At 53.0% G+C, this 56,385-nt stretch carries 57 protein-coding genes and 4 pseudogenes (2 of these 61 running past the window's edge); 29 read left to right on the top strand and 32 right to left on the bottom strand.

Translation table 11 applies throughout. The features are described 5' to 3' along the window. The 3 genes from SCU88_RS15825 to brnQ form a co-directional block, all read left to right on the top strand. Window positions 1-1,796 carry the 3' portion of a fimbria/pilus outer membrane usher protein gene (locus tag SCU88_RS15825; RefSeq protein ID WP_431810021.1) on the top strand. It extends 730 nt beyond the left edge of the window, so the window shows 1,796 of its 2,526 coding nt (coding positions 731-2,526); the start codon falls outside the window, past its left edge; the stop codon is at window positions 1,794-1,796. Between the two features lie 21 nt (window positions 1,797-1,817). Further along, window positions 1,818-2,930: a fimbrial protein gene (locus SCU88_RS15820; RefSeq protein WP_138098082.1), complete on the top strand. Its 1,113-nt coding sequence runs from the start codon at window positions 1,818-1,820 to the stop codon at window positions 2,928-2,930. Between the two features lie 515 nt (window positions 2,931-3,445). Next, a complete protein-coding gene (gene brnQ / locus SCU88_RS15815; protein ID WP_168198838.1) occupies window positions 3,446-4,744 on the top strand; it encodes a branched-chain amino acid transport system II carrier protein in 1,299 nt (432 codons plus the stop codon). Window positions 4,745-4,896: 152 nt separating this feature from the next. Here brnQ and SCU88_RS15810 read toward each other — a convergent pair. Continuing rightward, window positions 4,897-5,154, bottom strand: a pseudogene (locus SCU88_RS15810) (NUDIX hydrolase); the annotation flags it as partial. Between the two features lie 35 nt (window positions 5,155-5,189). Between SCU88_RS15810 and SCU88_RS15805 the strand changes: the two are divergent. After that, window positions 5,190-5,639, top strand: coding sequence for a hypothetical protein (locus SCU88_RS15805; protein ID WP_175341689.1), 450 nt, complete (start codon window positions 5,190-5,192; stop codon window positions 5,637-5,639). A gap of 167 nt (window positions 5,640-5,806) precedes the next feature. Here the strand turns inward: SCU88_RS15805 and SCU88_RS15800 are convergent, their stop codons facing one another. The 3 genes from SCU88_RS15800 to SCU88_RS15790 are packed head-to-tail and all read right to left on the bottom strand — an operon-like array spanning window position 5,807 to window position 7,523. Further along, entirely contained in the window at window positions 5,807-6,076 is a 270-nt protein-coding gene (locus tag SCU88_RS15800) for a hypothetical protein (protein WP_175341688.1), read from the bottom strand. Between the two features lie 41 nt (window positions 6,077-6,117). Continuing rightward, window positions 6,118-7,107: a hypothetical protein gene (locus tag SCU88_RS15795; protein ID WP_175341687.1), complete on the bottom strand. Its 990-nt coding sequence runs from the start codon at window positions 7,105-7,107 to the stop codon at window positions 6,118-6,120. Continuing rightward, complete coding sequence (locus SCU88_RS15790) at window positions 7,104-7,523, bottom strand: helix-turn-helix transcriptional regulator (RefSeq protein WP_175341686.1); 420 nt, start codon at window positions 7,521-7,523, stop codon at window positions 7,104-7,106. The genes SCU88_RS15795 and SCU88_RS15790 overlap by 4 nt, the downstream gene beginning before the upstream one ends. A gap of 86 nt (window positions 7,524-7,609) precedes the next feature. On the opposite strand from SCU88_RS15790, the gene SCU88_RS15785 reads away from it, so the two are divergent. The 8 genes and pseudogenes from SCU88_RS15785 to SCU88_RS15750 all read left to right on the top strand — a co-directional run bounded on the left by SCU88_RS15785 (window position 7,610) and on the right by SCU88_RS15750 (window position 11,620). After that, window positions 7,610-7,798 carry a DNA-binding protein gene (locus tag SCU88_RS15785; RefSeq protein WP_175341685.1) on the top strand — a complete coding sequence of 63 codons (189 nt, stop codon included), beginning with the start codon at window positions 7,610-7,612 and terminating at the stop codon, window positions 7,796-7,798. A gap of 52 nt (window positions 7,799-7,850) precedes the next feature. Beyond that, the gene (locus SCU88_RS15780) at window positions 7,851-8,156 is read left to right on the top strand and encodes a helix-turn-helix domain-containing protein (protein WP_175341684.1); all 306 of its coding nucleotides are present in this window, start codon (window positions 7,851-7,853) and stop codon (window positions 8,154-8,156) included. 10 nt (window positions 8,157-8,166) lie between these two features. Further along, window positions 8,167-9,102 carry a hypothetical protein gene (locus SCU88_RS15775; RefSeq protein ID WP_175341683.1) on the top strand — a complete coding sequence of 312 codons (936 nt, stop codon included), beginning with the start codon at window positions 8,167-8,169 and terminating at the stop codon, window positions 9,100-9,102. Continuing rightward, window positions 9,095-9,358, top strand: coding sequence for a hypothetical protein (locus SCU88_RS15770; protein ID WP_175341682.1), 264 nt, complete (start codon window positions 9,095-9,097; stop codon window positions 9,356-9,358). Before SCU88_RS15775 ends, SCU88_RS15770 begins: the two co-directional genes overlap by 8 nt. Next, window positions 9,355-10,434: pseudogene (locus SCU88_RS15765) on the top strand (integrase); the annotation flags it as partial. The gene SCU88_RS15770 and the pseudogene SCU88_RS15765, both read left to right, overlap by 4 nt. A gap of 166 nt (window positions 10,435-10,600) precedes the next feature. After that, a complete protein-coding gene (locus SCU88_RS15760; protein WP_431810020.1) occupies window positions 10,601-10,816 on the top strand; it encodes a hypothetical protein in 216 nt (71 codons plus the stop codon). After that, a complete protein-coding gene (locus SCU88_RS15755; RefSeq protein ID WP_175341680.1) occupies window positions 10,809-11,234 on the top strand; it encodes a phage protein GemA/Gp16 family protein in 426 nt (141 codons plus the stop codon). Before SCU88_RS15760 ends, SCU88_RS15755 begins: the two co-directional genes overlap by 8 nt. Then, a complete protein-coding gene (locus tag SCU88_RS15750) occupies window positions 11,231-11,620 on the top strand; it encodes a Mor transcription activator family protein (RefSeq protein WP_175341679.1) in 390 nt (129 codons plus the stop codon). Before SCU88_RS15755 ends, SCU88_RS15750 begins: the two co-directional genes overlap by 4 nt. Window positions 11,621-11,780: 160 nt before the next feature. Here the strand turns inward: SCU88_RS15750 and SCU88_RS15745 are convergent. Then, window positions 11,781-12,257 (bottom strand): annotated as a pseudogene (locus SCU88_RS15745) (NUDIX domain-containing protein); the annotation flags it as partial. 80 nt (window positions 12,258-12,337) lie between these two features. Between SCU88_RS15745 and SCU88_RS15740 the strand changes: the two are divergent. Next, entirely contained in the window at window positions 12,338-13,090 is a 753-nt protein-coding gene (locus SCU88_RS15740; protein ID WP_175341677.1) for a DeoR family transcriptional regulator, read from the top strand. A 64-nt stretch (window positions 13,091-13,154) separates the two neighbouring features. On the opposite strand, the pseudogene SCU88_RS15735 reads toward SCU88_RS15740, so the two are convergent. Next, window positions 13,155-13,366: pseudogene (locus SCU88_RS15735) on the bottom strand (IS3 family transposase); the annotation flags it as partial. Window positions 13,367-13,506: 140 nt separating this feature from the next. Between SCU88_RS15735 and SCU88_RS15730 the strand changes: the two are divergent. The 6 genes from SCU88_RS15730 to SCU88_RS15705 are packed head-to-tail and all read left to right on the top strand — an operon-like array spanning window position 13,507 to window position 19,456. Continuing rightward, window positions 13,507-14,925 (top strand): PTS transporter subunit EIIC, encoded by a 1,419-nt coding sequence (locus tag SCU88_RS15730; protein ID WP_175341676.1) that lies wholly within the window; start codon window positions 13,507-13,509, stop codon window positions 14,923-14,925. A gap of 32 nt (window positions 14,926-14,957) precedes the next feature. After that, window positions 14,958-16,703: a sulfatase gene (locus SCU88_RS15725; protein ID WP_138098076.1), complete on the top strand. Its 1,746-nt coding sequence runs from the start codon at window positions 14,958-14,960 to the stop codon at window positions 16,701-16,703. Between the two features lie 53 nt (window positions 16,704-16,756). After that, a complete protein-coding gene (locus tag SCU88_RS15720) occupies window positions 16,757-17,482 on the top strand; it encodes a UTRA domain-containing protein (RefSeq protein ID WP_175341675.1) in 726 nt (241 codons plus the stop codon). Next, window positions 17,479-17,823 carry a DUF202 domain-containing protein gene (locus SCU88_RS15715; RefSeq protein ID WP_175341674.1) on the top strand — a complete coding sequence of 115 codons (345 nt, stop codon included), beginning with the start codon at window positions 17,479-17,481 and terminating at the stop codon, window positions 17,821-17,823. Before SCU88_RS15720 ends, SCU88_RS15715 begins: the two co-directional genes overlap by 4 nt. 2 nt (window positions 17,824-17,825) lie before the next feature. Then, window positions 17,826-18,152: a DUF202 domain-containing protein gene (locus SCU88_RS15710; protein WP_175341673.1), complete on the top strand. Its 327-nt coding sequence runs from the start codon at window positions 17,826-17,828 to the stop codon at window positions 18,150-18,152. Between the two features lie 14 nt (window positions 18,153-18,166). Beyond that, the gene (locus tag SCU88_RS15705; RefSeq protein WP_175341672.1) at window positions 18,167-19,456 is read left to right on the top strand and encodes an anaerobic sulfatase maturase; all 1,290 of its coding nucleotides are present in this window, start codon (window positions 18,167-18,169) and stop codon (window positions 19,454-19,456) included. 395 nt (window positions 19,457-19,851) lie between these two features. On the opposite strand, the gene SCU88_RS15700 is transcribed toward SCU88_RS15705, so the two are convergent. From SCU88_RS15700 to tyrP, 5 genes are all read right to left on the bottom strand, one after another. Beyond that, window positions 19,852-23,151: an autotransporter outer membrane beta-barrel domain-containing protein gene (locus tag SCU88_RS15700; RefSeq protein ID WP_175341671.1), complete on the bottom strand. Its 3,300-nt coding sequence runs from the start codon at window positions 23,149-23,151 to the stop codon at window positions 19,852-19,854. A gap of 900 nt (window positions 23,152-24,051) precedes the next feature. Next, window positions 24,052-24,417, bottom strand: coding sequence for an autotransporter outer membrane beta-barrel domain-containing protein (locus tag SCU88_RS15695; RefSeq protein WP_175341670.1), 366 nt, complete (start codon window positions 24,415-24,417; stop codon window positions 24,052-24,054). 93 nt (window positions 24,418-24,510) lie between these two features. Further along, the gene (locus SCU88_RS15690; RefSeq protein WP_175341669.1) at window positions 24,511-24,750 is read right to left on the bottom strand and encodes a hypothetical protein; all 240 of its coding nucleotides are present in this window, start codon (window positions 24,748-24,750) and stop codon (window positions 24,511-24,513) included. Window positions 24,751-25,140: 390 nt separating this feature from the next. Next, window positions 25,141-26,286 carry a porin gene (locus tag SCU88_RS15685; protein ID WP_175341668.1) on the bottom strand — a complete coding sequence of 382 codons (1,146 nt, stop codon included), beginning with the start codon at window positions 26,284-26,286 and terminating at the stop codon, window positions 25,141-25,143. Window positions 26,287-26,791: 505 nt separating this feature from the next. Further along, window positions 26,792-28,003 (bottom strand): tyrosine transporter TyrP, encoded by a 1,212-nt coding sequence (tyrP, locus tag SCU88_RS15680; protein WP_138098065.1) that lies wholly within the window; start codon window positions 28,001-28,003, stop codon window positions 26,792-26,794. A 207-nt stretch (window positions 28,004-28,210) separates the two neighbouring features. Between tyrP and SCU88_RS15675 the strand changes: the two genes are divergently transcribed. Continuing rightward, complete coding sequence (locus SCU88_RS15675) at window positions 28,211-28,450, top strand: YecH family metal-binding protein (RefSeq protein WP_175341667.1); 240 nt, start codon at window positions 28,211-28,213, stop codon at window positions 28,448-28,450. Between the two features lie 241 nt (window positions 28,451-28,691). Then, a complete protein-coding gene (locus SCU88_RS15670) occupies window positions 28,692-29,330 on the top strand; it encodes an RpiB/LacA/LacB family sugar-phosphate isomerase (RefSeq protein ID WP_138098063.1) in 639 nt (212 codons plus the stop codon). Window positions 29,331-29,372: 42 nt separating this feature from the next. On the opposite strand, the gene SCU88_RS15665 is transcribed toward SCU88_RS15670, so the two are convergent. Next, window positions 29,373-30,797, bottom strand: a complete 1,425-nt coding sequence (locus tag SCU88_RS15665) for an MFS transporter (RefSeq protein ID WP_175341666.1) — start codon at window positions 30,795-30,797, stop codon at window positions 29,373-29,375. Between the two features lie 206 nt (window positions 30,798-31,003). On the opposite strand from SCU88_RS15665, the gene azuC reads away from it, so the two are divergent. The 3 genes from azuC (at window position 31,004) to SCU88_RS15650 (ending at window position 32,415) form a co-directional block, all read left to right on the top strand. Continuing rightward, complete coding sequence (gene azuC, locus SCU88_RS15660) at window positions 31,004-31,087, top strand: stress response protein AzuC (RefSeq protein ID WP_014229869.1); 84 nt, start codon at window positions 31,004-31,006, stop codon at window positions 31,085-31,087. Between the two features lie 154 nt (window positions 31,088-31,241). After that, a complete protein-coding gene (locus SCU88_RS15655; protein WP_175341665.1) occupies window positions 31,242-32,099 on the top strand; it encodes a D-amino-acid transaminase in 858 nt (285 codons plus the stop codon). A gap of 61 nt (window positions 32,100-32,160) precedes the next feature. Then, complete coding sequence (locus SCU88_RS15650; RefSeq protein WP_138098061.1) at window positions 32,161-32,415, top strand: DUF2766 family protein; 255 nt, start codon at window positions 32,161-32,163, stop codon at window positions 32,413-32,415. 4 nt (window positions 32,416-32,419) lie between these two features. On the opposite strand, the gene SCU88_RS15645 is transcribed toward SCU88_RS15650, so the two are convergent. From SCU88_RS15645 to SCU88_RS15555, 19 genes are all read right to left on the bottom strand, one after another. Continuing rightward, complete coding sequence (locus SCU88_RS15645) at window positions 32,420-33,763, bottom strand: anaerobic C4-dicarboxylate transporter (protein WP_175341664.1); 1,344 nt, start codon at window positions 33,761-33,763, stop codon at window positions 32,420-32,422. A 147-nt stretch (window positions 33,764-33,910) separates the two neighbouring features. After that, a complete protein-coding gene (locus tag SCU88_RS15640) occupies window positions 33,911-34,240 on the bottom strand; it encodes a DMT family transporter (RefSeq protein WP_138098059.1) in 330 nt (109 codons plus the stop codon). A gap of 17 nt (window positions 34,241-34,257) precedes the next feature. Next, window positions 34,258-34,668, bottom strand: a complete 411-nt coding sequence (locus tag SCU88_RS15635; protein WP_138098058.1) for a DMT family transporter — start codon at window positions 34,666-34,668, stop codon at window positions 34,258-34,260. Between the two features lie 30 nt (window positions 34,669-34,698). Next, window positions 34,699-35,367: a hypothetical protein gene (locus tag SCU88_RS15630; RefSeq protein WP_175341663.1), complete on the bottom strand. Its 669-nt coding sequence runs from the start codon at window positions 35,365-35,367 to the stop codon at window positions 34,699-34,701. A 12-nt stretch (window positions 35,368-35,379) separates the two neighbouring features. Further along, window positions 35,380-36,000 carry a phosphate propanoyltransferase gene (locus tag SCU88_RS15625; RefSeq protein WP_138098056.1) on the bottom strand — a complete coding sequence of 207 codons (621 nt, stop codon included), beginning with the start codon at window positions 35,998-36,000 and terminating at the stop codon, window positions 35,380-35,382. Further along, on the bottom strand, window positions 35,997-36,398 hold the full coding sequence (locus SCU88_RS15620) for a BMC domain-containing protein (RefSeq protein WP_175341662.1): 402 nt from the start codon (window positions 36,396-36,398) through the stop codon (window positions 35,997-35,999). Before SCU88_RS15620 ends, SCU88_RS15625 begins: the two co-directional genes overlap by 4 nt. A 12-nt stretch (window positions 36,399-36,410) precedes the next feature. After that, window positions 36,411-37,358 (bottom strand): choline TMA-lyase-activating enzyme, encoded by a 948-nt coding sequence (gene cutD, locus SCU88_RS15615; RefSeq protein WP_175341661.1) that lies wholly within the window; start codon window positions 37,356-37,358, stop codon window positions 36,411-36,413. 56 nt (window positions 37,359-37,414) lie between these two features. After that, window positions 37,415-40,801, bottom strand: coding sequence for a choline trimethylamine-lyase (gene cutC, locus SCU88_RS15610; RefSeq protein ID WP_175341660.1), 3,387 nt, complete (start codon window positions 40,799-40,801; stop codon window positions 37,415-37,417). Window positions 40,802-40,826: 25 nt separating this feature from the next. Continuing rightward, a complete protein-coding gene (locus SCU88_RS15605; RefSeq protein ID WP_175341659.1) occupies window positions 40,827-41,981 on the bottom strand; it encodes an iron-containing alcohol dehydrogenase in 1,155 nt (384 codons plus the stop codon). Between the two features lie 15 nt (window positions 41,982-41,996). Beyond that, on the bottom strand, window positions 41,997-42,254 hold the full coding sequence (locus SCU88_RS15600) for a EutN/CcmL family microcompartment protein (RefSeq protein ID WP_138098051.1): 258 nt from the start codon (window positions 42,252-42,254) through the stop codon (window positions 41,997-41,999). 25 nt (window positions 42,255-42,279) lie between these two features. Further along, window positions 42,280-43,878, bottom strand: a complete 1,599-nt coding sequence (locus SCU88_RS15595; RefSeq protein ID WP_175341658.1) for an acetaldehyde dehydrogenase (acetylating) — start codon at window positions 43,876-43,878, stop codon at window positions 42,280-42,282. A gap of 53 nt (window positions 43,879-43,931) precedes the next feature. Next, window positions 43,932-44,210: a BMC domain-containing protein gene (locus tag SCU88_RS15590; protein WP_138098049.1), complete on the bottom strand. Its 279-nt coding sequence runs from the start codon at window positions 44,208-44,210 to the stop codon at window positions 43,932-43,934. 14 nt (window positions 44,211-44,224) lie between these two features. Then, the gene (locus SCU88_RS15585) at window positions 44,225-44,509 is read right to left on the bottom strand and encodes a BMC domain-containing protein (protein WP_138098048.1); all 285 of its coding nucleotides are present in this window, start codon (window positions 44,507-44,509) and stop codon (window positions 44,225-44,227) included. A gap of 17 nt (window positions 44,510-44,526) precedes the next feature. Next, window positions 44,527-44,805 (bottom strand): BMC domain-containing protein, encoded by a 279-nt coding sequence (locus SCU88_RS15580; RefSeq protein WP_001540796.1) that lies wholly within the window; start codon window positions 44,803-44,805, stop codon window positions 44,527-44,529. 388 nt (window positions 44,806-45,193) lie between these two features. After that, complete coding sequence (locus tag SCU88_RS15575) at window positions 45,194-45,712, bottom strand: FidL-like protein (protein WP_138098047.1); 519 nt, start codon at window positions 45,710-45,712, stop codon at window positions 45,194-45,196. Then, window positions 45,712-46,503, bottom strand: a complete 792-nt coding sequence (locus tag SCU88_RS15570) for a winged helix-turn-helix domain-containing protein (protein WP_175341657.1) — start codon at window positions 46,501-46,503, stop codon at window positions 45,712-45,714. Before SCU88_RS15570 ends, SCU88_RS15575 begins: the two co-directional genes overlap by 1 nt. A 12-nt stretch (window positions 46,504-46,515) precedes the next feature. After that, window positions 46,516-47,109 (bottom strand): TetR family transcriptional regulator, encoded by a 594-nt coding sequence (locus tag SCU88_RS15565; RefSeq protein WP_175341656.1) that lies wholly within the window; start codon window positions 47,107-47,109, stop codon window positions 46,516-46,518. Window positions 47,110-47,315: 206 nt separating this feature from the next. Beyond that, window positions 47,316-47,789: a ferritin-like domain-containing protein gene (locus SCU88_RS15560; protein WP_168198837.1), complete on the bottom strand. Its 474-nt coding sequence runs from the start codon at window positions 47,787-47,789 to the stop codon at window positions 47,316-47,318. A 415-nt stretch (window positions 47,790-48,204) separates the two neighbouring features. Further along, a complete protein-coding gene (locus SCU88_RS15555; protein WP_138098044.1) occupies window positions 48,205-49,047 on the bottom strand; it encodes a helix-turn-helix domain-containing protein in 843 nt (280 codons plus the stop codon). 228 nt (window positions 49,048-49,275) lie between these two features. On the opposite strand from SCU88_RS15555, the gene SCU88_RS15550 reads away from it, so the two are divergent. Genes SCU88_RS15550 through SCU88_RS15540 form a run of 3 tightly spaced genes read left to right on the top strand, consistent with a single transcriptional unit; the run spans window position 49,276 to window position 53,585 of the window. Continuing rightward, the gene (locus SCU88_RS15550; RefSeq protein WP_175341655.1) at window positions 49,276-51,114 is read left to right on the top strand and encodes a DUF2264 domain-containing protein; all 1,839 of its coding nucleotides are present in this window, start codon (window positions 49,276-49,278) and stop codon (window positions 51,112-51,114) included. Continuing rightward, on the top strand, window positions 51,111-52,385 hold the full coding sequence (locus SCU88_RS15545; RefSeq protein ID WP_175341654.1) for an oligosaccharide MFS transporter: 1,275 nt from the start codon (window positions 51,111-51,113) through the stop codon (window positions 52,383-52,385). Before SCU88_RS15550 ends, SCU88_RS15545 begins: the two co-directional genes overlap by 4 nt. Before the next feature lie 9 nt (window positions 52,386-52,394). Further along, window positions 52,395-53,585 carry a glycoside hydrolase family 88 protein gene (locus SCU88_RS15540; RefSeq protein WP_175341653.1) on the top strand — a complete coding sequence of 397 codons (1,191 nt, stop codon included), beginning with the start codon at window positions 52,395-52,397 and terminating at the stop codon, window positions 53,583-53,585. 81 nt (window positions 53,586-53,666) lie between these two features. Here SCU88_RS15540 and SCU88_RS15535 read toward each other — a convergent pair whose 3' ends face one another. Continuing rightward, complete coding sequence (locus SCU88_RS15535) at window positions 53,667-53,900, bottom strand: SymE family type I addiction module toxin (RefSeq protein ID WP_175341652.1); 234 nt, start codon at window positions 53,898-53,900, stop codon at window positions 53,667-53,669. Window positions 53,901-55,090: 1,190 nt separating this feature from the next. On the opposite strand from SCU88_RS15535, the gene SCU88_RS15530 reads away from it, so the two are divergent. Further along, window positions 55,091-56,083: a substrate-binding domain-containing protein gene (locus tag SCU88_RS15530; protein ID WP_175341651.1), complete on the top strand. Its 993-nt coding sequence runs from the start codon at window positions 55,091-55,093 to the stop codon at window positions 56,081-56,083. 16 nt (window positions 56,084-56,099) lie between these two features. Beyond that, window positions 56,100-56,385, top strand: the 5' end (the start) of a protein-coding gene (gene araG, locus SCU88_RS15525) for an L-arabinose ABC transporter ATP-binding protein AraG (protein ID WP_138099279.1). The gene runs 1,226 nt beyond the window's last position; the window shows 286 of its 1,512 coding nt (coding positions 1-286); the start codon lies at window positions 56,100-56,102; the stop codon falls past the right edge of the window.

Here is a 56,385-nt window from a genome sequence, read left to right as displayed (position 1 = left end):
GACAGCTGAACAGTAAACTCAGGATGGGCGATTCCTATACTGACGGTGATATCTTCGACAGCATTCATTATCGGGGGATTCAGCTGTCGTCTGACGATAATATGTTACCGGAAAGTCAACGTGGATTTGCTCCTGTCATTCGGGGTGTTGCACACACTAACGCCCGTGTGACGATATTCCAACATGGTTATGTGATCTATGAAACGTATGTTGCGCCCGGAGCTTTTGAAATAAAGGATCTTTTTCCCACGGCACAAAGCGGCGATCTGGAAGTGTCCATCCAGGAAAGCAATGGTACCGTACGTAAATTTACCCAGCCTTATTCCGCTGTTCCCTTTATGCTGCGCAGGGGGGGAGTAAGATACAGCATTAATGTCGGGCGCTATCACTATGCCGGTAACGATGATGTGCGTACACCATTATTTGTCCAGTCGACACTATCTTATGGCATGCCTCTGGATTTAACATTGTACGGTGGAGTACAACTGGCTTCAGATTATCGTGCCGTTGCGCTGGGGCTAGGAAGAGGATTTGGTGAGTTCGGTTCGCTGGGCATAGATGCCACCTGGGCCAGCGCCATTACACCGGGAAACCGTCGTACTCGTGGTTCATCTGTGCGCGTCCAGTATCAGAAAGATTTTGCTGATGCAGGTACTTCTTTCAGCCTCGCCAGCTACCGTTACTCTTCGCAGAGTTTCTACACTTTTGATGAAGCGAATCAGAGAGACAGTCTGCAGGATACCCGGCGCCGTAGCCGTTCAGAGCTGGCCGTTTCTCAGTCAATGGGCTCTTTCGGCAGTTTGAGCGTTTCCGCTTATCTTCAGGATTACTGGCGCGTTCCGGGTCAGGAGCGTACGGTCCACATGGGCTATTATGGAAACTATAAAAGCATCTCATGGGGCGTCGGGTACTATTACATAGATTCATCGCGTTATGGCCGCGCCGATCGCAATGTCACCTTTAATATCAATATTCCCTTCAGCCTTTGGCAACCAGACAGCACGCTTGCCGTTAATTACAGCCTGAATATCGCACCGGGTAAGAAAACGTCGCAGCAGGCGACGTTGTATGGCGCGTTATCTGATGATAACAGTCTGAATTATAACGTACTTATTGGCCATGACAGCGAAGGCAGCAACACTAACTTTGGGATGGGACTGGACTATCACGGCAGTAAGGGCGATGTCAGTGCGGGATACAGTCAGGATAAATACAGCAAACGCCTGACCTATGGGCTTGCAGGGGGAATAGTGGCTCATCCATATGGCATTACGTTAAGTCAGCCGCTGGGGGATGCTTTTGCGCTGGTTCGAGTTCCCGGGGCGGCAAACGTGGAAGTCCGTAATGCCTCACATGTCATTACCGACAGCCGGGGGTATGCGATCGTGCCATCACTGACTGCTTACCGAAAAAATGCCATTGAACTGGATACGGAAACGTTAGGCAGCGATATTGATGTTGAGCTGGGAGAGCAACACGTGGTGCCGGATAGTGGGGCCGTGACACTGGCTGATTTCGCCACTCACCTGGGGCATCGGGTGCTGTTTACTCTGCGCTATCACGGGCAGGATGTCCCTTTCGGTGCTACAGCCTCCCTTACCGGAGCAGGAAATCATACTGATGCCGTCGTGGCAGACAAAGGCCTGCTTTACTTAAGCGGCGTCCCCGAACAGGGCGGCATTCATGTACAGTGGCGTGACAAAAACGGCAGTGTAGCCTGTAAGGCCAACTTCGATATTCGAGCCATTCTGGACCAGAAAGCGGCGGTAAAAACGACAGAGGCAGAGTGTCTGTAATTCTCCCGACAGGTTCATACAATGAATAATGTGATAAAGATTCTTAATCTACTGGCCATGCTGGCAGTATTGTATAGCAGTGCCTCTCAGGCCGCCCAGGAACAGTGCCGCAGTAATAGTCAGCTTGTTGTGCAGGTACATGATGTTAACTTTCTTCCCGGCGCCGGTGATGGAACGCCAGTTTCTGCTCAGATGCCTGTATCAGATAACCAGGTGTTTAGCTGTAGTAAGCAGAATGAGGCTGATACTTCCTGGAACTATAAGGAGATCGGCTTTCAGATTAATGCGAAACCTTCTGGTTTGACGACAACGATTTTTTCCGGTGTCAGCACGCCGATATACCAGATGGAAGGAACCCAGGGACTTGGCTTTGCCCTGGGATTCCGGGAGCCTGAATACTGCAGTGGTGATTACCGCGCCACCGAAGCCAGTAATAAACAACGCAGTCTTTGTTCGACGAACGATAATCCGGACATGAAATCCGCAACAGGATTCAGAATGCAGCCCTACGTGGTGTTTTTCAAGATTCCGTCCAGTGGCTCTCCTTTGCATGATGGCAATCAGCCCTCGACAGTAGGTCAAATGCTGGTCGGTAGCGCTTCAATGCGGGTCGGTGATAATGCCGACAACGCTCGGGAAGTTGAGGGGGCGCCACAGATTTATCTGTCGAGCCTTACGGTTAAATACGGAAGCTGTGCGGTCACTTCCGGTGATTCGTCGATCCAGGTTGATATGGGAAAAGTCAGTCGCAGTGAGTTTAAAGGTGTGGGGAGTTACGCTGGCGAGACGAAAAATTTCAGGATTCATCTTCTCTGTGAGAATAACGCATCCGTCAGAGTAGGATTTTTTGGTAATGCAACGGCGTCGGATCCTGATGCACTGGCACTAATCCGGCAGGAAGGAAGCGCCAGTGGAGTCGGTATCGCCCTTATGTATGGCGGTAACCTTCAGGTTCCGACAGGCCAACGGGTACCCCTGAATGCTCAGCCAGATTCGCTACCGGTCGTTGCGCAGGCTACTTCTACCGGGCAGGCCATGGATATGGAGTTCCAGGCCCGGTATATCCAGACAGATTCAGGTGTGTCAGCCGGGCGGGCGGACAGTATGGCCACGTTCAACATTATCTATAATTAGAGGCAATATCACGCAATTCTCCTGTCGGGTGCCGGGCTCTGCCGATATGGCCCTGATCCGGCACGGCGTAAAAATCTTGTCTACATTTACTTCCCGGGGACCGGTTCATTGGTTTGATGCTCCGGTCTTCATGCCAGGCCTGTATGACATACCGATCAACGGCGTGCTTCAGGCTAATGTGGCCTTCTGACCCTGACTCTTCTCCTGGTCTGTTTATATGGACTTAAAGATGCAAGAGTGTTGCTGGAATGTTTTGGGTCTGGTCTTTAATTTCATGTAAGTATGAATGTTAATGCATATTATGACATTGCCGAACGAATTTTATCTTCAGTATTGTGGTTGTTTGTGGTAATTAATGAGTAAGGCGTTTTTTTAATTAATAGGCGTACAGGCAGGGATAGTCAGGCGTTATTTGTTTATTAATTTAATAAATCCCTCTTTTGGTTAATTGCCTGTTAGAACGTAGTTAATGAATGATGATAACTGCACACAGGCATGCTGATAAGGCTTACAGTATGCGAAAGCAAATTCTTCCTACCAGAGACGTTATTGCTTTGGGTTTTATGACCCTGGCATTGTTTCTCGGTGCTGGTAACATTATCTATCCGCCAATCGTTGGTCGGATGACCAACGAATATTATTTAATTGCTTCGATCGGGTTTAATATTTCTGGTGTGCTTCTTCCAATGCTGGCCGTCATTGTTCTGGCTGAAAAGAATGGCCATCCGCTGGAAGTTTGCGCGCCGATGGGGAAGTTTTGGGGGGCGGTGTTGGCTTCCAGTTTTTATTTATTCCTCGGCGTGTTCTTTGCCAGCCCTCGTACCGCTTCAGTGTCCTATGAAATGGGGGTGGTGAATTTTCTGGACGACACTCCGCTGCATCTGTGCATCTACAGCGGCGTTTTCTTTGCTGTTGTGTGGTTTCTGGGCCTGTATCCGGGTCGCCTGCTGAAAACCATTGGTTATGTACTGGCTCCACTGAAGCTACTGTGTCTGCTGTGTCTGGCCATTTTCGCCACCCGCTCACATGTAGCGCCGTTGTTGACTGCGACTTCTGATGAATCCGTGAAAGCCTTCTCCAATGGTTTCATGAACGGTTATCTGACCATGGATACACTCTCCGCACTGACCTTCGGCATGATTGTCGTCAACAGCATGAAGGTCAAAGGCGTGACTGAACGTGAGGACATCAGGTTCTATACCAGAACCACTGTGCTGTTCGCGGGTATCGGGCTTGTCGCCATCTATCTGTGTCTGATGAAGATTGGTGCTGGCTTCGGCCAGATGGGGAACTTTCAGAATGGAGCGCAGATATTGAGAGCTTTCATCGTGGAGAATATGGGTGTGGGCGGCACCATTTTCATGGCCGTGCTGATTTATCTGGCCTGCACTGTGACGGCGGTCGGCCTGACGTCGGCAACAGCAACATTGTTCAGTGAAATGTCAGGTATCAGTTATAAGATTTTACTGCCTGTAGTGGTTGTCGCGTCGTTCCTGATTGCTAATATCGGCCTGACCCGCCTTATCGGGATTTCCGTTCCTGCTCTGTCAGTAATTTGTCCTGCCTGCACGACACTTATTCTGTTGACCGTCCTGCGCTGGCCGGCTCACTCGATCGCGCTTCCGGTATGGGTAAGCATTGCGTTCAGCGCCTATGCTGCCGTTCTCAAACCTCTGGGTTTTACGGTTAACCTGATTGATAAGCTACCGTTCACCAGCGTATCGCTGGGCTGGGTCCTGCCGACAGCGCTGGTAGCGCTATTGCTACTGCTAAAAGACAAAACCTCAAGAAAAGTTGCTATCACCTCCCGTTAATAAGGTCGCAAGACATTACTTCAAATACAGCCGTTTCCGATGACTTTAGCACCAGATTAATATTCGGATAGCCTGCTTTTTACAGCTTTTCTTCATTTCAGGAGACGGTCTGACAGACTGTCTCCTGATGAAGGCCGGCCACGTTATTCCTGCTACTGTGGTGTTACCCCGTTATCAGGAATCGCCTCCAGACAGTGATAAACCGCCAGCCCTAACTCCGTGGCAATACGCACATCGTTGTCGGCGCCATTAGATTCGCCCTCAATGCGGAATACCGCATCACAGCGGGTAATGAGCCGATGGGCGACGGGGTAAAGGAAAGATTCACTGATTTCATCGCCAATTTTTTTCGAGCCAGCGGCACTGGCAAGCGGGAAGGCCAGCCATTCGCCAATCACCGGTAAGCGGCCAGAATGGTGGCATATACAATAGCCTGGAGGCAAACATGATGACTGAACCAAAACTGACTGGCCGTAAAAGCGGATTTCTCTTTGGGATCAGAACCGGAGAGCAAAATAAAACTTACACACTGAGCGTTGAGGCTGCCAGCACTGCCGATGCGACAGATAAACTAACTCAAGCAATCCATACAATCAAAAACAATGAGCTTGTTATTTACCATGGCTATGGGGCCGCAGATGGCAATTTCAGATTCTACACACAGAATACCAGCCATGAAAATTCATCCTGTAACAGGACTAACTCAAGTACTGAAATGAGAAAAAACATGGTGAGTCAATTGGCGAATCTCATGTCATCTGAAGAGCAAACTTGGCGTCTTCCTGATGCGGTGCATGCTGTGGTAGCCGCTCTGTTCGTATTATACGATCAGGATCTGGTTACAATGGAATTACGCAAAACACCATCATTTAACACTGGGCTATCTGGTAAATAACGTGAGGTAAGCTGAAATGAGCTGGGAACAAACGCCAAAAGGTAACTGGTATTTTGTCCATAATCCGGATGAAACTTACGAGGAGTCACTAAAGCGGTGCATGTCCAGCCAGGTATACACCGCTGACGAAGGTGACTGGCTGGCATTACTGGTCATAGCAACGGACATTATTTCGGCGAAGCTGAGTCCTTCAGAAACTGCAGAGCCGTTTGGTTCCAGCTTTCAAGTAAATTACCCTGAGTGCGCTGAAGTTGATCCTCAAGATAGTTAATAAGGCTTTCCGTTGTGAGTTGCTGGTTTTGACTGATCAGGGTAACAACAGCTTTTCCCAATATATTTGGAATCATTGAGGGCGCCGCCTGCTGAATGGCATCGCCTTCTTTTTTTTTCTGCCGATTCCAGATTTCAATAAACTCTTCAGCAGATGTTTGCTTCATAGATATCTCCTTCATGTCAGTTCTGCTTTATTTCCAATTTTTCACTTCAAAATAAACCGATATTTACCGCCAGGAGTGCTCTGTTGATCCAGTAACAGTGACCTACATGGAGCGGTCAGAACACGGGCATAACTACCATCGGGGTTTATGTTGATGTAGCAGGTTTTTCCCCTGACGCCATAGCTTTCGGGAACAGAGGATTGTGGTGATACTGTAAACTTGAGGGTATGCCAGCCCGATTTTTGCTTGTAGGTTGAAACTGAATAGAAATCGTCTGAATACTTATTTAACCCTGGAAACATGCCACGCAGTGCGGGGACGGAAGCCTCTATTATTTTGTCGCTGGTCTTAATGTTAAAAACGCTGGCTTCAGGGGATGACACTGCTTTGGCTTCTCCCCATTTGCCTGTATACACCATCATTCCAGCGATGACTATTGCGACGAGAACCAATGCTCCGCCCAGTATTACGTAGGGCTTCCGGTTTCTGGTTGGTACCGATTCAACTGGTTCCGCCACAGCATCCCGTGGCTGTGATAACGCCTTATTATCATCACTAATACTCAACAGTTCATCAAAATGACCAAATACTCCCTGAAGCTGCTCTTTATCCAACCCCTTAAGGAGAGTCGTACCGAAATGCTTCAGGCAATATCTGTCTCTGTCAACCCGGTAGGCTGGCTCTGTAATGGTGATTATTTTTGAGATTAGTGTATTACAGTCCTTGAGATACTTACGTCGGCTGGCTTGTTCCTGAAGGATTACGACGGCGTTATGATAATCGGCGGCTGTCATTTCATTGACGGTGGTAGTGTTAAGCTTCGTATGGATCATCAACCACAGTTCACGCTTGCTTTCACCAGCGTCAACCAACTCATCCATTAATCGATGCAGATCACGTTTTTGTAACGATGAGATCGGCTGCTGAGCAGCGGCAGGCGACGAAGCTTCAGCCGAATAGTTATGAATGGTTACATCACCACTGACAACGTTACCTACATCACCGTTAACTGTTTGCTTTTCTTTGCTCATTTCTTCTTAGTATTTTTGTTCATGACCCCGCCAGCCCCTATGGTGACATTACCTTTGATAACGTTCCCAAGCACATCACCGTGGATTACCTGTTCAGCTCGCTCCTCTGAAGAACCATTGGTCAAAGCAGACAGCACGGCAGCTTTAACAACAACTGGGGCGGCTCGATATAACTCAACTAACTTGACCTCATCTTGTGGCATTGATGTTACCGAGTGAACTCCAGTGACGACATATTGGACGTCGACACCAAATTTAGCCAAAGCGGACAAGTACTGGGCATCCGGAAACCGATCACCTTTTTCATAGTTAAGTTGAGCAAGTTTTTTTACGCCGCCTAATTCACCGAAGGCCAACTGACTCAGCCCCAGCCTTTCGCGCTCTTCTTTTAATCGTTCACCGATACTCAAATGCATGCAAATCCCATTGACAGGTATTCAAATGAATACCATAATCTATCACATATAAACCAAACATCATTGCATCAACCAAGGAGACAACGATGACTGCCGATCAAGTCAAAAACCTCTTCCGTCAACGTGGGATCACGTTTACCCGCTGGGCGAAAGAGAATGGTTACAGCCGTAACGAGGTTTACCGTGTTCTTAACGGCCAGGCTAAAGCCCACTATGGAAAATCCCATGAGATTGCCGTGAAACTCGGGCTTAAACCGTCAACGCACGCTGCCTGAAATTTTAACCCATGTAACAGGTTATCACATATTGAAAAAATGGGAATGTGACATGAATAAGGCAAAAATTTCCAGTTCAGGCTCCCGCATTCTGCGGGTCATGAAAGCCCTGCGTGGCCACACCCTCAATGGCGTCTCAAACGGTGAGTTAGCCACAGCGCTGGGTGAATCTCCCGCCAATATCAACCGGGCACTCAATACCCTGATCGAAGAAGGCCTGGCACTGAAGCTGGAGAACGGGCGCTTTGCTCCAGGTATCCAGCTTCTACAAATAGCCATGGCACATAACAGCGAAATGGCTCACGCCCAGGCCCGAATTAATGAAATCAACCAGCGCGTCATTGCTGGCAGCCGCTAAGGAGTAACAAATGGCTCGTACCAAATCTCAACCGACACCGCTTGCCCAGAATATTGAACTGAACCCGGAACTGGAAACAGCCCAGAATCTGATGGCGACGGTAACCAGCCGGTTCACTGACGAACGTGATCTGTTGAATCAACTTCTTGGTCAGGCGCAGATGGCTGATGCCTTTGCTCAATTTTCCAAGACTGTCTTGACTTCCAAGATGGCATTTGTCAAGGAAAACAAACTTTATCAATCACTTAAAGGAAAGAAAGGTCAAGACGGTCTTGAGTTTTCGGGCACGTGGGCAGAATTCTGTAATTTGCTGGGGTACACCCCTGAACATGCGAATGAATCAATAAACAACCTGCAATCTTTCGGAGAAGAAGCTCTGGATTCCATGTCCCGCATGGGTATTGGCTACCGTGAGTTGCGCCAATTCCGCCGTCTGCCGGACGATCAGAAAAGTGCCCTGATTGAGGTGGCTAAAGAAGGTGACAAAACGGCCCTACTTGAGCTGGCCGAGGAAATGATCGCCAAACATGCCAAAGAGAAGGAAGACCTCAAAACCGACCTCGAAATCAGCCGCCAGACCCTGGCTGAAAAGAAAGATGAAATCAATGTTCTCAAAGATCAGGCTGATGAACTCAAGGCGAAACTGACACGCCGCACTACAACAGAGACGCCCAATGAAGAAGGTCAGGCGCTAGAAACGGAAGCCACTGGTTTTAAAAACGGTGTACTCAGCGCTCTTATCAACCTCAAATGCGGCTTTGAAGCACTGATCGAACATGCAGAGCGTACCGGCATCAACCACACCCATATTATGGCGGGGCTACTTGATGATATCGAAGCCCGTGTAGTCGATATGCGCCAGCAGTTTGACCTGCCTGATTTTCGTGAAATTGACGGCATGGATGAATGGGTAAAAGAAGCGCTGGAGGAAAATACACATGAATAACCTTGTAATGGACTCCCCGGAGGCTCTGGGGCTTGCTTTGTGCATCCTCCTTCCTGAGATGTCTCAGGGCTTCATTATCAGAACTCGCAGCGGAGAAATACAGGTATCAGCAGCCAATTCCTTACCTTTCGTCAATGAAATGAATCGATTGCTGAAACGGGAAATCACTCTGGTTCAGAGGGATGCATACAGAAACGCTGGCATTACGCCCTCAGACATGCCCAATTTCACCCCGGTGAATGAGAGTCAGCCATGAATCCAGTGCTGACGCAACGGCTCGTCAGCATCGCCGCCGCCGCTGACGCTGCCGGACACGGTGAAAAAGAAGCCATCTATCAGGCGGCATGTGAAGAGCTGCAGATGTCCCGCGCCACCCTGCTGAAAAAGCTTAAAGGGGTACGGATGAGCAAACCACGTAAACGCCGTTCTGATGCCGGTAAAACGGCTCTGACGCATGAAGAAATACTGACGATTTCCGGTGCCTGGCTGGCGTCACCCCGCCCCGGCAACGGCAAGAAAGGTTACAGTCTGGAGGATATTGTGGATGGATTACGTGATAACGGCCTGATTATTGCCGGGCGTACCGATACTGAGACGGGAGAGTTTTTCCCGTTATCAATTGACGCCATCAGTCGCGCCCTCCGACAGCATCGCATGCACCCCGACCAGTTGCGGGCACCATCTCCTGCTCTGGAGCTGGCCAGCCTGCATCCCAATCATGTCTGGCAACTGGATGCTTCCATCTGCGTACTCTATTACCTGAAGAACCCTTCTAAAAAGACGAAGGGCGACACCGGATTACGGGTCATGGGCGCTGCTGAATTTAACAAAAACAAGCCCAAAAACCTTGATCGTATCGTTAACGATCGGGTGTGGTCATTCGAAATTACCGATCACACTACCGGGTGGATCTACGTTGAATATCGCTTTGGTGGCGAGAGTGCAATCAACTTCCTGGAGGTAATGATTAACGCCATGCAGGAACGCGGCAGCGCCGATGTGCTGCACGGCGTTCCGAAAATTCTGTTTACCGACCCCGGCTCTGCACTGGTTTCAGCCTCACTGTTGAATATGTGCCGCTCAATGGGTATCCGCACCATCCAGCACAAGGCCCACAATGCCCGCGCCACCGGCTCTGTCGAAAAAGCCCGTGACATTATCGAACGTAAATTTGAAGGCGGACTGCGCTTTGTCCGGGTTGACGATATTGGCGAACTGAACCGACTGGCCCGCCTGTGGCGCATGAAATTCAACCGCACAGCCGTACACAGCCGATATGGTATGTCGCGCACGGATGCCTGGCTGAAAATTACTGAAGAGCAGTTGATTAAACTCTGGCTGTCCCAGAAATACCCTTATACAGAAACAACAACAGGCCGTAATACCGGGAAATCCCGTGACGCGGACATGTCCCGCCACCTGGGTTACAAAGAGGGGAAAAACGTCCGACTGCATCAGCCGGTTAATGGGCAGGAACAGCAGAAACTGGGGGCGGCTTATGATGGCTGAAACTATCGTGTGCGGCCTGTTCTGGTATTGTTTTGTGGGCTGGTGTACGGCTGAATTGCACCGTCATACCGGCTTTTATTCACGATACAGCGGTGCCTGGCACTGGATTAGTTGGGCCGTTATATTCCTGTGCTGGCCTGTAGCCCTTCCTCTGTATGTTGACTATATCGGTGGTACCGGTAAAAGGAGTGGCGATAATGAATAAACAGCGTCTTATTCAACTCATTCATATTGCCCGCAATGACCTCCAGATGGATGAGGACACCTACCGCCAGATGCTACAGGGCCTGACGGGAAAAGCCTCAACAAAGGGAATGGACATAACCCAGCTTAACCGCGTACTGGAATCCATGAAGAAGAAAGGGTTCCGTATTAAGCCTGCCGGGAAAGCGAAGTCCGGGATACCGCTGGATAGCCACCCTCAGTCGAAGAAAATCCGGGCGCTATGGCTGGAAATGGCCGACGCGGGGGTTATCCGTGACCGTTCGGAGAAGGCGCTGACGCTTTGGGTTAAACGGGAAACGGGCATCAGCGCGTTACGCTGGCTCAACGCTGAGCAGGCCAGCAGCGTAATTGAAAAGCTGAAGAAGTGGCAACGCAGGGCTACGGGGGCAAAGCGATGAGCGACATGAGTCAGTTTCGTAGCAAGGGGCCAGAGCTGCTGGTTGAGCTGGCACAACACACCTCAGAGACCGTTCGCGAGATTATTGATATTGATCCCGCCGTTGCCGACCAGATTGGCCAGGCGGTTGCTAACCGCATGATGCAGGTCTGGGGCGGGCAGAACGTCTATTTCCCGATGGGGATGGTCTGGAAGGTCAGCCAGCGCGACCGGGAAATCTTCCAGGAGTTCGACGGGCGTAACCACCACGAACTGGCCCGCAAGTATGGCGTTTCTCTGCAGTGGATCTACAGTGTGGTCAAGCGGGTAAAAAAAGAAGAACTGGATCGGATGCAGGGTAAGCTGTTTGATGGTGAACCTGATGCCGATACGGGGAAAAAGGGGTAATATCTGCAATCAGGCTGGTGCGAATGCTGTTTTTTTCGGGCCGGTCTGATTTTCACATACTGTAAGGCTATTGCATAAACCATCCAGTCTCTTCCCACATCGACCCGGTTCTTCCCACAATTATCTCACTCACTCCCTGTCATTTATCTCATGTCTAATCAACTTCGATATCTTCGCCTTCTTCCGCCAGTCCGCCGCCGTTACCGGTGCGGCTATCATCGGTATATTCGGCGATAAAGAACCACAGCTTTTCGGTCACTGAGCCTGGGCTCATAAAGGCGCTAAAAATGTGTTCAATTTGGGTAATGCGGAATCCGGTCTCTTCCTGCGCTTCAGCAATAATGCGTTCCTGCGGCGAGGCGTTATCCAGTAAACCCGCCGCCGCCTCAATTAAAAATCCGGGATGTCCGTTAAGATAAACCGGCATTCTGAACTGACGGGTCAAAACCACGGTCTGCTTACTGCGGTTGTAGAGCAGAACGACGGCCCCATTTCCCCGGTCGTAGGCTTCGCGGCTTTGCTGCTGCCAGCTGCCGTCTCTTCTGCGCAGTTCAAAGGTATATTTATTCAGGGTATACCAGTCGTTGGAAAGCAATTCGCAGCGGATATTCCTGATGGGCGACCCGGTAGTGTTCATTCGTTCTCTCCTGATGATGACAGCGGATACGCTATCATGCATAATCGTGAACGATCAAGAATAAACATGCAGGTGAAATAATGTTAGCCAGCCAAAGAAAACAGCGCATCCTGGAGATACTGGACAGAGACAAGCAGGTACATTCCACGGCACTAAGCCAGTTGTTTAAGGTCTCTGAGGACTCGATTCGTCGGGATTTAAGGGAGTTAGCCTCCGCTGGATTGTTACAGCGCGTGCACGGCGGCGCGTTGCCGGTTTCTGCCGCTATTGCGCCTTACGAAGTAAGAAAAAGCGTGCAGACAGACGCAAAAAGGAGCATCGCCCGCAAGGGGGCTACATTGATCAACCCGGGCCAGGTAGTGATCATCGACGGCGGTACTACCACCAGTGAAATGATCAAACTGCTGCCGCAGGATATGCCTTTTACTGTGGTAACCCATAGCCCCGGCATTGCCGTTGGGCTGATTGATTATCCGGCCATCGAGGTCATTCTGCTTGGCGGTACGCTGTTTAAACACTCGGTCGTGACGACCGGCATGACCATGGCCGAAGCCGCGGCCAGAATTAATGCCGATCTCTTTTTTATGGGGGTAACGGGCGTGCACCACGGCGCCGGATTTACCACCGGCAGTTATGAAGAGGCGGGCGTAAAGCGGTTACTGAGCGAAAGAGCTTCCGAAACTATCGTCATGGCGTCCCATGAAAAAATCGATGCAGCCTCCGCTTTTGCGATTGGCGATCTGAGCCTTGCCAGTACGTTGATTGTAGAAGGGGAATTGGGGGAACCGCTGATGGCGGCGCTACATCGCAACGGGGTGTCGGTGATGGACTAGCGGTTTTGCGCGACCATTTTCACTCCGTTTAACTAAAATTGGCCACCACGTTAGCGTTTTTCCATTATCGATTTTCCGATTCGTGGGGGGCCGCCGTTATATTCGTGTGACCTGAGTGCGTTGTCATATCCAACGATATAGTCTGTTATTGCATGGGCAGCATCACTGAAGCTATGTACCTGTTACTGGCCCCCACTCATTATTTAGGCCCCTGAAGAATCGCTCTATCGGGCTATTATCCCAGTATTTTCCACATCGATTCATTCTCTGGCGCATGCTAACTGATGGTAAGCATCGGGATTTGTCCCAATGAAGCTCCTGACTCGATGCAGATCTGATGAGTATGATTACACTCACATTAATGATATCATTATATTGTTATAACAATAGTGGAGATAACAACACAGGACATCCGAATGAACAATAACCTTGTTGCTGACACTATTGTGAAGCACTGCGGTGGATCGGGAAATCTGCTCCACGTAACGAATTGTATGACGCGTGTGCGTATGACGATTGCCGATATCTCGAAAGTCGATATGCAGGCACTGAAAGCGATTGATGGCGTTTTAGGCGTGGTTGAGGATGATACCCTGCAGGTCATTGTCGGTCCCGGAAAGTCATCGAAAGTGGCCTCTCTTATCAATGAGCTGATGAAAGACTCCGCCGTTGACACTTCTGTCAGTGACGTTGAGCAGAAAGCCAAAATGGCGCGAGAGAAGGCCAAAAAGCAAACTCCCGTCAAAAAAGTCCTGAAGCATATCGCCAATATATTTGTACCTATTCTGCCACCGTTGATTGCCGCCGGGATTTTGATGGGTATCAATAATGTCCTGGTTAATTCTGCGGCTTCTTTTGCGCTGACCCATCAGGTAGCGGCTGTTGGGGATTTATCACCAGCACAGGTGGTGCTGGAACAACGCCACCTGTTAGGTATCAGTGAGTTTCTCGGGCTGGTGTCGAAAGCGCTGTTCAGTTTTCTGGCTATCTATACCGGGGTGACTTCAGCCAAAGAATTTGATGGGACACTGGTCATGGGCGGGCTCCTGGGAGCCGTTACTATCGCCCCTCAGTTGCCTCAACTGGGATTGCTCCCCGGGCAGGGAGGATTGATCGGTGTCATCTTTGCGGTCTGGCTAATGTGCTGGCTTGAGAAACAGGTGCGCCGCTTCATTCCCGACGTTCTGGACGTGGTGATGACGCCAACTATTGTACTGACCATCATGGCTGCAATATTACTTTTCGCTATTATGCCGGTTGCAGGAATTCTGTCAGACGCCATTCTACACGCTATGAATGGACTGCTGACCACTGGCGGAGTTGCCGCAGGTTTTGTACTGGCAGCCTTATTCCCGTTTCTGATCTCACTGGGTCTGCACCATGGTCTGTTTCCGATACATCTGGAAATGATCAACGTTACCGGGCATGCGCCATTATTTGCCATTCAGATTATGTCTAACGCCGGGATGGTTGGGGCCGCGACCGCTGTACTGTTACTGACCCGCGATCCTGTGATGAAGAAAATCGCCCGGGGAGCTATTCCGACATCCATTCTTGCGGTGGGTGAGCCCACTATCTTCGGGGTTAACATTCCCGCAGGTTTTGCCTTTATTACAGGCTCTATTGGCGCTGGTTTTGGCGGAATGATGATTGTGCTGCTGGGCGTCACGACTAATGGCGTGGGGGCTGCCGGGTTATCAGCGCTTCCGCTTATTGCAGACGGAAAATACCTGCAGTATATCCTTGCCTGGCTTGTTGGGTGCCTGGCCGCTTTTGTACTGACTTATGCCACCGGAAAGGTCCGCGGTTATGGTAAAAAAACGGTGGTGGTCTGAGTCAGTATTAACCGGAATAACGGAGACAAAGTATGAAAGCCATTATGCTGATGTTCGATTCACTCAATAAGCATATGTTGTCGGCTTACGGCTGTGATGAGACCATCACGCCCAATTTTCAACGGCTGAAAAAGAAAACCGTTCGCTTTAACAATTTTTATGTCGGCAGTATGCCCTGCATGCCAGCCCGGCGTGAAATTCATACCGGACGTTACAATTTTCTGCATCGCTCCTGGTCTCCGCTGGAGCCGTTTGATGATTCCATGCCGGAGATCCTGAAAAAACACGGGATCCATACTCACCTTGTCACAGACCATAAGCATTACTGGCGCGACGGTGGCGCAACCTACCATTCCCGTTATAACACCTATGAGTTCATTCGTGGTCAGGAAGGGGATGCATGGAAGGGTGTGGTTGATAAACCAGAATATCGGTATGAGTCCGGGGAGCCGGAGGAAATCAAACAGCGCCGTATCACCAGCCGTACACAGCACCAGATTAACGTGCAGTTCATGCAAAATGAGGAAGACCATCATCTGGCACGCACCATTAACAGCGGCCTTGAGTTTATTCACACCAACCAGGCTGCCGATAACTGGTTCCTGCAACTGGAGTGTTTTGATCCTCACGAACCTTTCTTTGTACCTGAAAAATATCTGAAAATGTATGGTATTGACGATCCCGCTACTTTTGATGGCTGGCCGCCTTACTACTTCGTCACAGAAGATGATGCGCGCAAAAGCGTTATTCAGAAATACTACAAAGCTCTGCTGACGATGGTGGATGAGTATGTGGGCAGGGTGCTCGATTATATGGATAAGTACGATCTGTGGAAGGATACGATGCTTATCGTCAACACCGACCATGGCTTTCTTCTTGGCGAGCATGACTGGTGGGGGAAAAATATCATGCCGCTATATAATGAAGTGGCCTGTATCCCCTTTTTCATCTGGCACCCTGAGTGTGGCGGCGCAGGAGAGTCCCGGGATGCTCTGGCGCAGACCATCGATATCCCGGCCACTCTGTTGGACTTCTTCGGACTGGATAAGCCCGCGGATATGCAGGGTGTTTCACTGAAACCAGCTATTGCCAGTGACACTCAGGTGCGTGAATATGCCCTGTTTGGCTACCATGGTTGCCATATCAATATTACCGACGGGCGCTATGTGTATATGCGCGCCCCCGTTGAGCGTGATATCGATGAACTGTACGAATATACGCTGATGCCTACCCGTATTAATCGCAGGTTCACTCCTGGTGAGCTACAGGGGCTGACTCTTCATCCTGGTTTCAGTTTTACCAAAGGCTGCCCGGTGATGAAAATTCCGGCTGAATCTGTTATGACGCGTGTTGCAGACCGTTTCGGTCATCGGTTATACGATTTGGTGAGCTCTGCGAAACAGGAGTGTCAGTGTCGCGATATGAGTGTGGCAAAACGGCTTCTGGCTTCAATGGAGCAGGGAATGCGGGCCAGTGATGCCCCGGAAGAATTGTGGGATCGCTATGGATTGACGGATCCGCAAACGCCTCTTCTTGGACTTGATCCCTCCCTGGTTCCTGAGTTCAGTGATAGTGCGCCTGATGTTCGTTATGGGCTGTTGTGTCTGCAACAGCATCTGGAAAATAGTGGGCAGGGTGATGTCGTGAGCCGATTGCAGGCGTCTGAAACATCGGCCTGGAGCCGGGATGATCTGTGGCAGTTTGTTCTGGATGAAGTTCCCGCTGAACAGCATCAGGCTGTGTTCTACAAAATGGCTTTAGAGATGCGGCTAAATTAATGTAGTACACCCCGGCTACGACTGGGTGTACCAGGTTAAGGACAGTTTTTGCTATGAAACAAGAGCTTGATTACACCAGGGGGGCCAAACCACTGTATGCCCAACTGTATGACATCTTGCTGAATAAGCTGAAAAGCGGTGAGTATAAAAAGAATGATGTTCTGCCAACTGAAGCGGAGTTTGAAGAACGGTTTGGAGTCAGCCGTATTACTGCCCGTCGAGCGCTGGCCGAGCTGGTGGCAAAGGGGTTTGTAAAACGTCAGGCTGGCATCGGAACGATGGTTATCAGTACTTCCGAAAAACAGGGGATAAAAACGCGTATCAGCCTGGTGGATGGGCAGCAGCAGGCCCCGATCACACGTAAAAACCTGGCGATTAAGTTTGTTCAACCGCCGGAATCGATCGCCGCCCTGTTTGGGGTAAAGGGCAGGGCGCCACTCCAGTACCTGACGCGTATCATTTGCCGGGAAAATGACGCTCCGGCGCAGGTGAATTACATCTGGTTGACTCCCCGGCTTGGCACACTGACATTGGACGATGTGGAAAAAGGGCTCTATAGCGCGTTTGAAGAGCGAAATGAAAATATAGATGCCTACCAGGATATCATTACGGCAGGTCTGCCAGATGAGGAAGACTGCCGCATTCTGAGCATCGATCCTGCAGTACCCCTGCTTATCAAAACACGCAAGGGATTCAATGATCGTGGTGAACTGGTCGAGTACACCATTGCCAAACATATAGCGAATTACTATCAGTATATTGTCGAGAACAGCCGATGACGTGGAGGAAACAGGGAAAGTCGCCGGATTATCGCTTTACGCTGGCGAATGAACGAACATTCCTGGCATGGATCCGAACTGCGCTGGCGTTTATGGCTGCCGCCATCGGGATAGACCAACTGACGCCCGATCTGACACCGCTGTTGTTTCGCAGTGTACTGGTGACCCTTCCTGGCCTGACGGCCGCTGGTCTGTCGTATTACGCTTACCGTCGTTGGGCGGCAAATGAGCGTGCAATGCGGCATGATGCCGCCCTGCCATTTCCGAAAGCGTTGCTCTGGCTGAGTTCCGGTCTGTCAGCCGGGATTATGCTGACTCTGGTTATCCTGGTGGCCTTGTGAATATGGCGCTCAGGAGTCGGGATCCCGGATTACAGCCAGAACGGACAGCGTTGTCCTGGCATCGTACCTCCTTTTCATCTCTGATACTGGCACTGGTGACGGTCCGCTCGGGTTTCAGCAACGGGGATGTCATACTGGCGGTACTGGGAACATTTTCAACGCTATTCGCTATGGCCCTGGTGCTGGTATCACTGCGCCGTCAATGGGTTATGCCCCGTGACATGGAATTAACATCTTCTCAGGCTATCGCGCAGAAGCGTCTTTTCTGCATGTCACTGGGAATAAACGCCATGACTGTCACTTTACACAGCCTGAGCAGCCTGTTCTGAAAGAGGAGCTTTCTATGCCAATGAACGGTTGTCATGTTATGGCAAAACCCACGGGTTCTGTCTGTAACATCGACTGTAGTTATTGTTTCTATCTGGAAAAAGAGGCGTTATATCCGGAGCGTCAGCAAAACTGGCGCATGACAGATGATACGCTGGAACAGTATATCCGCCAGCATATTGAAGCGCAGCAAGGGGACCATGTCTTGTTTGCCTGGCAGGGCGGGGAGCCGACCATGATAGGTCTGCCGTTTTTTCGGCGAGCAGTGGCGCTGTGTGAAAAGTATGCTAACGGAAAGCGGATCCAACATGCGTTGCAGACCAACGGCATACTGATGAATTCAGAGTGGGCCGCTTTTTTTGCCGCACATAATTTTCTGATTGGCCTGTCGGTAGATGGGCCACAGCATCTTCATGATACATACCGGGTGACGCGTTCAGGAGCCGGAACGCATCAACGGGTAATGGCGGCATTGTCGCTGTTGAAATCCCATAATGTGGCGTTCAACACGCTTACCGTAGTGGGAAAACATAACGCAGGCCAGGCCAGAGAAGTCTATGAATTCCTGCTGGGGGCTGGCTCCCGGCATATTCAGTTTATTCCGCTGGTTGAGCGAATCAGCACCTCCGATTCCGCCACGCTTAATCTGGTATTGCCCGGAGAAAGTGCCGCGACCCTGGCTCCCTGGAGCGTGCCTTCCTGGCAGTATGGTGAATTTCTCAGTCAGATTTTTGATATCTGGGTGCGACGGGATATCGGGCGAGTGTCGGTACAGATGTTTGATGTGGCACTAGCGGCATGGACCGGCCAACCTCCGGTGTTATGCGTTCATTCAGAAACCTGTGGCCACGCGTTCGCCCTGGAGTCCAACGGGGATTTGTATAACTGTGACCATTTCGTCTATCCGGAACATCGGCTGGGCAACATTCATCAGCAGTCGCTACGTGAGCTGAATAACAGCGAACAGGCAATGGCCTTCGGCCAGGCAAAACGTGACACCCTGACGCCTGATTGTCGGCGCTGTGAATATCGGCCCGTCTGCCACGGAGGTTGCCCAAAACATCGTTTTGCCGTTTCTCCCTCGGGGCATCCGGGACATAACTACCTTTGCGCCGGCTATAAGCATTTTTTCCGGCACATTACCAGGAAAATGGAAGTTATGCGGGACATACTGGCAGCAGGTTATCCGGCGGAGAGTATCATGCAGATACTGGCTCAGGAGATAACCCCGATTTCATCAATGGGACGAAATTCAGCCTGCCGTTGTGGCAGTGGTAAAAAATATAAAAAATGCTGTGGGAAATAAACGTAGAATAGCAGTGGCTGTCGGCATCATTAATATTCTATAGAAGTTACTCAGCTAGATGGTGAGATCTTGTAAGTACGGAAAGCATATAGCAGTCACCCGGATTTTTGAACGTACTTAGCAAATAAACGGAAGTGAATGGAGTCCCTACATCGCGGTAAAATAAATGGGCGGTAAAGATATAAGAGTCTTCCCCCTCAGAACCGAATTCCGTTCCTCCGTACTCTACGAGTTTTCTGAACTGTTTGGTGCCGGGAGTGGTCAGGGAGTGAGTGCGGCGGGATGCGTTTTGTAAGGCTGTCACATTAGCATCCTTATTATGGGGGCGATAATTTCCGCTTTTTGAATAGAGACTGTTTACACCGAAGCATAAACAGTCTCCTGGGTAACGGATATCAAAATAAATATTTCACGCCTAAAATAGCCTGCGTGTCGCTGTATCCTTTGTCACCGATCTGCTGAGCAACATTCCCCCATAGATTTATATTACGGTTGAGTTTGCTCTCAACGCCAGCCTTAATCTCACCGATATTTCGGGTTCCAGCCTGTTCTACATGTATACCATTAAGCGACGTGCCGAAATTCCTCGTGTTATGTAGCCAGTTTAGCTCTACAAATGGCTCAAACATACGTTCTTTTCCTTCATCAATGACACTGTGTCCTTTAATAAAGGCCCTGATCCCCAGTCGAGACTGGATGTTTCCGTCGCCTTCGCTACGTACACGTGTCCCGTTTGTTTCTCGATGTTCATCGGCTTTTACTCCCATCCACGTCAGTTGCGCTACAGGTTGAACGTAATAACTTTCACGCGCATTCTTCTCTCCTGTTTTCCAGGTATAACCTGCTTCCACTGACGCTGTAACGCCTTTTGATTTATAGCTTTCCGATGGTAGAGACTGACCACTTACTCTGTTGTTAAACCAGTTATACAGTGCCCAGGTGTCAATATAGCCCCCTGTGTTTTTTTCATTGTTCTGGAACCAGGTGCCATATATCCCGGCACTGTAGCCATTGATGCTGCCGTCAGCCCTGTAACCGCTGTGACTATTATGGGTGTTGCTCTTCTGGTTTGCGTAGCCGCCCATAATCCCGAGATGGAAACGGTTCTGACCGTCGCTGCCCCACTGTGCGATATCGCCCCCCAGTTGCATCACATAACGATTGGCCTGAGTGTTCAACTGACCACTGTTATCCTTGAACCGGGTATGCCCGCCCACGTGACGTAACCACATGCTGGTCACCTTTTCTTCACCGGTCAGAGCATCCACATAATGAGTCTCTCCCAGACGATCGTGCAACCTGTGTACGAATAATGTATTCGCGGCTTGTAGATTGGTCGCATACTCGCTTCCTTCCGGACGAAGGACAGGTTTCGGATTAGGCTTTGGAGACGGTTCCGGGGACGGATTAGGTTTTGGAGTCGGTTCCGGGATCGGGGCTGGATTAGGTTGTGGGGACGGTTCCGGGGTCGGGGTTGGATTAGGTTTTGGAGAGGGCTCCGGGGCCGGATCTGGATCAGGTTTGCTATTGATAAGATACCAGTTAGTATAGTCACTCCCTTTTCCACGGCTTAAATAATACTCATAGGCGCCACCCACTATACGCCCATTCTGTACAAAAACCCCCTCCGAGCGGCCAGCCACACTAATTAATTCAATCCCCCTATTAGTATAGTCACCTGTACCACCTATGTTATTCACATGTACAAAGGTGGTGCCGGCAGTATCTCCATTGATGAGCAATCGGTCGGTTTTCGAAGCATCGTTTCCAAGGACAGTATTAAAATCTATGTGCCCATTATTCCCGATATAGTTTCCGTCAACAAGAAGAGTGTTCCCGACCAGACGTTGGTTATTATTTATGGTTCCGGAAATAATTACATTTCCGTTATTAATTAATTCATTATCAACAAGTAGTTGAACAGGGCGTTGTTTCTCGCTATATAAACTACCGACTCTCAGGGTGGCGCCATTCATGACCTGTGTTTTACCGAGGTAGCCTTCCGCAGATAGTATGCTGCTACTTTGCACGGATATTTTACCGCCTAAGGCATTGGACGAATCCAGACCTCCTCTCTGAACTGATATTCTTCCTGCGTAATGTTTACTATCGCCACTTAAGTATAAAGTAGCAGAGCCATTTTTTTCGATATAACCTGAGCCTGAAAATGAGCCTCCATAAAAGCTGTCTGAATTTTGATTAACGATTAGATTGGCGTCAGTGATATCAACCTCGCCGCCCCTTCCTGAAAGGTGTGACATTGTCAAATCATGACCATTAAGATTCAGTTTGCCAGAGTTTATTATATATGAAGTGTTATTTACGAATGCGCTATCGGTATCTGAACGTAATTCACCTGCCTCTACCCTCGTTCCGCCTGAGTAGCCATTTAATCCAGAAAGCGCAACCAGACCATCGCCTGACTTGACTATCCCTCCGGTCCCCTTTAATGAGCCGTTCAGGTGCATTTCTTGATTACTGCCAGATTCCAGCACTGACTCTGAGAGTACATTCATATCTACCCTGGTAGACAGTTTATAATCGCAGTAATCACATTCATTTACCCGGAGTGTCCCGCCATTAAGATTAAATGAATAAGATCCGGAACCGGCAATTATCGCATCTTCATCAGGCGATAAATTACTATTAGATATGGTAATAAATCCATTTTTATTAAGGTTGACTGTCGCAGATGTATCATTGCTACTTGCCAGAAACAGGCCAGAAACCGGATTTTCAAAACCATCTATATCGGTGTTAGCTTTACCCTCAAAAATGACTTCAGCGTCGTTATCAACAGTAAGAACTGCTGAACCAGCGCCTTTTAGCCTTACTGTATCATCTATAACCTCGAGGTTATCAAGTGCATCTGCGGCCAGGGACATCTGACTTCCGATAACGAGGCGGCTACCGTTTCCTGAAACCGTGATTTCAGCTGAGGGGGGACGTGCTGTAGAATCATCGCCAGCGAACGTTGTTGACGCGCTGAGCCTGCCAGCATATAACTCGCCGCCATCGGTGATATTGATTATCCCCTTGCCAATATAGCCAAGATATAACGTTCCGTTTTCGGCGGAATCCCCAAGATAAGGGGCGTTACTTTTTATAATTAAGGCGCTTCCTGAGCCTGAAATATTTAAGATGCCCGTATCGCTGGTATTTCCAAAGCCGATGTATGCTCTGTTTCTGGAGTACGGTTTTTCTTCGCCAATATTCATGATGGCGCCGTCATAAATATTCAATACACCTGTTATTTTACGGTCTCTTTTATTATTCCAGTCATAAATTCCGCTACTGCCGATATGGAGGTCGAGTGATGTTATTATTCCAGTCTGTGGACCCACAAGATTTAAGACTCCATGGGTGTTACTGGTATAGTTATTCTCAGTGCCTACGGTGCCAACAGCAAAATAGGTGGTGCTGTTTATGTTTTTTGCCGATTCAGAGATGGTTAATGAACCATCTCCACCATTCAGCCCAATACTAAAAGGATTCGCATACGTTGATGAACCTTTTAATACCAGATTGCCGATGTTTCCATCCCCACCGCCGATGATGTCACCTTTGGTTTCCCTGTCCCAGAGTCCATCACTTAATACTTCAGAAGAGTTAAAGTATGGCGGAGCAGCGGAAACGGAAAAGCTTAATAAAGCAAGGGCGGATATATTAGAAAAATAGTTTATTTTTATTAGCATTTTTAACATCCATTTAAATGTAATATAGATTACAGCTTTGTCCTGGTTTTATTAAACATTAATATCTTTAATATTATGTCTTCTTTGTTGCCTCTGACACCTAACTGTAAAAGTGCCTGAATCGTCGTTTTCTGTAGTGTGAATCCCCCTGTATTGTAGTCAAACACATAGAATGTTAGTGAGAAATCTCTGTGCCCATAGTATGTCAATGTGGTCGCTTTTAAATATGGACGTCAGGATGCTGAAGATAAATTTAAGTATGGTAATGTATCCTAACATACAAGTTATCTGTTTTCAGATCAAATCTGGCGGAATTAGGATATAGATCCCTGGATAGAATTATAGTGAGTCTGAGGGGGCAGGGGCTATCCCCCAGAGCCATAAAAACAATTTATCAATCACGACATTATGTTTAACAACACTTTGCTGCTATTGGATTTTATTTTTTTTAGCTGCATATAGTTATTTAATCATAACCTGTTAGCTGAAAAGAGTATCTCTGGTAGTAATGGTTGGGCTGACTCATCATGATTAGTGATAGAGCGGAGGATAAGGGGGGATATCTGGCAATAGGATGTTGGGTGCCAGGATTTTATCCTGGTCGTGTATTGTGTGTGGCTTTATGCTTTTTACTCATCTAACTTATTGGTAACAAACCATTGGCCTTTGTAATTCAGATTTTCTGTTAAGGTAAATATATTATCTTAACAGGTGTTTTTATTTTATTATAAAGTAAAGGTGATGGGGTTATTGAAAACCCTACTTTATAATATATTATCGGAATATGAAGGAATTAATATAGCTTCTGATAATTCACAGGCGCTGATTTCCTTTGTGAACTTTTTCGTGAATTGAGCACCTACAGCATAGATGCAGGGTAAGAAGATGTCAGATAGATATTTAACTCATCGCCACTGAGCTATTGCTGTAGTCCTTGTCACCCATTTGCAGACCGACATTCCCCCATGCATCCAGATAATTACTCAGTCGACTTTCCACGTCCACCTTAACCTCGCCCAGATTACGGGCGTCAGCCAGGCTGACACGAACGACGTTCATCATGGTGCCGAAATCATGGGTGTTGTGGATCCAGTTCGCTTCGACAAAGGGCTCGAAGATGTACTGTTTCCCCTTGTTCAGCTTACCACGTAGGCTGAGTCGGGCCTGAACATCGCCGCCACCTCCGATGGAGATCCGGATGCCGTTGGCTTCGGTATGGTCGTCGGTCTTTACCCCTATCCAGATTGGCGAAAAGACTGCAGGCAAAGCAGAGGCGGCAAATATGTCCTTGCTACCCGAACTATTTTAGGTATAGCTGAATCCGTCCAATCCCAATACGGTTATTCAGGAAGTGGCGCTTTACTGTACCATCCGGTAGGTCGACATCGGCATGGCGCTGGTCAGATGCTGTGTCCGGGCCTGTACGGAAAGCGGCGCATCGCTGGCGATATCGAAAATCTGCGGCTGTTGAACATCGTGGCGAGTATAGAAGCGGTCATGCCAACAGTGCCAGGCATGAACTTCATTAATTAGCAGGCAGATAAAACCCAGAACCAGCAGTAGAAACAGGGCAGGTTTAACGAGATGAGTACGGATCATCGGTACGCTTCCTTTCTATTTAGGGGCCAACAACCTTGTAGCCCTTCTGAAACCGCTCCTTCCTTAAAGACTCATTTCCCATCGAGCGGTTTGATAGGAAAATTCTTAGCCCGGAAATTATAGATAGCGCGTTTCTTTGTCAACAATTGTTTTATTGATTTACGTATTTTCGTAGATATTTGTAATGTGGTTATCAGAAGAAGCTTAGTTTTGGTTATTTTAGGGAAGGAAGGTCAGAGGGACGGATTAATTAAATAAGCCTGACGTCTGGTAAATGGCTGCCGAAATCAAATATCCTTGTTAAAGGAAATGATGCGGAATTGATGAACATCAATTTTATCAGCTGCCAGCCAGGAAAAAGGGCGCCCCCAAAGGCGCGCCCGTCTGATATCAGAAGTCGTAGTAGATGGACAGCCAGGTGGTGTCCTGCTCATTGTCGCTACTGGACGCAAGCGTTCGTTCCAGCCAGAACGAGAAACCGTGGCCAATGGTAGTGTACATCCCCAGATAGACGTGGTTAGCGTGGTAATTTTCGTCCCCCTTCAGGCGCAGCGTGTCGGCGGCGACGTAAGGCTGAATGGACTCCAGGAACGGCTTGTCGATGGGGAAAGTGTAGCCGACAAAGCTTTCCAGACCGTAACCGTCGCCGGCAAAGTAGCGGCGGGTGCTCTGCTGTTTCTTCGAAGGCACATAGTTATTGTAATAAGTGGCGGTGCCCACCATATACCAGTTACCCGGCTGCCAGGTCAGCGCGGCGCCGGAATACTGCTGGTTATAGGTACGCTTATCGTTGTCCGGCCCTTTAATAGTGGCCCGGGTCTGGTTCCAGGCGGCGCTGAAGACCAGATCTTTCTGCAGTTGATAGTCGAAGCCGATACCGCCGCCGTGATTACGGCGATAGCGCAGGTTCTCACCGGCGTCGGTCTCATCCTGAGGCAGCAGATAGTCAGCGTAGAGCGTAAGATCGCCAAAGGTGTTGGTGTATTTAACGGTATTTTTCGGGCGTTCGCCGCCGTCGTAGTCGCCGTCGATGCCGATCCAGTTGGCGCTGGCGTGACCGTCGTTATCCCAGACGTCGCTCTTAACTCCGATGGTATCGTAATAGACGCCATACTGGTGGCCGAAGGTCAGGGTTCCGTAAACATCGTCCTTAATACCGGCATACAGCTGACGCTGGTAGTCGCGGTCGCCTTCATGGTCGTAGTGACTGTCCCAGCCCAGCACGTGGGCGATATCCACACCCCATTCGTAGTAACCGACAATAGAGGTACGGTCGCTCAGGGCATAGTCGGCGGTAAAGCGGAAACGGGTGCCGCCATCGTGGCCGTTTTTGTAGTAGCCGGGTTCATTGCCGTTATTCCAGATAAATTCGGGGCGGATACTTCCCCCTACCTGTAGACTCAGGGGAGCCAGTAACGCATTGCTGAAGGTATTTTTTTCCAGCACGGTAACTTCGGCGTTGGCCGTTTGGCACAACAGGCATAAAACTGCACCACCAGCCAGCAGTGGACAGGTTAATTTTCTGGTGAAAGACAAAATAAACTCCGCGACTATTTTTTAAAAGAACGATAAATAACGAGCAATGTTTACCATAATTGACAAACCATCGTCAATTTTGTTGGTAATAAATAATTAAATGTCGTTAATAAATATTCACAGGCAATTCTCAGCCACTGTAGGCTATTATGCATAAAAACTTCATAGGGATAATAAAAGAAATGCTAAAGTGCACAAATTGTTAATATTTACATCATTAGTGCCCGCTAACCATAATGTCACTGTGGGGTTTTATTAATGATTATTTATTGCAAATGGTAAGGATAAATATGAGACGGAAAACAAAAAGTAGCCTGAGCTGCTTTGAGACTGATGACTGACCCCAGGCCGAACGCGTTTGGCCAGAATCACCAGAAAAACAAACAAAGAAAATCAATTCGTTGATTTTCGGCTGATAAACACAAAGAGGGAAAAACCCCGTTTTTTCCCTCTTTGTCATCAACCTGAAAGCAGCCTGAGCTGCTTTTTTATTGCGCTGAAACTATTAGCCCGGAGAGGGAAGTGCGCCCGCGGCAATCGCCAGCTGAATCAGGATAATGGCGATGCCGCACAGAAACACCAGCCCCAGCAGCGGCGTGCCGCCGGGGGCCTGCCAGCCGCTTTCAGGGTGGCGGCGTCGGCTTTGCCACACCAGCAGTGTGGGTAGCAACAGTGCCAGCGCCGACAGGGCGATACCGGCATAACCCAGCGCCATCACGAAGCCGCGTGGGTAGAACAGGGCAAAAGCCAGCGGCGGCGCAAAGGTCATTACGCCGGTCTGCAATCGTCCCACGACATTGCGGCGCCGCTGAAACAGATCGGCCAGATAGTCGAACAGCCCCAGCGCCACGCCCAGGAATGAAGTAGCCAGCGCCAGATCGGCAAACAGATGCAGCGTGAGTTCAACATGGGGCGAACTTACCACTTCGCGTACTGCCTGCAGCAGGCCGTTCAGTCCGGCGTGGCTGGCGGCAATACGGGTAAAGGTGGTACCGCTGATGGCGCCCAGCGTGGCCAGTTGCCAGAACAGATAGGCGACCAGCGGAATGGCGCTGCCGATAATAAAGATCCAGCGCAGGCGGCGAGTATCGCCACCCATATAGCGTACGATACTGGGCACGCTACCGTGAAAACCGAAAGAGGTAAAAATAACCGGAATCGCCGACAGCGCCAGCCCCTGTTCCAGCGGCAGGGTCAGCAGATTTACCCGATGAATATGGGGCATCATCAACGCCAGCATCACCACCAGCAGCAGCAGTTTGGCACTGAACAGCCAGCGGGTGAAAAAGTCCACCGCGTGGGTACCGGTACAGACAATACCACCTGCCACCAGGGTAAACAGCAGTACGCCAACGGTTGGGGAAAGACTCAGTGACAGCCACTGATTCAGGCTGTCGGCCAGCAGCTCACCGGCGCCGCTAATATAGGCGGCGGTCAGAGCGTACATCAGAAACAGCATACTGCATCCTGCCAGCCACTGGCCGGGGCGCCCCAGATAGCGGTGGGCCAGGGTTGCCAGCCCTTCGTCCGGTGATTCGTGTTGCCACACTTCCACCAGCAGTAGCGCGGTATAACTCATCAGCGCCCAGAGCGCGAACAGCAGGAGTGCGGTGACCCCGAACCCTACACCGGAAGCGGCAAGAGGCATTGCCAGCATTCCGGCGCCAATCGTGGTGCCGGCTACGATGAAAATACTGCCGACAGTCTTATTTTTCACTTTTTGTTCCAGAAATTATCGCAGATACCACAGAGTGCTGCGCAGATTACGGGAATTGCCGATTATCGTCAAACTGTGGTTACAATATGTGTATTGATATCTTTACGACAGGCTGTGGTACGGTCAGGGGAAAACCTGTTGCAGCGCAAAGCCATCGCTCAGGCTACCCGCTATCATGCCGCCATTTGACAGAAGCGAGGAACAACGATGTCATCCATTCATGGCCATGAAGTGCTTAATATGATGCTGGAGTCCGGCGAGCGCTATACCCGGGAAAGCCTGGCGGCGGCCATTGTGGCGCGCTTTGGCGAGTCCGCCTGTTTTCATACCTGTTCGTGCAGCGGCATGTCAGCTCCCGAACTGGTAGCGCTGCTGGAACAGCGCGGCAAGTTCATTCCGGCTGGCGAAGGATTTACCACCCATCAGGATAAGATCTGCCGCCACTAAATTCCCCGGCGCTGCGGCGCCGGTTCCGCTGTGACATTTCACGATGGTTGTCTCTCTTCCAGTCCAACGATACCCTGTCCCCACTGCGTCCTGCGCCTTCGCTCGATTCCGGGTAAATTTGTGAGTTGAATTCTGTTTTTTAAAACGATTTTTCATTTTATTTGAAAGTGTATTTATGTGAAGGTATGGTGGATAAAAACCCGTAAGCCATTCATGACCATGCCGTTCAGGAGACTAAAGAATGAAAATCGCGTTGATGATGGAAAACAGTCAGGCAGCTAAGAATGCCATTATCCTCAACGAATTACAGGCCGTTGCCGGTGAGAAATCTTACCCGGTCTATAACGTCGGTATGTGCGACGAGCAGGATCACCACCTGACCTACATCCATTTGGGCATTATGGCCAGTATTCTGCTCAACTCGAAGGCGGTGGACTTCGTGGTGACCGGCTGCGGCACCGGGCAGGGGGCGCTGATGTCCCTGAATATCCACCCGGGCGTGGTCTGCGGTTACTGTATCGATCCGGCGGACGCTTTTTTGTTCGCCCAGATCAACAATGGTAATGCGCTCTCGCTGCCGTTCGCCAAGGGCTTCGGCTGGGGCGCTGAGCTGAACGTGCGCTTCATCTTCGAAAAAGCCTTTACCGGCCGCAACGGCGAAGGTTATCCGCCGGAGCGTAAAGAGCCGCAGGTGCGTAACGCAGGCATTTTGAATCAGGTGAAAGCCGCGGTGGTGAAAGAGAACTATCTCGATACTCTGCGCGCCATCGATCCAGAACTGGTGAAGACCGCCGTTTCCGGCGAGCGTTTCCAGAAATGCTTCTTCGAAAACGGCCAGAACAAAGAGATCGAAGCCTTCGTGCGTGAGATCCTCGGCTAATTGCCAGTGCGCGGGCTTAGCCCGCGCCATCGCCTTTCCGTATTACTTCCCTTTCTGCGAAACACTACTGCCGGCATCCGGCGCCAGACGGAACAGATCGACCAGGCCAATCAGCGTCAGCAGAGCCAGAAAGACAAAGGCGTAGCGAAAGCTGATGCCCGGTGACGCGCTCAGTCCCGTTAGCGGCGCCAACTGCTCCCCAAGTCGGATACCGATAGCGCCCAGTGTGACTCCCAGACCGGCGGCCAGTTGAGTGGCGGTACTGAACAGCGTATTGGCATAACTCATGGCATTCGGCGGCACATCGGCAAAGGCCAGAGTGCTGATGCCGGTAAATTGCATCGAACGAAACATCCCGCCCAGAAACAGAATCACCAGCGTTAGCCACAGCGCGGTGTCCGGCGTCAGCAGGGCACAGGCCAGCAGTGCCAGCACATTAAGCAGCCCGTTGCCAATCAGCAGTTTTCTAAAGCCCCAGCGGCGGATAAGCCAGGTCGTACCGGGCTTCATTGCCAGATTACCGGCAAACACCGCCAGCACCAGCAGCCCGGCGTGGAAGGGATCCATCCCGAAGCCGACCTGAAACAGCAGCGGCAGCAGAAAGGGCACGGCGCTGATGGTGCAGCGAAACAGCGATCCGCCGTACATCGTTACGCTAAACGTCGGCACCGCCATGGCATCAAGCCGAATCATCGGGTGCAGGGTGCGGCGAAAGCGGAGCAGGGCAAGCCCCAGCGCCCCAGCGCCCAGCCCCAGCATCACCAGGCTGAGGGGGCCATTACGCTGTTCGGCGCCCAGCATCTCCATACCGCTGACCAGGGCTACCATGGCGATAGCGGTAGCGGCGAAACCGGGTAGATCGAAAGGTCGACGGGCCTCATCGCGGATATCCGGAATCAGACGCCAGGCGAGCCACATTGCTGCCAGCCCCAGGGGCAGATTAATAAAGAAGATCCAACGCCAGCTGGCGTAGCTGGTAATAAATCCTCCCAGCGGGGGGCCGATAATTGGCGCTACCAGCGCAGGCCAGGTGAGGGTGGCGATAGCGGCAATCAACTGGGGTTTGGGCGTGGTGCGCAGTATCGCCAGACGTCCCACCGGCACCATCAGTGCGCCGCCGGCCCCCTGGAGCACCCGCATGGCGACGAACAGCTCCATACTGGTCGCCAGACCGCACAGCACCGATGCCAGCGTGAAAATCCCTAACGCCAGAGTGAACACCGGACGGGCGCCATAGCGATCGGCAATCCAGCCGCTGGCCGGAATCAGTACCGCCAGCGTTAGCAGGTAGGCGCTGATTCCAATATTGAGATCGACGGGGCTGACGCCGAAACTGCGCGCCATATCCGGCAGGGCCGTGGCGATCACGGTGCCGTCAAGGAACTCCATAAAGAAAGCGCCCGCCACCAGCAGAGCCGCAGGGGAAAGACCGCGTTTGCCGGAAGCGGAATTATCAGACACAGGCATGGGATTGATTAAAACCGTGTTTTAAAAATTTAAGGTCAGCTAACCAGCCCAGGCCAGATTTTGCAAGGGGTTGCGGGGAACGGGCGTTAAAAACCGGAGCTTTTTTATGTGATTTGCGTCACAAAACTATTGATTTTTGTGACAGTGGTCATATTATAGACCCATCGCGAGCATCATCTGCACAGATAAAACCAGGAGCTATAACGATGAAACTGCGCAAAATCCTGAAAAGCATGTTTGAGAACTACTGCAAAACCTTTAAAGACGTACCGCCTGGCGCGATGTTCTGATAATACGCCAGCCTGGGTTAATCTCCCCGACGCCCGTGACCTTCAGTGGTCGCGGGCGTTTTGCTTTTGGCGGCGTCTGACGACCAGGCTATGCTGGAACCAGGGCCAGCGGAGCGATGTTCTGCTGCGCTTTTCACATCAGCATGGAGGAGTTATGTCTCGTACGGTCTGGATTAACGGCAGCTGGCTGCCGGAACAGGAAGCAAAGGTGTCGGTTTTCGATCGCGGTTTTCTGTTTGCCGATGCCATTTATGAAGTGACGGCGGTGATCGACGGGAAACTGGTGGATTTCGATGGTCATATGGCCCGCCTGCGCCGCTCCTGCGCGTCGCTGTCCCTTGCCTGTCCCTGGGATGGCGAGGCGCTGCGGGCGCTGCATCAGGAATTGATTCAACGTAATCAGCTCGATGAAGGGGCAATCTATCTTCAGCTCACCCGCGGCGACAGCGGCGATCGCACTTTTCTCTGCCCGGAAGGGACTGAGCCGACGCTGGTGCTGTTCACTCAGGCCCGGGAGATCGTCAATGTCCCTCAGGGGATACAGGGCATTCGGGCGATCACCTGTCCGGATATCCGCTGGGGACGGCGCGATATTAAAAGCGTAGGGCTGCTGGCGGCCTGCATGGCGAAACAGGAGGCGCGGCGCCAGGGGGCGGATGACGCACTGCTGGTGGAACAGGGGTTTATTACCGAAGGGGCTTCCAGCAATGTGTTTATCGTCACGCCCGATAACCGGCTGGTCACCCGGCCGCTGGGCAACGACATTCTGCACGGCATTACCCGGGGAACGCTGCTGAAACTGGCGCAAGAGTTGGGCATCGAACATGTAGAAAGGCCCTTTACCCCGACGGAAGCGCGGGAGGCCAGCGAGGTCTTTATCAGTTCGGCCACCAGCCTGGTGTGGCCGGTGGTGGTCATCGACGGCGTCGCTATCGGCGATGGCGCCCCGGGGCCCTTCACCCGACGGCTGCGCGAGCGCTATATTGCGGCGCTGCGTGAACAAATGGCCTGAACGGTACCCTTCAGGGCCCGGGACAGGTAGACTGTCGCTTCCGTGAATGAAGGAGTGAAGTATGTCCCAATCCCTGAGCCGCGAAGAGGAACTGGTCTCTGACGTGGTTGCCTGCCAGTTGGTTATTAAGCAGATCCTTGATGTCATTGACGTTATCGCCCCGGTGGAAGTACGCGATAAGATGGCCGGTCAGCTTAAATCCATCGACTTTTCCGATAACGCAGCGGCATCCGATCCGGTGACCCGCCGCGCTATCCAGAAAGCTATCGCCCTGATCGAACTTCGATTCAAAGGCGAAAAAGAAGAGACCCACTAAGGCGTTACCAGAAGGTCTGTACCAGCAGCCAGCTGGTCAGGCAGGCGCTGCTCACGCCAATCAGCCCCGGCATAATAAAGCTGTGGTTGAGGATAAACCGACCGATGCGGGTAGTACCTGAGCGATCGAAGCCAATACAGGCCAGATCGCTCGGGTAAGTGGGCAGAATAAAGTAGCCGTAGGCCGCCGGAAAAAAGGCCAGCAGCATCTTCGGTTCCACCCCCAGCATCAGCCCCATCGGCGCTACGGCCGTCAGCGCCGCCGCCTGGCTGTTTACCAGTTTCGACACCAGAAACAGCACCAGCGCATAGCTCCATGGATGATCGCGCACTACCCCTTCCAGCGCCATTTTCAGCGTTTCCAGATGGGCCTGAAAAAAGGTATCGCTCATCCATGCCACGCCGAACACCGAGAAGATCGCCACCATCCCTGCCTTAAATACCGCGCCTTCGGCAATGGTACCCGGGCGGACTTTGCACAGAATCAGGATGGCGGCGCCGGCTATCAGCATCATCATCTGGATGGTCAGGTTCATCGACAGCGGACGCAGGGCGCCTTTGACCTCAAATGCGGGGCGTAGCTGCGGCAGGGCGCCCAACATCACCACCACCAGAATTGCGATGAAAAACAGCGCGGTGGCCCGGTATGCCGCTGGTGGAAAACGCTGGTCCATCAGGGTTTCGCTGCCGCCATAGATATACTCACGCTGAATCGGATCCTTAATGCGTTCCTGAAATGCCGGATCGTCGTCGAGATCTTTACCGCGTCGCAGGCTCCACAGGGCGGCTACCAGCACGCCGCACAGCGAAGCGGGCACCGAGACTGCCAGGATTTGCAGAATGCCCAGATGTTCGCCAATGCCGTGAGCGGCCGCCAGAATCGAAACCAGCGACACCACCGCCACCGATACCGGCGACGCGGTAATCGCCATCTGCGAAGCGACGGAAGCCACCGCCATCGGTCGCTCCGGGCGGATGCCGCGCCGCAGCGCGATGTCAGAGATAATCGGGAACATGGTGTAGACCACGTGGCCGGTGCCGCACAGAAAGGTGAGGGTCCAGGTGGTCAGCGGCGCCAGCAGGGTAATGTGTTGGGGATGGCGACGTAGCAGGCGTTCGGCAAACTGCATCATCACATTCAGCCCTCCTGCGCTTTGCAGCGTGGCGGCGCAGCCGATCACCGCCAGAATGGTGAGCATCACATCCACCGGCGGTTTTCCCGGCTGTAACCCGAAGACAAAACAGAGAATAAACAGGCCGATACCGCTAATCAGCCCCAGCCCCATCCCGCCATAGCGGGTGCCGACCAGCAAACAGAGTATAATGACGATAAATTCCGCAACCAGCATAAACATATCCTTGTATGATTAGTCAGAAATAGCTGAACTCATCATTACAAAAAAAGTGGTTATTGTTTGAGAGATGCTTCGGGTTATACGCTGAGATAGTCAGGGCAAAGGCGTGGAACTGGCACACGCCTTATTTTACGGGCGTCCTTACATGGTGGAGAACACGTTCATGATCACGCCGCCGCTGATGATCAATGCCATAGCGATGATTGCCGCCAGATCGGGTTTTTGCTTATAAAGAATCATTGAACACAGAGTGACGCCGACGATGCCGAAGCCGCACCAGAGCGAATAGGCGACGCCAACCGGAATGGTATTCATCGCGCGGGTGAGCGCGAAATAGCACAGGGCATAGGCGCAAACTACCAGCACAGAAGGGGCCAGTTTGCTAAAGCCGTTGGTCTTTTTGATCATGGAGGTGCCCGTAATTTCCGAGCCAATCGACAGCGCCAGCCATAAAAATCCGAGATTAAACATAGCGTATTCCTTCCCTGTTAGTTGGCGATTTTCTTGTTCGCAGAGATCGGCGGCGCAGCGGGCGTCGCTTCTTCATCTTCACTGCCCATTTTTGAAAACAGGTTCATAATGACGATGCCACTGGCGATAATGGCCATACCGATGATGGCGGCGGTGTCCGGATGCTGTCCATAGAACGCCATGCCGAGCGTTGAAACCACCAGGATACCGGTACCGGACCAGGTCGCATAGGCCAGACCGACGGGGATATCCTTTACAGCCCGGGACAGTGAGTAGTAACAGGTGCAGTAAAGAATAATCAGCAGCCCAAGCAGTAACATACGAGTGACACCTTCGCTGCTGCCGAACATTTTAAGCGTCGATGTTGCTGAGGTTTCCGAAAGGATAACCAGCAGCATCCACAACCAACATTTTGTTTTAGATGACATATTTAAGCTCCGGGTATAGTTAAGGTAAGGTTATATCTTTCTGTTTTTTACAAAATCGCTGGCGGCATCGGTCAGCAGCGAGCCGGGAATGGTGGCGAGCGTCGGATTATTCACAATGTCAGTGACCGTGAGATACCGGCGCGGGCCGCTGGCCCCGGCAGGGGCTTCCTGGCGCGATATCAGTTGTTCCAGTAGTTCGTTCATGGAGCACAGCGTAACGCCGCATTCGGCCAGTCGGGCGAGCGTTGCCCGCATGTGTCCGGCATAGGCGGAATCGGCCGCCGCGCCACGTAGTTGATTTAATTCGCTGTCGGGATCGCAGTGGTAACGCAGCGCCAGTACGGGGGTACCGTTGAGCAGGGTTTCGTGCAGACGCCGGGCGATCGGGCTGCTCAGCGTACCGTTGATCAACGCCGCCGCCAGTGGATAGTCAAGAAAGGGCAGCAGTAGCGCCCGATACGGTTCCGGCGGCAGCGTTTCCCGCCACAGATCGGCTGGCAGAACTTTCCCCAGACTCTGCCATTCAGCGCTGTCTGTTATGTCATCATCCAGGATGAAATGCAGCGTCTGCCCGCAGACCGACAGACGCTGACGGATGGTCTGCCGATAGCCAGCGGCGGCGGTGACCATCACCAATACCGGCGGCTGTAGCCGTTGGATAATTCGCGTTACCAGATGCTCCATCTGTTCGTCGGTCATGGCGTCTCTCCGTTACCCCATCAACGTAACCAGTGCGCCGTTTTTTAACCCGGCTGCATTGGCCTCTTCGGTGTCGATATGAAATTCCAGCGCGAAATCGTCGCGCACGCGCACCACCACTTCATCAAAGGTCAGCTGGCGTTCGCCGCAGCTACGCACGCTCACCTTCTGGCCGTTGCGAACATGAAACTGGTTGGCGTCCTGGGGAGACATATGGATATGCCGCCAGGCGCAGATCACTTGCGAACGCAGCTCAATGTGACCTTCGGGGCCAATGAGCAGTGCGCTGCCCGCATTATCCAGTTGGCCGGACTCACGTAGTGGGGCTTTAATCCCAAGGGTAAAGGCGTCGGCGCGGGAGATCTCCAACTGCGATATCGGGCGGGTGGGGCCGAGCACCCGCACTCGGGTCAGCGAACCTTTCGGCCCGACTACGGTGACACACTCCTGAGCGGCGAATTGTCCCGGCTGACGCAGGGGCTTAAGCGGCGTCAGGGCATAGCCCTTGCCGAACAGCGATTCAACATCCTGTTGGGCCAGGTGGACGTGACGGTTGGAGATCCCCACCGGAATATCGCGCTTCACAGCCGCCAGTTGGGCGAAAATTCTTTGCTGTAGCAGGGAGTCGATCATGCCTTTTTCCCTTTCTTCAATGCGGTGCTCTTACCTTCCTCCGTCTGTGTTATCGGTACCTGCACCGACTTTGGTTCCACCGCAACGTCTGCCGCTGCGGCTGGTGAACGGGCCGCTGTCGCCGGGCGTCCTTTTATGGTGCTCAGGGTATCGATAACGGCAGGTTCCGGGCGTGCGATAACCAGCGAATTAACGGGGTGGTTGATACCGGCGACGGCACAACCGCGAGCAATAGCGGTGTGAATGGCGCTGATCTCGCCTTCGAAGTAAACGCTGACCAGTCCCGCCCCCACTTTGCGATAGCCAATGCAGACAACGCTTGCGGCTTTACAGGCGGCGTCAACGGCCTGAATGGCGGCGACGAATCCTTGAGTTTCAATTACGCCTAAACTTTTCATTGTCAGCTCCTGTCAATGGCGAACTAAACGGATATCAAAATCAAATGTCCGGAAGAATTTTTCCAGCTGTTCTAATTCCTCCGGAAGGTAAGATGGATCCCCGGTAATGGGATAGGGCAGATCCAGTCGTTCATATTTTTTCCGACCGAGTTGGTGATAGGGCAATATATCAATACGGCGGATGTTGCCGCGCCGGGATAATTTTTGCACATAATCAATAGTGCCGGTAATCGCCTCCCATGAGTCGTTATACCCGCGAATTAACGGCATCCGAATAATGACACTGACGCCGGAATCCACCAGCCATTCAAGGTTACGACGAATGCCTTCATTACCGATGCCGAACATGGTCTTATGGTGTTGACTATTAATTTGCTTAATATCGAACAGAAAAGTGTCGGTGACCGGCGCTAACTTTTGATAATTTTCCAGTGACGTTGTGCCCTGGGTCTCGACGGCGGTATTAATCATCATTTTTTTGCATTCGCTAAACAGGGCGACAGCAAAATCAGTCTGCAGGCTCATTTCTCCGCCGCCAATGGTTACGCCGCCACCGGAAGAGATATAGAAGTCATAGTCCTGCATAATGATCTCCATCAGTTCACTGACGGTGACGTCTTTACCGACAATATCCAGTGCGCCTTGGGTGCAAATGTCCTGACACTTTCGGCAGCCGATACACTCCTTTTCCCGATTGATGAAATGCTTCACTTCACCATTTTTCTGAGTGCGATAGTGAATACCAACAGGGCAGACGTCGATACAGGCGCCGCAATTAATGCATTTATCATTAGAAAACATGACCTGGAACTGGCTGGAAAGTCCTTCTGGATTAGAACACCAGGGACAGCGTATATTGCAGCCTTTGAAAAAAACCAGCGTACGGATACCATCGCCATCATAGATTGAATATTTCTGAATGTTGAATATACGCCCGGTTAATTCTTTATTGTCGCTCACGCGTACCTCCAGAAAAATATTATGGACATCCCTGTCCTACAACGTTAATACCGCTATCAGAATTTCTCGATGACAGTACGGCTGATAATTTCATCCTGAACTTCTTTGCACAGTTCGACGAAATAGGCGCTATAACCGGCAACGCGAACAATCAGGTCGCGGTATTTCTCCGGCTCCTGCTGCGCCTTCTTCAGCACTTCGTTATCGACGTAACTGAACTGCATCTGGCCGTTGCCGAGAATGGAGGCGGTGCGCAGCAGCGTAATCAAGCCGTGGCGGCCTTCCGGGGTATCCAGCAACCCTTTGAGGAACTTGAAATTGTGCACCATGCCGATGTTCATGGTTTCGACGTTCATCTTGCTGACCGACTTAATAATCGCCGTCGGCCCCTGCTTATCCGCGCCCTGAGTCGGGCTGATTCCGTCGGAGAGCGGCATCCACGCCAGGCGGCCATTCGGCGTGGCGTTGGTTAGTTCGCCAATCGGCGTGTTATTGGAAATAGACAGGGTACCGTGGCTGAGGGTCGAGTAGAGCATCTTGTACTTCCGGCACTCTTTCTCGGTCCATTCGGTAATATCCAGCGCGTACTGGTCGACATAGTTATCGTCGTTACCGTATTTTGGCGCGTTCAGGCAGTCACGGCGCAGCGCTTCAAAACCTTCAAAGTTAGCTAGCAACGCATCGCGGATCTGCTCAAGGGTATATTTCTTATCCTGATACACCAGCTTGTGAATGGCGGCCATGGAGTCGACGTAGGTCGCGAGCCCGGAGAAAATGAGCCCCGGCCCGTGGTTGACCATCGCGCCACCGGCGGCGACATCTTTGCCGCTTTCCATGCAGCCCTCCACCAGCAGCGACATCAGCGGCTTCGGCGCAACGTCGCGATGAACGCGCTGGCTGATAACGGTGCCGATCGCCGACAGGCGCACGATATGGGCAATCTGTTTTTTCACCGCCGTATCGAAATCTTCAAAGGTGCGCAGTTCGCACAGTTCGCCGGTGTCCAGCCCCTGATAGCTATCGAACAGCACCATACGACCGCGGTTCAGGACGAACTCGATCGCGATCGGCCACTGAGTGTAGCCCGTAGAGGTCCACTGATAGATACGTCCGGATTTTTGCGGTTCGACGCAGCCCATCAGGCAGTAGTCGCGCGCGTCTTCAAAATCAAATCCCTTACGCAGCATCATCTTGATATGGGAATCATCGAAGTGACAGGCCGGGAATCCCATACCGGCCTTGACAACGTCGACAATTTTTTCCATATATTTTTGCGGTGACTGGTTGTGGATGCGGCAGGCGAGTGAAGGCTGATAGACCTTCACAAAGCGCACGGCATCCATAATCAGATAGGTCAGGTCGTTACAGGCGTCGCCGCCGGTACGCTTCTGACCGCCAACGGTCAGGTTGATAAACGGTTGATAACCGGCGAAGTATTTCGCGCCCAGTTCGCTCGACATCCACATCAGTTCGGCGCATTTAATGATGAACGCCTGCAGCAGTTCCAGTGCGGAATCGTGGGTCAGGCGGCCTTCGCGAATGTCGGCTTCGAACATCGGATAGCAGTACTGGTCTACGCGGCCCAGCGACAGGCCGGTCTGGTTCTCTTCGATTTCAAACAGCGATTCGACGGTCCAGATGCTCTGCAGCGCTTCCTGCAGGGTTTTCGGTGGATTGGCTGGCACGTTTTCGTTCACTTCCGCGATGGTCAGTAGCTCAGCGCGGCGCTGGGCGTTTTGCTCCATGGCGGCCAGTTCGCGGGCGCGGGCGGCGATGCGGCGGGCATAGTTAATCACCCCTTCGCAGGTTTCAATCGACGCTTTGTAGTAGTAGATGCGGTCGATATCTTCCGGGTTCTCCATGCTCAGGCTGGCAAGGTGCGCCTCGGCGTCGGCTTTAATGCCGTTCATCCCTTTGGTGAACAGCAGCACATCGTAGCCCGGGCAGGTGTCGCCGCCGCCGTTAATCTGGTGGTAGGAGAGGTCGCTGACGAAGGTTTCGCCGCTGAAAGCCCAGACGCCAGCTTCGCGGTATTGCGCTTCACAGATCTCATCCAGCGAACGGCCTTCCCAGAACGGCACGATCTCTTCGCGAATGGTCTTTTTATCTGCTTCGCTGATTTCAAACGGATCCTGCGGGCGGGTGCTCATGGTGTCGAGTTCGTCGCGTACCCAGCGCCAGGCGATATCCGGCGAGAAGGCGCCCGCGCGTGGCTTGCCGCACGGATGGCCAACGATCAGCTCGTCGTCCTGAATCAGAATTGGCGCGGTCTCGCAGGCGTGGCGAAAGGCTTTCGCCCGCAGCAGAATAGTCGGCATCCCCGGATTGGCTTTCACCACTTCGGTAAAGGCCAGCGCGCGATAGATAGAGACGCTCGGACGCACCGTCAGGTAGTGGTTACGCAGACGCTGCATGCGCGGCGTTAGGCCCTCCATCACCGGGGTGTCGGCGCTGGCGGCGAACGGCACGTGGCTGACCTGTTGTAGGCCGCCAAACAGACGCACCGGCAGATTCAGCGCGCTGAGGTTGCGCTGGGCGCTGATAAACATCTCAGAGAGTTCGTTGATCCCGGCGTCATTGAAGCTTGCGCCGTGTAGCATAGCGTCGAGCATCGGATAGCCGTCGACCGCACAGGCGGCGCGGACTTCGCTCAGCTCCGCCAGCTTGAACCACAGGCATTCGACGATTTCATACGCCTGCTGAGTATTCAGCGCGCCGCTGCTGATATCGCGCTGGAAGTAAGGCAGCAGCGCTTTGTCCGCGCCTTCCGGGTTGACCGCGTAGCTACCGTTATCCAGCTGTAGCGCCAGTTGAAACAGATAGAACGCCTGGCAGGCTTCCTTGAAATTACGCGCCGGATGGGCCGGAACGTGGTGCAGAATCGCCGCGCTTTCTAACAGTTCGGCTTTACGGTAGGAGTTGCTTTCCGCGGCGGCCAACTGTTCGGCGCTGGTGGCCAGGTTTTTCGACAGCGCCAGCAGGGCGTCGCAGGCGTAGGTGGCGGCGCGGCAGCCGTTGATTTCATCCATGCCGCTGCGGCTGACCGCGCTGCCGAGCGCGCGGGTTTTCTCTTCTAACTGGTGCTTAATCGCCAGTACCCCTTTTTCGACTACCAGTTTGTAGTCCGGTGAATCCAGATCGCTGTTGAGGTTGAGGAACTGGAAAGTCGATGGGCGCTGGGTTGCGCTTTCGTCATGGAAAATCGTCCCATGCGGTTTACGGGTCTGGTTGCCGACAATCAGTTCGTCCGCGCTGATGGTCAGCGGCAACTGGCGCATCAATTCATAGAAACGGCGAGCCGGTTTGACGGCGGCGGGGAGCCCGGCGATATCGCTATCCAGCGCGCTGAGGATCGCGGCGTGTTCGCTGCACAGGGTGCCGGTTTGTGAGAGTAAACGGTCTGCCAGCACTTTGACGCGCGGCGTTAAGTTGTAGTGTGCCATGGGTAAGGTTCTCCAAATCTTGTTATCAGTTGCCCTGTATGGGATTACCGGACCAGGCCCGGCGATAAAGCTCGGTTAAGGCATTGGGGTCGGGCGCACGTGGGTTGGTTGGGGTACAACTGTCGCGTAGCGCCTGGCCGACCATTTCCGGTAGCCGTCGTTCGAATTCAAATGGCTCAATGCCGGTGTCGCTGATGCAGACGGGCATACTCATTTCGTCTTTTAAGGCCTGAATGGCGGCCAGCAGGCTGGCGACGCCCTGGCGCGGCGTGCTGGCGGGCAGATCCAGCAGATGCGCCAGGCGGCTATATTTCTGTGCGGCGTGGGTGTCGCACTGGCCGTGGAAGTCGGCGTTCCACGCCACCGCTTCTGCCATCAGCAGGGCGTTGGCGCGGCCATGGGGCACGCGAAAAACGCCGCCAAGGGCATGAGCCAGGCTGTGGGTGATGCCCAGCGACGCGTTGGTGAAGGCCATACCTGCCATGCAGGAGGCGATATGCATTTTTTCGCGCGCCTGCAGATCGCCGCCGCTGCGCCAGCAGGTCGGCAGATAGCGGAATACCTGCTGCACCACTTTTTCCGCCAGCGCGTCGGAAAAGTCGCTGGCGGCTCGGGAGACGTAGGCTTCAATGGCGTGGCAAAGTACATCCATGCCGGTGTCGGCGGTAATCGCTGGCGGCACCGAAGCCACCAGCGTTGGATCCAAAATGGCGATATCCGGCAGTAGAGAAGCATCCACCAGCACCAGTTTTTCCTCGTTGGCTTTCACCACCAAGAAGGCAGTGACTTCCGAACCGGTGCCGCTGGTGGTGGGGATGGCGACAAAGCAGGGGCGCGAACGGTGCGCCTGCGGGCAGGTTTGCGCCAGGGCGAAAATAACCGCTTTAGCCGCGTCGATAACCGAACCGCCGCCGAGCGCGATAACCAGGTCCGGGTAATGGTTATCCATCAGCTTCATACCGCGAACCACGGTGGCGATATCCGGATCCGCCTGCACATCGTCCCACACCTGCCAGGCGATACCGCGCTGACATAACAACTGGGTCACGCGCCCGGCAAGGCCAAATTTGACCATCGCTTTATCGGTCACCAGCAGTACGCTGCGGGCGGAAAGTTCGTTCAGCACCGAGAGGGCGTCCTGACCGAAACAAATCCGCGGTTTCAGTAAAAATTCACTCATTGGGCTAGTCACTCCTTAAGCGTCCCGAAACAGGTTCTCGACAATGGCAACCACCGACATGGCTTTGTAGCGATCCTTATTGAGTGCGAAATACTCTTCTGCCAACACGATGTCGTGCATACCTGCGCCGACGCTGTCGACGGCAACCCAGGTGCGGTCTTTCATTGGCTGCTGCTTGTCATCTAATTGGGTGATCAGCAACAGGTTGCTGCCGCGTAGCTCATCGCATTTCTGCGTGGCGACGACGTGCCCGGTTACCTTTGCGAGAATCATGGTTTTATCGCCTTATATCACTGCGTTAATTGCCCAGACGTTTCAGTACCTGGCGGATAACGCGTTCCACGTTTTGTTCCGTGATGCCGCTCTCTTCGATGGCGGCGGAGGCCGTTGTGAAGCGGTCGTCCGCCGTCGCGCTATGGGTAGGCGCTCCGCTGGAGACGGTGAAACGCACGTCATCGAGAATGCTACGCTGCGGGTTATCGGTCAGGGGGGCCGGGGTGAGCTGCGGATCCGGGCGGCTAACCGGTGCATGTAACTCCTCAAGAGTGCGTACGCCGTATCCGACTTTACGGATATTCAGCAGATTCATGGGGCCGACATTGTCGGAGCTGGAGCCGCCGCCGATGGCACCGCAGCCCAGGGTTAACGCAGGGGACAGATTAGTGGTTGCGCCGATTCCACCCAGTGCGGCAGGGGTGTTGATCAGAATGCGGTTAACCGGTTTTTCCAGACAGAACTGGCGGATCACATCCTGGTTGCGGGTATGGATAACCAAAGTGTGGCCCAGTCCTTCGTTGGCCAGTAACTCCATCACGCGCTGGCAGGCGGCCTTCCAGTCTTCTTCCACGTACAGGCCGAGTACCGGACACAGTTTTTCGCGGGAGTAGGGGTTTTTAGGCGAGACTGAGGTTTGTAGTGCAATGAGCACTTTGGTCTCTGCCGGAACGCTGAATCCGGCCATCTGGCTCAGGTACAGCGCGGTTTTGCCAACGGCTTTCGGGTTGATGGCGCCGTTTGGCCGTAGCAGTAGCGCCGCCATTTTGGCCGCTTCGTGCTCGTTCATAAAGTACACGCCCTGGGATTCCAGCTCGCGGTGTACTTCGTCGTAGATGCAGCGTTCGACGATGATCGACTGCTCGGAAGCGCAGATCACCCCATTATCGAAGGTTTTACTGGCGACGATATCCTTCACCGCCTGGTGAATGTCGGCGCTGCGTTCGATAAATGCCGGACCGTTCCCCGGGCCACCGCTAATCGTGGGGGTGCCGGAAGCATAAGCCGCTCGCACCATGCCTTCTCCACCGGTCGCCAGAATCAGTGAGACGTCTTTGCTGTGCATCAGCTCAGAGGTCGCTTCCAGCGTCAGCTGGCTAATGGCGCCAACGCTGCCTGGCGGCGCACCCGCCGCTTCAGCCGCGCGTTTGACGATTTCAATCGCTTTCCAGCTACATTGACGCGCGCCCGGGTGCGGGGAGAAGATAATTGCGTTACCGGCTTTTAGGGCAATCAGCGTCTTGTAGATAACGGTTGAGGTTGGGTTGGTTGAGGGAACCAGTGCGCAGATCACGCCCAGCGGCACGCCCACATCCATCACTTTTTTTAGCGGATCGTCATGAATGATGCCGACGGTCTTGAGATCTTTGATGGTGTCGTAGACGCGCAGCGAGGCAAAACGGTTCTTCAGGACTTTATCCTGCCAGTTGCCAAAACCGGTTTCTTCCGCGGCCATTTTCGCCAGCGCTTCGGCGTGGTGAGCGGCTTCCTGGGCCACGTTTTTCACGATGGCGTCGATTTGCTGCTGCGAAAAGGTGGCCAGAATCGCCTGAGCCTTTTTGGCGTCGCGCACCTGTTCCCGGGCGTTCTGCCGGGAATGCAAATCGTTGTCCAGTTCAATCATGAGTCTATCCTTCATCAGACGAAAAGAGTGGGGACGGGGCGTGCCCTGTCAGGTCACGCCTTATGCTGCGCCGCGATTTTTTCAATGTCGTTGTGTGGCCGGGCAATCACGCGAGAGGTGATAACCTCGCCGATGCGTTTCGCCGCTTCTACGCCGGAATCTACCGCTGCGTTAACCGCACCGACATCGCCCTTCACCATGGCAGTGACCAGACCGGAGCCGACATTTTCATACCCGATTAGCTCAACGTTGGCGGCTTTGCACATGGCGTCTGCGGCCTCAATACAGGCCACCAGGCCTTTGGTTTCTATCAGACCAAGCGCTTCTTTCATCGTGTCTTCTCCCGTTATTCTGCGATTTTGTAATGCGCGACGATTTTGTTGATGTCGCTATGTGGGCGCGCAATGACCAGTGAAGTCACCACTTCACCGATGCGCTGTGCTGATTCCACGCCGGAATCCACTGCCGCTTTCACCGCGCCGACATCTCCTTTCACCATGGCAGTGACCAGCCCTGAACCGACGTTTTCGTACCCGATTAGCTCAACGTTGGCGGCCTTACACATCGCATCCGCCGCTTCAATGCAGGCCACCAGACCTTTGGTTTCAATCAGACCTAATGCATCACCCATTTGCGTTCTCCTGGCCCTCAGGCCTTGTGTTTTATGACGATTTTGTTGATGTCGTTATGCGGACGCGCAATCACTAACGATGTCACCACTTCGCCGATGCGCTGCGCCGATTCCACACCAGAATCCACCGCCGCTTTCACTGCGCCGACATCGCCTTTCACCATGGCGGTAACCAGACCGGAACCGACGTTTTCATACCCGATCAGTTCAACGTTGGCGGCTTTACACATTGCGTCCGCCGCTTCAATGCAGGCCACCAGGCCTTTGGTTTCGATAAGCCCTAATGCATCACCCATCGTGATCTCCTCCAGAACAGATTTTTGATTCGGGAAACCGTCCACGTGACGGCATTAATACGCGGAAGCGGCGTTCAGGATTCACTATAGGGGGTGGCTGAAGGAATTGAATTTAAATCCTGCGTATGTGTTATTTTTAGTTTTTAATTTTGGTATTTACGCCTTTTCAGGCATTGTTTTATTGGTTTGCTCTGGTTTTTTGTCTTTTATTTGTGAATGAGATGGTGGCTGGAAAGGTTATTGAGTCTGCCTGGAGAGAATGTTAAAAAAAGGATAAATTGGGGGCGGAAGGGCGTTATTTAGCCGATTGATAAATGCGGCGTCGATCATATTTTGCGCCAGAACCGGGGAATGGGATTTCAGCGTGAAGGAGCGAAAAGGAAAATGGTCAATCGAGTTTGCTACCGGACTTCAATGTGCAGATATAGAGAGGTGAGTTAATGGAGCTGAGTAGAATCGCTTGCGGGTTAAGTTTCTGAGCGTTAAGGAACAGACCATCGTGACTGTCGGACATTTCGCGCATAAAGTAGTCGAAAATGACATTCGGCGACTCGTCAATGGAAGAGGCGCTGGATTCCCATTTGCTGATGTAGTAGTTGCGTTCGGAGCCGGAGATGAGTTTGCTGGTCCAGGTGAATTTTACGTAGCGCTGCAAATAGAGCCAGCCCGAGGCGGAGTCAGTATACCCTTCAACGACCATCGAACCTTTGCCGTTTTCGCCGAAATTGAAATGGACATTACCGTTTACATTTTCATATTCCATATTCTCAAAACGCATGATGGCTTTGGCTGAGCAACTCATCATCCCATTATTTTTTACCGAAAGGTGTCGCCAGGCGCTGAATCCGGCGGCGCTAATCAACACGGCAGTAGAGAGAACGAAAAACGAACGAGGAGCAAGTCTCATTACGGCTTCCACGAATAGTAAAAATAGTTATTGCAATAACTGAACGGGTTATTTTCATTCATTGCGCAATGCGCCATAAATACGCGGCCAAGACCGTTGGTTTCCAGCCGATCGAGATAGTCGAAGATAAATCGTTCGCCTGGCTTACACTTCAGATTCAGGCGCTGGAGCACGGCATCGAAGTTTTTGACGTAGGTGGTTTCGGAAACGGAATGCAGCATGACATCACTGGCTAACAGCTCGCACTGGCTGTGGTGTATTGGAGTCAGGGCAACAGGGAGCAATGTACTACCGCTAACCATGCTAAGCAGCACCAGAAGCAGCGCGATGATTAGCATACCCGTGCCTGCAAGATACCAGCACAGACCGTGCGTTTGCGGCGTATCAATAGCCTCTGTTATTGCATGTTCGGGGGCCGGGGTCGGTTGCGGCTGTATTTCCAGAGCCGGGGCAGGAGCGGGAGCCGGCATCTGGATGTGGACATCCGGGTTTAGCTGAAGATGGCCGCGCGATACGCTGATAATGATGTTATCGATGCCGTAATGGCGAAAGGTTTTGCGCAGCATACTCAGATACTGATTGAGATTACTGTTCGATGAGGTTAGCCCGTTATCATCCCAGACTTTTTGTAGTACCTCATCGCGGCTGACGATGCTGGTATTATTCAGGAAAAAGCAGAGTAGCGCGCTGGCGGTGATTGAAAGCTGACTCCCCGGATCGTCGCTATTCGCCAGGGTTAGCGTGCCATCCGTCGCGTCATAAATGAGCCGGGCATTGATGGTATAGCGCATCGCGACCTCAATCTAAATGCTGAACGTGGGAAGCGTCATCTTTGTCAGATCATTTACCAGCGATCGTCGATGGCTGACGCTCATCGTGCGCCCTTCGGTCAACTCCGATAGCCAGATGCCGTCCGCGCTGTAACGAACCAGGGTGCCGATATGGCTGTTGTCCAGCTCGTCGCCTTGCGCCAGATGATTCAATATCCAGTCGCGCCAGCACTGCCGTAGCACTGGTTCATCCGGCATCGCCAGCGACAGCACCATCAACTGGCGACTTTCATGCGTGTCGGTCAGATTGGGATCGGAAAGATAGCGTAAGTAGGCGCGCGTAAACCGACCATAAGCGATGTTATCGGCGGCCATTAACTCCACGATCGCCTGTTCCATTATCGCCAACAGACGGTGAAACAGAGCGAAAATCAGCGCCTGCTTATTGGGGAAATGGTGTAATAATCCCCCCTTGCTGACGCTGGCTTCACTCGCTACGGCGTTCAGCGAGAGTGCAGCAATGCCATCTCTTCCAGCAATCATCGCCGCCGCTTCCAGTAGCCGACGGTACAGACGGGTAGGATCTTTTTTTCGGTGTTGAGTTTCCCGGTTCATGGCCGAAAGCATACCGACCAGACGGTATGATTATTCTTGATCGCTATCAATGTGAAAGGGCGTGGCCAGGTCCGGAAATCCGTTATTGTGTGAAAGCTCACAATTCGTTGGGCAGGAGATGGGAAGCGGGTAAGGGGAAAAGCAGCCCCGGACAGGGGCTGAAAAAAGCCCGGGAGCACCGGGCGAACACTACTCACAAGGTAAACAGGTTGCCGATATTAATTCAGCCCGGCCTGGCGGATGCACTGACCCTGCGCCAGGGCCTGGAAAATCTCATGGCGCAGGCTTTCCAGGCGCGCCTTATCCAGTTGTTGCTGACCCATTAACTGGGTGATAAACGCCAGAGTGGTAAAGTCCCGGGCGGCCCAGGAGGCCTGGCTCAGTTGGTTCAGGGTTTCGTCACGGCGCTGGAATTCGTCATGGAGTTGTTCGAACAGATGTTCAAGAGAGTCACAGGGTAGCGATTCTGGCGCAACGGTGCCGATAATTGGGTTGGCACCGGCCCGTTTCATATAATTGAAGACCTGCATCATTTGGGTGATGCACTCCTGGGCCTGGCTGCGCAAAAAGCAGGAAAGGCCATTCAGGCTCTGTTCTGCGCTCCAGCTGCTTAACCGCATATAGAGGTGAGAGGCGTGAAACTCGCGCTCTATCTGGGTGTTGAGTTTCTGGTGAATTCCAGCGACTGACATGTTTAATATCCTTATTTCCGTATTGCACCGTTTCATTGCTGGCCATCAGGACTGATATAGCGGTGTTCTGTCACCAGAACATGGGTCCATTTTCCTGGTGGGAATACTAGCGCTTAATTTTTGATAGGAAAAGTCTTATTGAGTAAATTTCTGTATGAAAGATGTGGCAAATACGGAATTGCAAATCGGCACAGGCCTGTAAGCTGCGTCATAGCTGGTTTGCAACAGGTTTATTATCTTTTGGTGGCCGAAGCGCCAGTCCATTTTTGAATTATTGGTAGCGCGATTCGCAATTAATGTTAATGGAGGGAGTGTTTCAGATTTACTGACGGGAAAATGACGAATTTCGTTTTTTATCAGGATGACGACAGGGTTATAACTGCACTGGATCAATTTTTCGTGAATAGTTTTTTTCTCATGGCGTGATATTTTTGCGGTATTGCAGCGGTGTGCTGTTCATCATCTTTTTAAAGCTGGTAATAAACCAGGTCACGTCGCTGAAGCCCACCGCTGCGGCAATAGCCTCTACCGGCAGCGCGGTGGTGCGCAGCAGTTCGCAGGCGCGCTTTATTCTTCGGCTGAGCAGATATTCATGCAAACTACCGCCGGTCTGCTGGCGAAACAGGCGCGAAGTATAGCTGCGCGACAGACCTATCTCTTGCGCCAGACGGTCCAGGCTGAACTTTTCGCTGTAGTGCCGTTCAACCCAGGCCATAATGCGCGCCGATACCGTCGGGTTGCGCGGCCGCCAGGCCTCCGGGCGCGGTGGCAAAAAGGTCATCATCTGCATGACCAGAAAGGCCACGTCGCTGGTGTGGTGCGATCCTTCGCGCTCCAGCGCGCCAAAGTCCCCCAGAATCTGCTCCACAAAGGCGCTGCGTTCATTCAGATCGCAAATCTGGGCCGGGGCCTCGCTGGAAGAGAGCAAAGAGAACTGATGCTGCTGGCGGGGAAAGTCGCGCATCGCGCCCAGCACTTCGCTCTGATCGATATGCATGGTGGTCCGGTGATAGGGGTTACTGGCGCTGGTATCCACCTGTACCTTGTGTAGCCTGAACGGCGGGAAGATAAACAGCCGCCCGGGCCGGGCGGTATAGTGCTGGTTATCCACCACCACAATACCGTAGCCTTTAGAAATCCACAGAATCTCCAGACACTGGTGCCAGTGATAATAGAGGGCGCTGGAATGGCGCATCCGGTTAAAAGAGATAGTCCGCTGATTAAGCAGAATATGTTCAAGAAGCTGAGTCTGTTCCATTGTGCCGCCAGTGCAATAAAATTAAATTTTTCCGCTACCCTCTGCAATTTATCGCGCTTAACGATAAAAACGCTGCACTAAATTGAAATAATGGTTCATTTTTGTGAGCCGGGTAACACCCCCCTTTTCGAAAATGCCGATACTCTGCCCCAGCCCTGATGGCAGGCGCCGGCCATCATTCCATGAGTGATTCATCTTAATGACTGTCGCGTACGACGGGAGGGATCTGTGCATCCTGAAAATATGAATAGTGCCGGGTTGACGTTAAATAATCGCGAAGAGGTGAGTTGTCTGGCCAGAAGCTTACTGGCAGCGGCTGAGCCGTGGCTTGATAGCGACCGCGCCCGCCTCGACCTGGGAAATAGCTGCGCCCATTACGGGCACGATATTGGCGGCATCGAGGCGTTTTCCCGGCTGCTGTGGGGGATGGCGCCGCTGCTGGCAGGGGGCGAGACGCCCGCCAGACTGATGGATTACATCGCCACCATCAAGGCCGGGGTCACGCCCGGGCATTCCGGCTATTGGGGTGATATCGGTCCCTATGACCAGCGGGTGGTGGAGATGGCCGCCTTTGGTCTGCTGTTGGCTATCGCGCCGCAGCCGCTGCTGGCCCACTTTAGCGAAGTCGAACGCCAGCGGTTGTGGCGCTGGTTGAAGCAGAGCGAACAGGCGGAAATTCCCGACAACAACTGGCACTTCTTTCCGATTCTGGTTCAGGTCGGGTTTCGCGCAGCCGGGTTGCCCTTCGATATGACCGTGGTGGAGCGCCATTTCGCCAGTATGGAGGCTTACTGGCTGGGGGAAGGGTGGTACAGCGACGGTCCTGGGCGCCCGCGCGACTACTACATTTCCATGGGTTTTCACTTCTACGGCCTGATCTACGCCCGACTGATGGCGGATATCGACCCTGAACGCTGTGCCCTGCTGCGTCAGCGCGCCACCCGTTTCGCCCGTGACTTTATTCACTTTTTCGATGAAGAGGGCGCTGCCATTCCGTTTGGCCGCAGCCTGACCTACCGCTTCGCGCAGGGCGCTTTCTGGAGCGCCTGCGCCTTTACCGGGCTGGAGCCCTTCGCGCCCGGCGTGATTAAAGGACTGGTGTTGCGCCATCTGCGCTGGTGGATGCGCCAGCCGATTTTCGATCGCGATGGCGTGCTGTCGGTGGGCTACTGCTACCCAAACCTGGTGATGGCCGAAGATTATAACGCGCCGGGCTCTCCTTACTGGGCGCTAAAAACCCTGCTGGTGCTGGCGCTTGAGGAATCACCCCCCTTCTGGCAGGCGCCAGAGTTGCCGCTGCCGCCTTTAGCGGCGCAGCACAGCATTCCCCAGGCCGATCAGGTGCTGGTGCGCCAGGGGCGCCATCTGTGGATGGCGACTGCCGGACAACTGGAGCTAAATAACTACGTCAACACCGAAGCCAAATACTGCAAATTTGCCTACTCCAGCCGTTTTGGCTTCACCCTGGAGCGCGGGCGCTTCGGGCTACTTCACGCCGCCGTCGACTCCATGCTGCTGCTTAGCGAAGGGGATGATTACTGGCGCGGCCGCCGCGACTGCGAGCGGGTCGAAACCTGGGACGGCATCATTCACAGCCGCTGGCGGCCGTGGCCAGAGGCGCAGATCGACAGCTGGCAACTGGCGCTGGGCGAATGGCAGGTGCGGGTCCATCACCTCTTTAGCGATCGGCCGCTGGAAAGCGCGGAGGGCGGCTTTAGCCTGCCCGGCCAGCAGGTGAATACTCGCGTGGATCCGGGGGCTTGCTGGCTACACAGCGGAGAAAGCCGGAGCGGCATTCTGGATATCGGTACGCCAGCGCGCTGCGGTGAAGTGGTTATGACGCCGCCCAACAGCAATCTGATGTGGCCGGAGCGCTGCGCCATTCCGGTGCTGCGCGGCGAACTGTCAGCCGGTGAGCACCTGCTGTGCTGTGCGGTGTGGGCCGGGGATAGCGATGTTACCGAACAGGAGCCGCCCCGCCTGCAGCGGGAAGGGCAGCAAATTGTGATTTGTCACGGCGAGCGGCAAACCGCATTTCGGCTTGTCGCCACAGGGAGAACATTATGACGGCTTCATCAACACCGACCCGCAGCGCCCAGCTCAGAATGAGCAGCTTTATTTTTCTCTACTTCTTTACCTGGTCATCCAGCTTTGGGCTCTACGCGCTGTGGCTCAGCCAGAAAGTAGGGCTGGACAGCATGACCATCGGCAGCGTGTTTGCGGTGAACGGCCTGTTCGCCGTCATCCTCAAGCCGGTTTATGGCTACATCATGGACAAAATCGGCATGAGCAAGTGGCTGCTCTATTTTGTCTGCATTATCTCGGCTCTGATGGCGCCGTTCTTTGTGTGGGTCTATCAACCGCTGCTGTTGAACCACACCACCATCGGCATGTTTGTCGGCGCCTTCTGGCTCAGCCTGGGCTGGTACGCCGGGGTGGCGGCGGCGGAATCCTACGCCGATCGCTTTAGTCGCCTGTATGGTCTGGAGTTCGGGCGTATCCGGATGTGGGGCTCGCTGGGCTGGGCGCTGGCGGCGTCATTTTCCGGCCTGCTGTTTAACCTGACGCCGCTGGCGAACTTCCTGCTGAGTAGCGCCACCTCGGTGTTGATGTTACTGATGCTGGTCAGTCTCAAGCTGGGTGACGATCTGCTGCGCGACAACGATGTGATCGCCAAAGACAAGATTATGCCCGGCGATGTGGTGGCGCTGTTGCGTAACCGCAAGTTCTGGATGTTCAGCCTTTACGTGGCAGGCGTCGCCTGGATGATGTTTGTGGCCGAACAGCAGTTTCCGCGCTATTTCGTCTCGTTCTTCGATACCCGGGAGCAGGGCAACGCCTGGTTCGGCTATCTCAGCACCGTTCAGTCCGGCACCGAATTTGTGATGATGATGTTTATTCCGCTACTGGTAAACCGCTATGGCGCCAAAGCCGGGCTGATTATCTGCGGCTGCGTGGTCGGGGCCAGGCTTATCGCCTGCGGTCTGACCGAAGATCCGCTGGTGATCTCCATTATCAAGCCGCTGTACGGTCTGGAGATCTCGCTGCTGCTGATCTCGGTGTTCAAATATATCGCCGCCCATTTCGACAAAAAAGTGAATGCCACCATGTATCTGCTGGGCTATCAGGCGATGATTTACGTCGGCTCGGTGGTGGTGGCGCCGCCGGCGGGTTATCTCTACGACCGCATTGGCTTCGAGCACACCTATCTGCTGATGGGCGCCTGTGCGCTGCTGTTTACCCTGGTTTCTGTCTTTACGCTTTCCGGAGAGCGGCGCGCGCCCGTGCGCCAGGCGCCCCCAGCGGCGGTGTCTACTCCCGGCCAACCTTCCCAATGAGGAGACGTTATGATCCGTTCTGTCGTTACCGAGCCCCTGCGCCCCGTTGAACTGCATCAGGTTGACAGACCCGCGCTGAAAACTTTGCTGGAAGACGCGCTGGCGCGCGCTACCCGCCAGTTCGATAGCAATCTGGCGGCCTTTGGCGATAAGTTTCCCGGCGAAGCCTGCCAGGACGGGCGCTGGCCGCGTACCGAAAATGTGGAGTGGACGACCAGTTTCTGGGTCGGGCAATTATGGCTGGCCTGGGAACTGACCGGTGAAGCGCGCTACCGCGCTGCGGCGGAGCGTTATCTGCCGTCGTTCTATCGCCGTATTGAACAGCGAATTGACACCGCCACGCACGATCTGGGCTTCCTCTATTCGCTCTCCTGCGTCAGCGCCTGGCAACTGACCGGCAACGAGGCGGCCCGCCAGGCGGCGCTGCAGGCGGCGGATGCGCTGATGGAGCGCTACAACCCGGTGGCGAAGATAATCCAGGCCTGGGGCGATCTGCGCGATCCCGAACAGCAGGGGCGGATGATTATCGACTGCAACATGAACCTGCCGCTGCTTTACTGGGCCAGCCAGCAGACCGGCGATGCCCGCTATCGGGAGGCGGCGCGAGCCCATGCGCAACAGGCGGCACGCTATGTGGTGCGACCGGACGCCTCGACGTATCACACGTACTACATGGACGTGAATAGCGGCGAGCCGCGCTTTGGCAACACCCATCAGGGATTCAGCGACAACTCCTGCTGGTCCCGGGGCCAGGCCTGGGGCATCTACGGTTTCCTGCTGAGCTGGAACCACACCGGCGAGCGCGACTACGTTGAGCTGTCGCGTAGTCTGGCGCATTACTTCCTGAACCGGTTGCCGGAAGATGATGTCTGCCACTGGGACCTGGCGCTGCTCGGCACCGACGCCGTGCGCGATAGTTCCGCGGCGGCCATTGCGGTGTGCGGTCTGCTGGAGCTGGTAAAGGCGCTGCCTACGCTGGATCCGCTGCGTCCGGCCTACGAGGAGATGGCGCTGCGGATGATGGAATCCCTGACCCGGCACTATCTTTCCCGGGACGATGAAGCCTGTGAAGGGCTGCTTAAGCATTCGGTTTACCATATGTCGAGCGGCAAAGGGGTGGATGAATGCTGTAGTTGGGGGGACTATTTCTGGCTGGAGGCGCTGATTCGTCTGCGGCAGAGCTGGTACTCGTACTGGTAATTTTCCTTATTCCCCATTTAGGGGGAGAGCGCCATCGCAGTTTGTCATTCTCCCCCGGTCCTGATATTTCGGATATCGCCTTTAGTCCGGGCAAATCATTATTCTGCCCGGCTCAATGGTCACCTTCACCGGACAGCCTGTTTCAAATCCGGCTTCCCCCAGCCAGTGGCCTTTCAGATGCAGACTGGGGCTGCGGCTGTAATACGTTGTCATTCCGGTGGTGCGATTTTCGTGACGCGTGCTGGTATATCCGACGGTCAGGTTGCGTTGCGTTTTGGAAATAGCGGGGCGTGGCTTATGATGGGTATCAGCCATAATCAACTCCTGGTTAGCTGGTTGTGGTTAGCGGCCTGTCAGTGTTACCGGCACTGGTGGGTCGCGACTGTATAATTAAGCGTGTCTTGCTGCTTTTCTCCTCTCAAGAATAAAAATCGCTGTTGGTATTTTAACCTGTAATAAATCACAGTGGTGGACTGAGTCTTTTATTGCTGAATCTGCCTCGCAATAATTCTATGTTTTTTCAGTGTAGTTTCATCGACAGGAAATATTATTGCGGTGGTGCTGTGTTCAGGCGGAATATGTCACGCTGGCGAAGGCTCCGTTCACTTTGAGTTTATTTTTTATATGTCAGTTTCGGAGCCAGTGAACGGACCAGGGCGGCTCAGTCGCCGCCGCCCTGGTGACCCAGGCTCCCGGCGTAAAAATCGCCCTTCGGGTTCCCTCCGCTTTTCCCGTCCGCCGGACGGGTCGGGCGTGACGGCACGTCCCTGTGCCGCACGCCCTCAGCCCGACATCCCTGTCGGGCTGACCCTGGCGGCCGTGAACGCTGCGGCGATTTTCAGGCCGGAGTGTCACCGCTGTAACCTTCTGCCCTGACTGGCAAAAAAAGAGTGTGCTGGTCGCATTTGAGCAATCCGGCTGAAGCGATGCGGGTGTTATGTTCCGGCTTAAAAGACGCCGGAGCGTTCACGGAGGGCCGGAGGAGCGACAGGGAAGTCGCGACAGGGCGAGGTCGCCAGGGATGGCGACTCTCGCCCGGTCCGAAAAGCCCGACGGGAAGTAGCGGAGGGGACCGCGCCAGCGGCGTTTTTTACCGCCGGAAAGCCGGGTTGCCAGGGAGCGGCGATTGAGCCCCTGGCCCGTTCACCGGCTGTGAATCAACAGAGAAGCAGTCACGAAAAGTGAACGGAACAGCCCTCCGCATCATCATATTCTGCCGCTTTTCTTCTGAAACAAAGCATCAGGGCGATGTTTACTGCCGAAGAACCTGAACCCCCTCCCGATCAATAAAACCTCGCCTGGATCACGAAATAGCCCCTCGCTTTATGCCTGAAATCGCTGAATTTATGTACACAATCACTGAAATTCTGCGCTGTGATTTTGCTCTCCTCTGAATGACGCTTTTCCCGCTACAACTTATGGCTGCATCACAATCTCGCAACATCAGGGTTTTTATGCCGTAACCCGACTAACAATAACGACCTGAAAGTTGGATGGAGTTCATTATGCGTAAATTGACCAAAGTGCTGGCGGCCATTGGCCTGGCCGCCGTCATGTCACAGTCTGCCCTGGCCGAAAACCTCAAGCTGGGCTTCCTGGTGAAGCAGCCGGAAGAACCGTGGTTCCAGACCGAATGGCGTTTTGCCGACAAAGCAGGCAAGGATCTGGGCTTCGAGGTGATTAAGATCGCCGTGCCGGACGGGGAAAAGACGCTGAATGCCATCGACAGCCTGGCGGCCAATGGCGCGAAAGGCTTTGTGATCTGTACCCCGGATCCCAAGCTGGGCGCCGCCATCATGGCCCGGGCCCGCAGTTACGATATGAAAGTGATCGCCGTGGATGACCAGTTTGTCTCTGCCGGCGGCAAGCCGATGGAAAGCGTACCGCTGGTGATGATGGCGGCCACCAAAATCGGTGAGCGTCAGGGGCAGGAGCTGTACAAAGAGATGCAAAAACGCGGCTGGGATGTGAAACAGACCGGCGTCATGGCGATTACCGCCAACGAGCTGGATACCGCGCGCCGCCGCACTACCGGCTCCATGGACGCGCTGAAAGCGGCAGGCTTCCCGGCGGATCAAATCTATCAGGTGCCCACCAAATCCAATGATATTCCCGGCGCGCTGGATGCCGGAAACTCGCTACTGGTTCAGCATCCTCAGGTAAAACACTGGCTGGTCATCGGCATGAACGATAGCACGGTGCTGGGGGGCATTCGCGCCACTGAAGGCCAGGGCTTTAAGGCGGCGGATGTGATCGGTATTGGTATCAACGGCGTGGATGCGGTAAGCGAACTGTCGAAGTCGAAGCCCACCGGGTTCTACGGTTCGCTGCTGCCCAGCCCGGACGTTCACGGCTATAAAACCAGCGAAATGCTCTACAACTGGGTCACCAAAGATGCCGAGCCGCCGAAGTTTACCGAGGTGTCCGACGTGGTGCTGATCACCCGCGACAACTTCAAAGAGGAGCTGGCGAAGAAAGGGCTGGCGGCCACGAAGTAAGGGCTGAGGAGTAATGATGATACAGCAACAACCCGGCCTCGCGTTTCGCGGTATCGGCAAAGTGTTTCCCGGCGTGACCGCCCTGAGCGATATCAGCTTTGAGTGTCATGCCGGGCAGGTCCATGCCCTGATGGGGGAAAACGGCGCTGGAAAATCGACGCTGCTCAAGATTCTGAGCGGCAACTATCAACCCGAAAGCGGCACTCTGGTCATTGGCGGGGAAGAGCGGCGCTTTGACCGACCCGCCGCCGCGCTGGAGGCGGGTATCGCCATTATCTACCAGGAGCTGCACCTGGTGCCGG

Origin of the sequence: Jejuibacter sp. L23 (assembly GCF_050815825.1) — a bacterium.
GTDB lineage: Bacteria > Pseudomonadota > Gammaproteobacteria > Enterobacterales > Enterobacteriaceae > Jejubacter > Jejubacter calystegiae.
Note: the sequence above shows the minus strand (reverse complement) of the source record. Positions and strands in the feature narration are given on the sequence as shown.

What these genes read in the sequence shown, in the direction of transcription:
- SCU88_RS15655 (WP_175341665.1), top strand. Translation starts at nt 31,242, where the DNA reads ATGTCTCGTACGGTCTGGATTAACGGCAGCTGGCTGCCGGAACAGGAA.
- SCU88_RS15750 (WP_175341679.1), top strand. Translation starts at nt 11,231, where the DNA reads ATGAGCGACATGAGTCAGTTTCGTAGCAAGGGGCCAGAGCTGCTGGTT.
- SCU88_RS15590 (WP_138098049.1), bottom strand. Translation starts at nt 44,210, where the DNA reads ATGAAAGAAGCGCTTGGTCTGATAGAAACCAAAGGCCTGGTGGCCTGT.
- SCU88_RS15545 (WP_175341654.1), top strand. Translation starts at nt 51,111, where the DNA reads ATGACGGCTTCATCAACACCGACCCGCAGCGCCCAGCTCAGAATGAGC.
- SCU88_RS15575 (WP_138098047.1), bottom strand. Translation starts at nt 45,712, where the DNA reads ATGAGACTTGCTCCTCGTTCGTTTTTCGTTCTCTCTACTGCCGTGTTG.
- SCU88_RS15635 (WP_138098058.1), bottom strand. Translation starts at nt 34,668, where the DNA reads ATGTCATCTAAAACAAAATGTTGGTTGTGGATGCTGCTGGTTATCCTT.
- SCU88_RS15795 (WP_175341687.1), bottom strand. Translation starts at nt 7,107, where the DNA reads ATGAGCAAAGAAAAGCAAACAGTTAACGGTGATGTAGGTAACGTTGTC.
- azuC (WP_014229869.1), top strand. Translation starts at nt 31,004, where the DNA reads ATGAAACTGCGCAAAATCCTGAAAAGCATGTTTGAGAACTACTGCAAA.
- SCU88_RS15805 (WP_175341689.1), top strand. Translation starts at nt 5,190, where the DNA reads ATGATGACTGAACCAAAACTGACTGGCCGTAAAAGCGGATTTCTCTTT.
- SCU88_RS15670 (WP_138098063.1), top strand. Translation starts at nt 28,692, where the DNA reads ATGAAAATCGCGTTGATGATGGAAAACAGTCAGGCAGCTAAGAATGCC.
- SCU88_RS15715 (WP_175341674.1), top strand. Translation starts at nt 17,479, where the DNA reads ATGACGTGGAGGAAACAGGGAAAGTCGCCGGATTATCGCTTTACGCTG.
- SCU88_RS15770 (WP_175341682.1), top strand. Translation starts at nt 9,095, where the DNA reads ATGAATAACCTTGTAATGGACTCCCCGGAGGCTCTGGGGCTTGCTTTG.
- SCU88_RS15535 (WP_175341652.1), bottom strand. Translation starts at nt 53,900, where the DNA reads ATGGCTGATACCCATCATAAGCCACGCCCCGCTATTTCCAAAACGCAA.
- SCU88_RS15755 (WP_175341680.1), top strand. Translation starts at nt 10,809, where the DNA reads ATGAATAAACAGCGTCTTATTCAACTCATTCATATTGCCCGCAATGAC.
- SCU88_RS15785 (WP_175341685.1), top strand. Translation starts at nt 7,610, where the DNA reads ATGACTGCCGATCAAGTCAAAAACCTCTTCCGTCAACGTGGGATCACG.
- SCU88_RS15720 (WP_175341675.1), top strand. Translation starts at nt 16,757, where the DNA reads ATGAAACAAGAGCTTGATTACACCAGGGGGGCCAAACCACTGTATGCC.
- brnQ (WP_168198838.1), top strand. Translation starts at nt 3,446, where the DNA reads ATGCGAAAGCAAATTCTTCCTACCAGAGACGTTATTGCTTTGGGTTTT.
- SCU88_RS15605 (WP_175341659.1), bottom strand. Translation starts at nt 41,981, where the DNA reads ATGAGTGAATTTTTACTGAAACCGCGGATTTGTTTCGGTCAGGACGCC.
- SCU88_RS15730 (WP_175341676.1), top strand. Translation starts at nt 13,507, where the DNA reads ATGAACAATAACCTTGTTGCTGACACTATTGTGAAGCACTGCGGTGGA.
- SCU88_RS15625 (WP_138098056.1), bottom strand. Translation starts at nt 36,000, where the DNA reads ATGATCGACTCCCTGCTACAGCAAAGAATTTTCGCCCAACTGGCGGCT.
- SCU88_RS15820 (WP_138098082.1), top strand. Translation starts at nt 1,818, where the DNA reads ATGAATAATGTGATAAAGATTCTTAATCTACTGGCCATGCTGGCAGTA.
- SCU88_RS15650 (WP_138098061.1), top strand. Translation starts at nt 32,161, where the DNA reads ATGTCCCAATCCCTGAGCCGCGAAGAGGAACTGGTCTCTGACGTGGTT.
- SCU88_RS15725 (WP_138098076.1), top strand. Translation starts at nt 14,958, where the DNA reads ATGAAAGCCATTATGCTGATGTTCGATTCACTCAATAAGCATATGTTG.
- SCU88_RS15585 (WP_138098048.1), bottom strand. Translation starts at nt 44,509, where the DNA reads ATGGGTGATGCATTAGGTCTGATTGAAACCAAAGGTCTGGTGGCCTGC.
- SCU88_RS15665 (WP_175341666.1), bottom strand. Translation starts at nt 30,797, where the DNA reads ATGCCTGTGTCTGATAATTCCGCTTCCGGCAAACGCGGTCTTTCCCCT.
- SCU88_RS15790 (WP_175341686.1), bottom strand. Translation starts at nt 7,523, where the DNA reads ATGCATTTGAGTATCGGTGAACGATTAAAAGAAGAGCGCGAAAGGCTG.
- SCU88_RS15740 (WP_175341677.1), top strand. Translation starts at nt 12,338, where the DNA reads ATGTTAGCCAGCCAAAGAAAACAGCGCATCCTGGAGATACTGGACAGA.
- SCU88_RS15675 (WP_175341667.1), top strand. Translation starts at nt 28,211, where the DNA reads ATGTCATCCATTCATGGCCATGAAGTGCTTAATATGATGCTGGAGTCC.
- cutC (WP_175341660.1), bottom strand. Translation starts at nt 40,801, where the DNA reads ATGGCACACTACAACTTAACGCCGCGCGTCAAAGTGCTGGCAGACCGT.
- SCU88_RS15530 (WP_175341651.1), top strand. Translation starts at nt 55,091, where the DNA reads ATGCGTAAATTGACCAAAGTGCTGGCGGCCATTGGCCTGGCCGCCGTC.
- SCU88_RS15700 (WP_175341671.1), bottom strand. Translation starts at nt 23,151, where the DNA reads ATGCTAATAAAAATAAACTATTTTTCTAATATATCCGCCCTTGCTTTA.
- SCU88_RS15560 (WP_168198837.1), bottom strand. Translation starts at nt 47,789, where the DNA reads ATGTCAGTCGCTGGAATTCACCAGAAACTCAACACCCAGATAGAGCGC.
- SCU88_RS15595 (WP_175341658.1), bottom strand. Translation starts at nt 43,878, where the DNA reads ATGATTGAACTGGACAACGATTTGCATTCCCGGCAGAACGCCCGGGAA.
- SCU88_RS15775 (WP_175341683.1), top strand. Translation starts at nt 8,167, where the DNA reads ATGGCTCGTACCAAATCTCAACCGACACCGCTTGCCCAGAATATTGAA.
- SCU88_RS15645 (WP_175341664.1), bottom strand. Translation starts at nt 33,763, where the DNA reads ATGCTGGTTGCGGAATTTATCGTCATTATACTCTGTTTGCTGGTCGGC.
- SCU88_RS15570 (WP_175341657.1), bottom strand. Translation starts at nt 46,503, where the DNA reads ATGCGCTATACCATCAATGCCCGGCTCATTTATGACGCGACGGATGGC.
- SCU88_RS15620 (WP_175341662.1), bottom strand. Translation starts at nt 36,398, where the DNA reads ATGAAAAGTTTAGGCGTAATTGAAACTCAAGGATTCGTCGCCGCCATT.
- SCU88_RS15710 (WP_175341673.1), top strand. Translation starts at nt 17,826, where the DNA reads ATGGCGCTCAGGAGTCGGGATCCCGGATTACAGCCAGAACGGACAGCG.
- SCU88_RS15600 (WP_138098051.1), bottom strand. Translation starts at nt 42,254, where the DNA reads ATGATTCTCGCAAAGGTAACCGGGCACGTCGTCGCCACGCAGAAATGC.
- SCU88_RS15640 (WP_138098059.1), bottom strand. Translation starts at nt 34,240, where the DNA reads ATGTTTAATCTCGGATTTTTATGGCTGGCGCTGTCGATTGGCTCGGAA.
- SCU88_RS15760 (WP_431810020.1), top strand. Translation starts at nt 10,601, where the DNA reads ATGATGGCTGAAACTATCGTGTGCGGCCTGTTCTGGTATTGTTTTGTG.
- SCU88_RS15540 (WP_175341653.1), top strand. Translation starts at nt 52,395, where the DNA reads ATGATCCGTTCTGTCGTTACCGAGCCCCTGCGCCCCGTTGAACTGCAT.
- SCU88_RS15800 (WP_175341688.1), bottom strand. Translation starts at nt 6,076, where the DNA reads ATGAAGCAAACATCTGCTGAAGAGTTTATTGAAATCTGGAATCGGCAG.
- SCU88_RS15565 (WP_175341656.1), bottom strand. Translation starts at nt 47,109, where the DNA reads ATGCTTTCGGCCATGAACCGGGAAACTCAACACCGAAAAAAAGATCCT.
- SCU88_RS15630 (WP_175341663.1), bottom strand. Translation starts at nt 35,367, where the DNA reads ATGACCGACGAACAGATGGAGCATCTGGTAACGCGAATTATCCAACGG.
- SCU88_RS15705 (WP_175341672.1), top strand. Translation starts at nt 18,167, where the DNA reads ATGCCAATGAACGGTTGTCATGTTATGGCAAAACCCACGGGTTCTGTC.
- SCU88_RS15780 (WP_175341684.1), top strand. Translation starts at nt 7,851, where the DNA reads ATGAATAAGGCAAAAATTTCCAGTTCAGGCTCCCGCATTCTGCGGGTC.
- SCU88_RS15580 (WP_001540796.1), bottom strand. Translation starts at nt 44,805, where the DNA reads ATGGGTGATGCATTAGGGCTTATCGAAACCAAAGGCCTGGTGGCCTGC.
- SCU88_RS15555 (WP_138098044.1), bottom strand. Translation starts at nt 49,047, where the DNA reads ATGGAACAGACTCAGCTTCTTGAACATATTCTGCTTAATCAGCGGACT.
- SCU88_RS15690 (WP_175341669.1), bottom strand. Translation starts at nt 24,750, where the DNA reads ATGATCCGTACTCATCTCGTTAAACCTGCCCTGTTTCTACTGCTGGTT.